The organism is Alicyclobacillus hesperidum subsp. aegles (assembly GCF_027923525.1).
Taxonomy (GTDB): domain Bacteria; phylum Bacillota; class Bacilli; order Alicyclobacillales; family Alicyclobacillaceae; genus Alicyclobacillus; species Alicyclobacillus aegles.
The window spans coordinates 1-57,671 of sequence record NZ_BSBJ01000002.1; the positions used below are offsets into that span (position 1 = coordinate 1).

Consider the following 57,671-nt stretch of genomic DNA (forward strand, 5'->3'; position numbering starts at 1 on the left):
TCTGATGAAGAAGGCGGCTTTATCCGCGTAGGAGGAGCTACCTTGCAAGCACAGAACGCAAAAAAAAAAGACAATTAAACAAAAAAGGGGCTGTACCCTTCCCCCATCTTACAATGGGTTTTGGGACAGCCCCTCTTTCGTCTTGAACTGTCGTTAGGCGTTTTCGCTTTGATTTGATGGCCATTGCGACGATGGATAGCAGCGGGATGGCGATAAACGTGACTGCGAAATAAACGGGAACCGTATATGAGATAAAGTATTGAACATCGCTTGAACTGCTGAACAGAACCGTCGCTCCACACCACACCAACATTCCTCCTGCCAGTGTCGTAACACGGTGCGAGGACAGGCGAAATAAATCTTTCATTCCGATACACCATGCGTAGTGGAAGACAGCGACCTTTACAAATATGGTCGAAATTACGGCAATCACGTACAACGTATCGAGGCGCTCAAGAAACCTCCCGACTCGAATATTACGTACGGCCTCCAATACCGGATAGCTCAAGTAATGAGTCGATGGCCCAACGACGCCAATAGTGAGAACAGTCACGAGCGTTAAGATAACAGTAGCCAATCCACCTGCAACCGCAACATCGCGAGCTGCATACCGCGTATTTCGCAAAAATACAATGAATTGAAGGCCAATGACCAGTTCCAGTGCATAATCAAAGTTCGATACGATGCCACCTCGTAACACTGGCGTCCAGCCATCAGCAAGCACTGGAAGCAATTCATGAACGTCCATATGCTGCATGGATAAAAAGAACAAGATGGGTGCAATAAGCATCGCCAATGGCGTGATGAATTCAGCATCGCGCATTACGACTTCTACACCCATATAAACAGCATAGACAACTGCCAACATGGCGAACGCGCCGACCATATATTCAGGTGTCTTGGGCAGAATGGTGGTACCAACGAAAATCTCCGCTTCTCGAACAACGGTGCAATTTGTAACGTACAAACAGATCAAAAACCAAACTCCAAGAATGCGTCCAACCCATGGACCGCAGGCTCTCACCACAGCGCTGGTGAATGACAGATTTGCAAAAGAACGGGCGAACATCCATGTGACGATTACAACAGCGCACACACCAATCAAGAATAACAAGCTACTGATCCATGCGTCGCGTACGGTAAATTGTGCAACCGCCGCGGGAACGGTGACTATGCCTGTGCCAAGAATGCACCAAATCAAAGCGATAATAAATTGGTCTCGTGAAATTTGAGCCTTAGTCATTGTCCACCGCCCTCAAATGAATTCCTGAATACGTGGGTTGACCTCGTCGCTACGAATTTCTCCTCACCTTGTGCGCGAACACAGCAAGCATGGGCATCAATAAAAGCGTGCATACAGCGTAAGCTGGACCTGTATAAAAAATGAATTGTTGTACGTCATCGGCATCCGCAAACAGCACGTTTGCACCGCCCCATACCAATAAGGCTCCAGGAAACACAGTCACACGATGAGACGACAATCGGAATACATCCTTCATGCCAGTACACCATGCATAGTGGCAGACTGCCATTTTAATGAATATGGTTGTAATCACCGCAATCACATATAGAGTGTCCATTCGTTCAAGAAAACGGCCCACGCGAATGGTGCGGATAGCCTCTAGCACCGGATAACTTAAGTATTGTGTAGAAGAACCCACTACACCTACCGTTAGGATCGTAACCGTCGTTAAGACAACAGTAATCACTATGGTTGCAACGAAGATATCACTTGCCACTGATTGGCTACGATGTACAAATGGACTGAATTGGAGAACTATGATCATTTCCAATGCATAAACAAGGATCGAAACAACGCCCCCGCGCAGAACGGGTGTCCACCCATCGGCTAACACAGGGAGCACCTCGTGAATGTCCATGTGTTGCATGGATAAAACAAAAAGGATGGGTGCTATCAACATGACCAATGGTGTAATGAACTCCGCGTCTCGCATAACCACTTCGATACCCATGTACACTGCATATACAACGGCAACCAAAGCGAAAGCCCCTAATACATACTCCGGCGTTTTTGGTAGAATCGTCGTCCCAACAAACACCTCAGCCTCGCGAACGACGGTGCAATTTGTAATGTATAGCCCTGCCAAGAACCAGATGGCAAACGCACGCCCTACCCACGGACCAAAAGCATCGATTAGAGCGTGTGTCAAGGATCGTTTTGGAAAGAATCTCGTGAAGACGGCCGTGACCAAGGCCACCATGACTCCTCCAACAGAGAAAAGCATGGTACTTATCCAAGCGTCACGAACAGTAAACTGGGCTATGGCTGTTGGAATGGCGACAATCCCTGTACCAACCACGCACCATGTCAGAGCAGTAATCAGTTGTGTTCTTGATATTCGGATATCGGACAACTAACCACCCACCTCCTATAAAATGTGATATAACCACTTCGTTGGTGGACGAAATAATGCATCGATCGGAGCCAGTAAGTGAACTTTTGAGAATAGATTCATCTCATACCCCACCGCCATGCCTAACGATAGACCTATAAGCCCTATATAAAGCGCGACTTCACGTCGTTTCGCCGTTCGTAAAGAAGACCAATCGATCACGACCATCGATAGAGACGCCACAAGCGATAACCAAATCACTGTGCCACCTCCGCCGTTGTTGCTCCACTGCGTGAAACGGTTGACTCTGGAGTGTTCAATGACAAGTTGGCGCGAACAATCTGGACGTTCGCTCTGTACTCCACAGATATTTTCGGAAATGCAGACAGCCACGTGGGGCTCATTTTTCGCCAATAGCCCGGACTTTGTAAGAATATTCGTTTACCAAATTGGCACGCATCTACATCGTCTTGTTGGAGCTTCAGAAGCGCGTTTCGCATGCTGCGCTCAATATCTGACGAAGCCATGATACTGAGTTGTTTTAGCTTTACATCGTCCAGCTTCTCATGTGGACATAACTGCTCAATCTCTGCCCTCGCGTCCACATCCAGATGTACACTTAAATTGTCGTGATCAGGTCGCGCGTAAAAACGGGTCTTTGACCCAAGAATCCGGATGGTTGTGCCAGTCCCATCGCCCGCCCCGGTACAGGGCATCCGCAACGCAATTTGACGCGTTCTCCCGAGCAGCCAACCCAACCCTTGCATTTCGTCAACGGACAGGGTGTCCACCATGTGATCAGCACGGAAGATAGCTACACCTTTAAGGGCTGGATGACCCAGTTGATTCAGTCCTATTAAGGCCATCACAGGCGATTGAGAAGGCGATAGGTATTGTTCCATCACGTGCTGTTGTTCCGATTGCACGAAACGCAACTCTGTAGAGGACTGTTCCACGAGCTCACGTATGCCTAATGCATTTAGTGGCTCAGGATCGACTGAAGCTGAAAGCACGTCGGTAACCGGATCCGGGGTCACGAGAAACAGTTGATTGCGACGAAAGGCTCGATTGCGCTCAAAGTAGTCCAACGCCCGGTCAATGCCGTTTCTCGCATAGGTCTCGCCAAACAAAACCAGCATATTTTGCGCAAGATATACAGAATGGGGAATTTCCCTTTCGAATTTACCTATTGCATCTTCGATGGAAATTCCCGTTTCTTGCCGTACAATCACCGGCTGTCTGCTACCGCTCGAGCTTGATCCCCCATCACTGGACGAAGGTGCACTCGCCGGATTGACGAATTCGGCTGTCACACTGACGTGGTGATCTTTGGTCTCATCAATACCTAACGCAAGTGCTAGGTTCATGTCATCCACTTCACGAATGTCGTAACAACCTGGTAAGAGAAAGGCAGAGAGAACAACCATGACAATTACAACTGCACGCCTCGGTGTCCAGCGCGCTTCACGTATCATGACTCGCTCAAATCCCAACCGGAAGCTTTTTTCTGTTTCGGCACTGGCGTACGGTTACTCACTTGGTTCACGGTCTCTAAGTGTGTAGGACGGCGCTTCATCGCAAACCACGGAGCCCGAATAAACATGTCTTTCATGTCCGACCAGCTGAAAGGTGCGATTGGCGCCATATAAGGCACACCAAACGATCGAAGCGATACTAGATGGGTGACGAGTATAAGTGAAAGGATCAGGATCCCAACCAGACCACATATCCCAGCTGCAACGACAAATGCAAATTGTATTAGCCGACTGGAATTTACGAATCCGTATGCTGGCAAGGCGAATGAGGCTACCCCCGTGCCCGCAATGACGATAACCATTCCAGGTGACACGAGACCCGCACGCACGGCTGAATCTCCGACAATGAGCGTGCCCACAATACTTACAGATTGACCTACGGCTCTGGGTAACCGCGTGCCCGCTTCACGTAAAACCTCAAAAACCATCAACATAAGCAACGCTTCAATAATTGTTGGGAATGGGATACCTCTGTGTTGCGCTGCCACGGTGACAAGCAGTGGCGTGGGAAGCAGGTCTTGATTGTAGGACAAAAGTGCGACATACAACGCTGGCAGCAATAGCGATGTCCAGTAGGCAACGTGTCTGAGCATGCGGATAAAAAGTGTCAATGTGTAGTGAAAGTAATAATCATCGACAGCCACTAGGAAGTGAATGAATTGGGCAGGAACAAGCAAACAATTTGGTGAACCATCGACCATAATTGCAATCCTGCCTTGTAACAGGTTTCCGCATACTCGATCTGGCCGTTCGGTTTCTTCTGTAGTCGGAAATAGTGTAAATGGTGCATCCCCTATCAGTTCACGCAATTTATTGATATCATTAAGGCCATCGACCGAAATGTTGTGAATCCGACGCATGGCTTCTTGCACCAATGTGGGTTTAGCTATTCCCTCGATATACACCACACAGACAGTTGAGTTGGAGTATTCCCCGACTCTTACAGATTCTGCTTTAAGCCGCGGACTTCGTATACGCTTGCGCAACAGCGCAAGATTTTTGTCAAGCTGTTCGATAAATGCCTCTTGAGGACCTTCCAGCGTTGGTTCATTCTCAGCCTTGTTAATCGAACGTCCAGGGGCATCACTCACGTCAAGTACCAGTGCCTGAGATTTCCCCCGCATCCAGAGTACGACCTGACCATCGGCAACAGCCGCATTCAACTGGGATTTCGTCGAAATTTCGCGTATATTCACTGTGTACAGGATGGACACAAGGTCGTTCATTTGGATGCGACGGCGCGACACTTGCGCGAGCGGTTGAAGAATCCCGCTTTCCAAACGCACCAAATCGACCAATCCACGCAACCAGACTAACGTGATGTTTTCCCCGGCCACCTCCAGTTCACGCGTCTGCAAGTCACTACAGTGGCCCCATTCCGCATCAAGCCATGCTCGCATGATATCTGACCGATCCGGTATCTGCACATCGCCGTCTGCAATGGCTTCACTCCACCCCATAGCCGTAATCGTAGGGCTTCTATGTTGAACATCCTTCACTCGGCGAAATCGTGCAAACACCATATCCCCTCCCGACATCTGACTTGCCATAGAATGTGTATATTTGCCATGCAAAATACACAATTGCCAGAGTTTCAATCCTCGCACCCAGTGCCCTCCGCCCGTACCTACAACATCGCCCCAAAACAAACATCAGGCAGCCTGGTTTCGTCCAGGCCGCCTAATGTAATCATCGAGCCCCTACCTATACCCAATTTGTACCCATGGACGCAACGGCCGTTTATGGCAACTGGTTTACCAGCCTATCCAAGATCAAATACAGAGAATGTGCCCAACCAAGCGGTGTATTCTCATTCGGTATCCTCTGAACTGGGAGATACAACTCTGGTATCAAACCTTCTGGTGTCATGACCCTTTGCGTCCACTCCCAATACCGACGGGCCGCATCGCCGTCGCCAAGCGTCGCGTGACACAGCCCCAACCAAGGTAATCCCATGCACCATTCCGCTTCCCGCCCGTTATCGGCGTAATAACGATCACCCGCGTACCGAATGACTCCATACTCGCGGAGCAAGTGGCTTTCCACACGCTGAACGATCGCGCGGGCGATCTCTTTAGGTAGTAAGCGGTACGGATACACGAGACTTAGTTGTGCCAAATCGACGTCATGCGTCGCGCTTTCCTGGGGGAGAAGCCGCCAAAGGGACACCATACCCTCACGAATCGTCGGGAAATCGACATCAAAGAACGGTTTGACGGCAAGTAACCCGGCCACGCATGCGCCTACGCTACTTGCGTGCAATTCGACGGTTTCCTCCCACATCCCGTTGTCCTTGTCGCTCCAGTAGGCAAGCGTTTTCAGGTAGCGGATCAATAGACGAACGAGATTTGCGTCCTCTGTGTCACGCAACATGGATCGATTTCGCTGCAGGCCGGTGCCAATACCGTACAAGAAGAGGCCGATGGCATCATTCTGCGCATTGCCCCATGGTTCATGAATTTCTTCCAAAGTATCTGCCGTATATCTCGGGTGAATATATTGATAGACTGCCTCCGGACGCCGGTCGGCATGAAACGCAATTTTCCAAGCGTATTTTTTCCATATGTCGAATATACTGTGGTATATCTGCTCGTACTCATCGTTGTCTTGATCCAATTTCGATAAGGAAACATAACAGTTATCGCGAATCCAAATGAAGTGATAGGTGTCGGATGGGCTGGCTAGGTAAAGACCGTTCTGTCTACGCAAACTGTCCAGGCCTTGCTGTACACGTTCTCGCATAAAGAACGCCCTCCCTTCCCCATTACACTAAGCACTTGGAAAGGAGGGCGTGCAATATTTGGGCACTTGTTACAGGTCTCGTTGTTATACAACAACACTCTTTAGGCGTTACGCGAGTTCAACAGGCACTTGTACTTCAGCGGGCAAATGGATGCGGACTTTGCCTTGCAGCATGTCGATTTGCGACTGATAGTACTGCTGCAGCGTTCCGACGTCTGACCAGTAACCATCTGCTGCATATCCGTACAGCGGGACACCAGCCTTGAGCAACATGGGAAACAGTTCTTTCCCAAAATCAAATGGGCGATTCTCAGGAACATAATCCAAAACTTCTGGCTCAAGAATGTAAATTCCGGTATTGATCCAATAGTTCTTCCCTTGTATAAACGTTTTGGGCTTCTCTATAAACTGCGTGATGCATCCACTATCGTCCGTCGACACGACGCCGTAGCCAAGCGGACAAGCGACTTGTTTTAAGAGTATGGTCACAGGAACACGCCGCTTGCGGTGGGCGGCGATAGCCTTCGACAAATCAAAGTCAGTGAGTCCGTCTCCACTCATCACGATGAATGTGTCGTCAAGTTTTGGCCGCAATGGCTTAATGCCACCCGCCGTTCCGAGTGGGTGGACCTCCTCATGATAATCGATCCGTACGCCCCATTTTGCTCCATCACCAAAGTGGGAACGAATGTGTGCCGCCAAGTAACACACAGTGATCGTGATGTCTCGGATCTCGTGAGCTGCCAGCAGTTCGACGACATACTCCATCATAGGCCGATCAAGTAGCTGTAACATCGGCTTTGGCAATCGCTTCGTCAAAGGCTGTAATCTCGTCCCCTGGCCGCCTGCCATAATCACTGCGCGCATGGTCATACCCCTTTGCTGTTCAACTCAAAATCTTGTGATGTGGCAATATACACATGCAGAATTCCTGCTATGACTCACGTATCCGGTTGCATTTTTGGACAAACCAAAATTTTTTGTCACTTCGCGCCAATGGCTTGCCTCTCAGGTGCGACTTCTTCATAGATTTCCTGCGTGGCCTTTGCGATGGTTTTCCAGTCAAAACGGGCGAGGTCTGCACTTGCTGTTTCACGCAAACGACGGCGCAAGGCTGGATCGCCAAGCAAACGGCACACCTGTTGCGCGATTGATTGGGCATCGCCCGGATAGACCTTTAACCCGTTCCGATCGTGATCGACAATGTCGGACAGCCCGCCGACGTCGGACGCAACGAGCGGTGCACCGGCAGCCATAGCCTCCAATGCGACGATGCCAAATGGCTCATACAAACTTGGCACGACGACCGCGGAAGCCGTTTGCAGCAAATCATTCCGGTACTCGTCATCCACATACCCAGCAAACTCGACGTACGGATCAATCCCTAGATTGTGGCACTGTTGCTCCAATTCGCTGAGCATCGGGCCTTGCCCGACGATGACAAATCGGGTGTTGGGGAATGCCCGTAAAATGGCTGGCGCAGCGTCGAGTAAATGCTGGACGCCCTTTTCGCGCACAAGGCGCCCCACAAAGACCACCGTGGCACTTGTTCCGTCCTTTTCTTCATGCACACCGGGCATCCAACCCGCTGTAGGCAACGAGACCTGGATCCCGTTTGGCAGAATCCGCACCTTGTCAGATGGGAGCGCAAACAGCCGCTCCACTTCGCTTTGCATATACGAACTGCAGACGATCACGCGCGCTGCCTCATAGGTGAGCACCCATTCGCGATGGTGAATGTAAGCCTGTGTATCCGTATAGATACCGTGGTTGCGGCCGTGCTCGGTGGCGTGAATCGTCGCAATGAGCGGCAGTCGCCAGCGTTGTTTCAATGTCTTCGCCGCATCGGCGACGAGCCAATCGTGCGCGTGAATCACGTCGACGACCAGTCCATTCTCGGCGAGCTCCAACGCACGATCGAGCATCGCAAGATTCATCTGAAACGCAAAATCGATGAACGATCCGCCGTCGGGCTGACGCACGCTGACGCGATGGACGTGCACTCCATCAACCGTTTCCTCCAGTGGACTGTCGCCACCACCAAGCGTGATGACATGGACATCGACTCCCTGTGCTGCCATGGCACGGGCGAGATCGTAAACATGGCGCGACAAGCCCCCAACCGAGATGGGTGGGAACTCCCAGGACAGCATCAATATTGATCTCGTCGGGTCAGCTGGATGATTCTTTTCCATGGCTTGAACTCCGTTATTGCTAGATGATTGATAGAGTCGATAGTCGATATCCGGAAAAAGGTTGTCGATGGACTCCACTTGTTGCAGGAAGTCCATGTCGACATGCTTTGCCTCCACCATTTCCAAAAGAGCCAAGCATCGGTTGATGTGTTGTTTGAAACGAGACACGGCATAATTCACGCTTGTGCGCTGATCCATGATGAACGACCAGTCACTGCTTTGGGCGAGCATTAACTCGCGCGCAGCTTGATTGAGCGCCCTGTGCACCAGAGGCGATGCTTGTTCCGATCGATTGGCACTCCTCGTGAGCCGCCTTTCACACTCATGCAATGCTGGATACATCCAATCGTTGCTCCCATTTAGCCAGACCTCTCCGTATCCGTTGCGCCCCCATGAGGAAAAACCGAGATCGACGCAAGGATAATCCGGGTATAGTGCGAGGTACTCGGAGGGGGTAATCGTTTTGACTTCGCTCTGATCGAAATGAAGTTTGCGTAGTAACACGTCGAGGAAAATAGGTCCCTCGTACCACCAGTGCCCGAACAATTCCGCATCGTAGGGAGCCGTCACGACAGGCAGTCTCCCCATCTGGCCATGCATGTACGCCAACTGCTGTTGCCGATTGAACATGAAATTGCCCGCATGTTCGCACGCCTTTTCGCGGGCACGCGCGAGATCGTACGGCTCTTTGTCGGCGCCTGGACCTGTGATTCGGTAATACTTAAAACCGGTATTGACGCGAATCCCATCAGGATGAATAAATGGCTGGATGTATGCTTCATCTAAATCGAAGCCGATGTCGCGATAATACTCTCGATATTCATAGTCACCTGGGTAGCCATGTTCAGAACTCCAAACCTGACGCGAGCACTCCTCATCGCGGGCAAACGCGGCAATCCCACTGTTGCCAACGAGAACTGGGGAGAACGTACCAAACACAGGACGTGGCTGGGCCGAGGTGAACGCATGGGTGTCGACGAAGAAGTACCGAATGGAGTACTCCTGCAAATACGTGAGAACGCGTGGTGTGTACGCGCACTCGGGCAGCCAGATGCCCGGGGGTCGAAAGCCAAAACAAGATTCAAAGTTCGTGACCGCAGTGGCAATTTGAGCCCGGATGGCCGCTTCAGTCTGGATATAAGGCAGAAACGCGTGCGTGGCAGCGCTTGTGATGAGTTCAATACAACCGGCAGCATGCAGGTCTCTAAATGCGCTCACCAAGTCGCCATGGTAGTCGTCGTAGAATTGTTGAATGCCATGCAATTTCTGTCGATAGGCCTTCGCAAGCGCATGAAACTTCGCGTCCCCCCGCGTCCGCTCTACCTCGAGTTCGGCAAGCGTCAACGATTTATCTAGGTACTCCTTGTAGCGATCTTGCAGGAGCGCATCGCGCAGCATGGACAAAAGAGTCGGCGAGAGCGAGATCGTGACGCGAAAATCGACTTTATCGCGGACCAGTTGTTGAAAGACTTGAAGCAACGGGATGTAACACTCGGTCATCGCTTCAAAAAGCCAACGTTCCTCGAGCCTATCGTCGCGATCGACATGTCGTACAAATGGTAAATGAGCGTGCAAAACCAAGTTGAGATAACCATTTGGCATAGCTTGCTTCGTCCCTTTCTCGATCAGCGCGTCAGATGATAACCGTCAAATTGATCTGCATACCGCAAGCCAGGATGACCACTGATGACAGCCTGATTATTCACGCCATTGAGATCTGTGGCGGTTTCATGGTTCGCAGAAACCGATAAGGGCGCGGCGAATGTCACAGATGGCTGCACTCCGTACTCGGCGCGTGGCGGCAATGAAACCATGTTGGAGCGCAAGAGGCTGAACAGTTCTCCTTGGCTGTCAACAGCGAGATCGACGATATAATGGCGACCGGGGACGAGATTATGGATATACCAATTCGTGGTGGACGTATCGCCAATGTTCTCTTGGCGGATAAGCGGCGCGTTGTGTCCATCGAACCAGACGCCTGTGACGTCGTAAACACAAATGGTAAGAGGCATGTTCGACCAGTCGCATAGCCAGTGCTCCCCACATAGCCGACGCCAGTCATCTGTTATAAACCAATACGCAAACAAACAGGTAGGATTGATGGGAAGGCAAAACATGTGGCTTCGTTGATACGAGACGATCCAATCTTCGTTGTACAGTTGGCGTTCCACGGTGTTCGTAGACTCCACTCCTCCACTGGTGTACTGGTCCTCGCAGACTTTCGCTGTCTCGTCTACAGACCTTCACTCACACCATATGTGCAGGTACGAGAGTTCATGCGATAGATTCAATAGTAAAATGCGAAAATACGACGTGAGACAACCCGGCAGGCACACCTCCAACCGGGCTGTCTATCCCTATTTGTTAATGCTGCAGAACAAATGCTGGCATGGCCACAACCATGCGATTGACCGCACTGAATAACGCCTTGATGGAAGCATTCATAATATCTGTATCGATTCCGCATCCCCAGTGTGTCGTGCCCTCGGGATCCTCAATGCTAATGTAAGCTACAGCCCTGGAGCCTGAGCCGACCTCCAACGCATGCTCCTTATATGTTAGATTGGTGTACTGCAAGCCGAGACTCGCCTGCAAAGCGTTGCTCACAGCATCCAGGCGTCCGTTTCCGGATCCCCTGATGGTACGCGTCCGCCCATTCGTGTGTATGGTCACCGTCGTCGGATGCCCCGGCCCCTCCTCGGCTTTTATATCCGAAAATGCAATAGGCTCCGCCAGGTTGACAAACTGCTCAGTAAAGATATCTGCGATCTCGTCGACAGACAGCTCCTTTTGCAAGCGATCAGATACTCCCTTCACGGTATAACCCAAATCTTCACGCATGCGCGGCGGCAGATCAAAACCGTATTTTTGCTCGAGCAAGTAACCTATGCCGCCTTTGCCGGATTGACTGTTGATCCGAATGATGTCCCCCTCATACTCGCGCCCAATGTCCTTCGGATCGATAGGGAGATATGGCACGGTCCAATATTCACGCTCTTCTTCCTCACGCCACTTCATTCCCTTTGCGATCGCATCCTGATGGGAGCCTGAAAATGCCGTGAAGACAAGCTCTCCCGCGTACGGATGGCGCTTTCCCACCTGCATCTTGGTCAAGCGTTCGACCACCGACTGAATTTCCGGCAAATTCTCAAAATGAAGTCCCGGATCGACACCATGTGAAAACATATTGAGTGCGAGTGTGACGATATCGACATTGCCTGTGCGCTCGCCGTTGCCAAATAAGGTTCCTTCCACGCGATCCGCCCCCGCCAGCATCGCCAGTTCTGCATCGGCCACACCAGTGCCACGATCATTGTGTGGATGCACGGAGACAATGACGTGCTGACGATCGCGAAGGTGGGCGCTCATATACTCAATTTGGCTCGCGTAGACGTGCGGCAAGGAGAGTTGAACCGTCGATGGTAAATTGATGATAACCGGGCGCTCTGCAGTCGGCCTCCAAACGTCCAGGACTGCATTGCAGACGTCCAGTGCAAATTCAACCTCCGTGCCGGTGAAGCTTTCTGGGGAGTATTGAAATAGGAAATGACCCGGTGTCTCGGTCGCCAGCTGTTGACAAAGCTCCGCACCTGAAACAGCAATCTCCATGATTTCAGACTTTGGCTTGCGAAATACCTGTTCGCGCTGCGCAATTGACGTCGAATTATACAGATGGACAATGGCTCGTTTGGCCCCAGTCAGCGCTTCAAAGGTCCGGCGAATAATGTGCTCACGCGACTGTGTGAGCACTTGAATGGTGACGTCATCCGGAATCAAATCGCGTTCAATCAAGGTCCGCAAAAAGACAAATTCGGTATCAGACGCAGCGGGAAAACCAACTTCAATCTCCTTGAACCCGATATCCACGAGTAGCTGAAAATACTCGAGCTTTTCTTCGAGATTCATCGGAACGACAAGCGCCTGATTGCCATCGCGCAGATCCACGCTGCACCAAATAGGTGCCTTATCGATGTACTCCTTCTTGACCCAATTCCAGCTCGATTCCGGTGGCACACTGTACTGCCGGGTATACTTGTTCGCATTTTTCACGATGTTCCACTCCCTTTTCATCTCTTTGTCCCAACAAGTAAATAAAAAACCCCGTCTCCGGTTAGAGACGAGGCATAGTTGGCTCGCGGTACCACTCTAATTGACTTTCCATCGAAGAAAGTCCACTTTGCTTGATGGCAAACACCATCTATCCCTGTAACGTGAGAATCACGGCACACCCTACATGTCGGGCTGCAGTTCATGGGCGAGTTCAAAATGCACCTTCTGCCGATTCGCACCACCCATCGGCTCTCTGTCATCCGGCCACATTTCTACTACTCCCAATCTCCACTTTTCGCACAATTCTGTTGAATCAACTGTAGCGTGATGAAGCTTGGATTGTCAAGGGGCGAATCGCTATCCTTGCATCGAACCGCGTGGTCAAAAAGCAATCCATCGTTGTTGCTCGCTGCTTTCCCAAGCAGCTTCCGTGAGCCGTGCAACCTGATAACCGCTTTCCGCCGTCGCTGCAGGTGAACTGATTCGTCCGAGAACAAGGTCGATGAAATTCTCGTCCAGATTTGTAGTGACTGGCAAATCTTCGACAGCGACCGGATGTAGCTCCGAATGTACACCCTTTGCCACGAGAAGTTCGCCATTGCGATACAATGCGGTTCCCTTAGACCCGTGGATCGCGACGTCTTCCCACCACTGGATAGAGGCACTGCCAACTACGTTCAGAGTACAAATGACGTCATGCTCGAAACGAATGGTTAATGCGGAGTCAATATCAACTTCGGTTCCGCGATTGTCGGTATGTGCAAAAACAGATTTCGGTTGCCTTCCGATGAGCCACAACATGACGTCAACAAGATGCGATCCGGAATCATTCAACTGTCCACCGCAAGAAAGTCCTCGATTCTGCCTCCACGTGCCACGTTGGGATTCCAACCAGGACTGCGCCTGATACGCCGTGGCATAGCGAATCTCGCCGAGCTCTCCACTTTCAATCAATGTCTTAAGATATACGTATGGCCCCTGTAACCGTCGTTGGTAACTCACAGCAAGATGACGTCCCGCCTGTTGAGCCATCTCGATAAGTGCCCTCGCATTGACGGAACCCGCCACAAACGGTTTCTCCATCAAGACATGCAAACCTCGCTGCAGACACATCTGACCTTGCTCAAAATGTTGTGCATGCGGCGTAACAATCACGGCCGCATCCGCCTGAACCGTCTCCAGCGCGGCTTTTAACGAGGAAAATTCAGGGGTTGATTCCATCCCCCCATATAGTTGTTTCGTCGCGGCAATCGCCGCCGACGAGGGATCGACGATTCCCGCGATTTCTACATCGCGTAGAGCGAGCAAGTTGCGCAGATGGGATCTTCCCATCCCACCAGCTCCAACCAATAGTACGCGGACCGCTGCCATGTCCATCTCCCCCCGGTTACGCAAAATACTGAGCAAGATGTCGAAACGCGCATTGAATACCATGTAATTCATCTTCAGCGCTACCCCAAAACCGAATGTCCTCCAGTTCGATACTGACACACGCGCCGTATCCAATCCGGCTCAATTTCGACGCAATCTTCCCCCAATTCACTTCACCTGTTCCCGGGATACAATAGCGCCAAGAGCCTTCCGAAAAGCGCTCTGGAATAGAAAGTCGCGCTGGTAAACCGCCGTACAAATACTGCCCATCCTTAAGAATTTCGGTATCTTTCCCGTGACAGTGAAAAATTCGGTCCTGAAACTCGTCGAGCACCCGTAAGTAATCAATTCCTAAGCGCACAAGGTGCGATGGGTCGTAGCACAAACCAATATATGGTGAACGGACCCTGTGGAACATCTCACGCCATACTTCTGGCGTATAACCGAGCGTCGGGTAATATGGTGCTGGTCCGGGCCAACCTTCAATAGCGATGCGTACCTCATGTCGTTCACAGACCTCAGCAACAACGGGAAATGTTTCTGTGAAGTAATCGAGAGACTCAGAGATTGGTTGGCGATCCGCTTGTGGAACAAGGCATACAAAAGCCGTCTTTGCACCAAACGCCGCCAGTTCTTCGATCTGCCTACAAACGCTTGCCATGGCTTGTTCCCGCTCCTGGGCATGAGGCGACAGAAGTCCGGACACGCCCGCGAGATCAACAGTCCCTAGTTCGAGCCCGGACAAATCTCCATCCTCAGCGGTTTGCACATATTGCAACGAAGGTAGATCGATTGCGGTAAGACCCATTTCTCGAAATTGATCAGCCACGAACTTGATACCTTGCGCCTGTAGTTGAGGTGACAACCTTGCCCCAATCAAATTTCGCATGTCTTTTCTCCTCCTTAGCACAATCGATGATGTTAGGTTCGGCATAACCCGATCACGTGAACTTTGTCACCTCCTTCACATCGTCAGCACGTCATCCTTTGGTTGCTCCGCCGAACTGAAAACCTGTCGACATATAGCGCTGGCCTAGGACATACAAAACGACGGCTGGTATTGTATACAGGATTGAAAATGCAGCCAATTTTCCGTACTCCACGCTGCCGTACTGGCCAAAAAACTGGAAAATGGTCACCGAGGCAGGTAATTTCGATGGCGTTTGGATCAGGATAAACGGTACAAAAAAGTTGCCCCAGCTTCCTGCAAACGTGAAAATACCCACCGTTGATATGCCAGGTAACATCAAGGGCGCGACAATCCTGCGCAGACTAGAAAACGCGGATGCACCGTCTGTCCATGCAGCTTCTTCAAGCTCAATAGGTACGGAGTCCATAAAGTTTTTCATTATCCATATCGCATAAGGCAATCCGGAAGCGGCCAGAAACAACGTGGTCCAAAAGATTGAATCTGTGATGTGAAGAAACACGAACAATTCGTAGACAGGCACCATGACAGCCGTGATAGGAAGGCTGGTGGAAAAAAGGATTGTGTACATAAATGGCCGCTTATACTTTAAGTGATAACGAGACAGGGGATAAGCTGCGAGTCCAGCTACAATGACAACTAGAATGGACTGCCCAAACGATATGATGACACCATTGACAAATGCCCTCTGATTCGCGGGATCGGACAAGATAGCCCAAAAGTTGCCGAGTGTCCAGTGCTGTGGTACCTGCAATGCTAGAGTGGCGTCGCCATCAAACGCGGCGAAAATCATCCACAACAACGGGATCACAAAGGCAATGCCAATAAGCACTAATATCACATGAACGATGACCGCATCTGCCTTGGCACGATTCCACTTCTTCATCCTCTCGCCTCCCTCGTCTAGTCGTATCGGCTGCAATACTTACAATTTCACTTTCAACATGCGCAGGTACACGAAGCTCGCCACAATGCCGATCATGAGTAGGATGAGAGAAATCGCGGTACCATAACCCAATTGATAGTCACTGAACGCCTGCTGATACATGTAGATAGGCAATGTCGTGGTGCGATTGCCCGGACCGCCGCCAGTCAGCGAATAGATGAGCGTGAACACGCCAAGCGTTTGTAGCGTAATCAGCATCATATTGGTCGCGATCGAACCCTTGATCATAGGGAGTGTCACACGAACGAAACGCTGGAATCGACCCGCACCGTCGATGGCTGCGGATTCAAGAATCTCCTTCGGGACGTCGCCCAATGCAGCCTGATAGACCATCATGGAAAAGGCAGTGCCGTGCCATATGTTTGCGATAATCACAGATACCATGGGAAACGCATACAGCCAAGCGATGGGTTGGACATGAAACACAGACAGGAAGGTATCAAGCGTTCCACCATCGCTAAAGAAGGCATAGAAGATGAATGCCACTACAATTTCTGGAGTGACCCACCCGGCAATAACCAAGACACCGATGGCACTGCGAAACAGTCGATGACGTTCATTCATGAGAACGGCGAGCAACAATCCTAGCACCTGTTGACCAATGACCGCAGAAAATAAGAGGAACACAATGGTCTTGATGACGCTAATGCGAAATGTCGGATCCTGAAACATGGAAACGAAATTTTGAAAACCAACAAACTTAGTTGCGAGACTTGAAGTACCTGTCAGTGATAAATTTGTGAAGGCAAAATAGAAGGTGAGCAATATGGGTACGAAGAAAAACACTGCGAGTAAAAGCCAAGATGGAAGTAGGAACATGATAGCTCGCCACCCGGTGTGATGACCCACACCGCCTGGGACTCTATTTCGACGTCCCGTGGACTTGGCGAAGGCGTGCACAGCCATGATGCAACCTCCTATGCGACGCAGTCAGGGCGTGGCTTTTGCCCCGCCCACTGCAGTCGTGACGTCATTTGGACACGGTTTCCGTGTTACTTGCGCCAACAATTCGTTGGACATTGTTCGCGTATTGTTGCATCGCCTGTTCTGGGGTAAGCGCACCAGTCGCAACGGCTTCAACGGCCGCCTGAATTTGTGTAGAAACACTCGGATATTGTGAGTTAGCTGGACGGAAGTGCGTGAATTTCTCAAAACCTGTGGCTACTTTAAAGAACTGGCCAGGTGCATTTTCGTAAGCTGGGTCGTTCGCAATGTCCTTCCTCGGTGCCAGATTGCCCTGATGTACGTCATACCACTCCATGTTCTTCTTATCTGTGGCAATCTTAATAAAGTCCCACGCCAATTGCTTATTTTGTGAAAGATGCGAGATGGAGAGTGCCCATCCCCCCGACATTGAGGTATACCCAGGTGCCTGCCCAAATTCAGTTGGCATCGCCGTCAACTGATATGCCTTTGTCCCGTCCGGCCAAGGCGACGGTCCATTTTTCTGCCAAGATCCTGGTAGCCAATTCCCGTCTAAGGCTATGCCAATCTTTTGTTGTGGCATCAGCTGTTGTGACTCGATATTTCCAGCTTGCGCATTTAAAATTTGCGAGAAACTTGGTCCGAGGCCATCCGCGTAGACAGTTTGAATCCACTTCAATGAATTTAAGAAGCCGGGACTCTGTACAATCCACTTATGCTTGGCAGCGTCGTACAGCGTATCATGCGTCCCGTACAAGAGCATCTCGAACGTCTGCATTGTTGTCGCTTCCCCAGTGGCCTTGCCAACTTGCATCCAAAGAGGTACGACCCCAGGAACTTTCTCTTTAATCTTTTTCGCTGCATTAAGCACGTCATTCCAATTCTTAGGATGCCATGGTACTGGAAGACCCGCCTCCTTAAAAATCTTTACGTCGTAATATAACCCACGAGTGTCAGTACTGTATGGAACTCCATACACCTCTCCACTATTCGATGTCGATCCCGACTTCATCGCCGCACTGAACTCAGACCAATCGGGCCAACTTTTCACTTCGGCATTTAGCGGTTGCAAATATCCCGCGGACCCATCGGCATTAATCAGAAACGTATCTTCCGTCACCACGTCGGGAGCTGTGCTGGCCGATTTCATCATTAAGTCAATCTTTGTATAGAAGTCATTTTCCGAGGCTTCTATCGGCTCCAACTTGACCGTTACACCGTGATACTGCTTCTCAAACTGTTGTGCTGCTTGCTGTAGCCATTCCTGATTAAAATACGGTGGGTTCCCAAACTGTTGGTACGCCACCGTGATCACCCGTGGTTTTGTCGTACTTGCTGCGGCTTGCTGGTGCGATGTCTGTGCGGGCGCAGCATGCGAGCTGTTTGTGGCACACCCAGAAAGGCCGACACAAGCGAGCACTATAGACGAACCGATGCAAACCGTTCGTTTTTTCATCTTCCGTTCCTCCTTTGTGAAATGTGCTGCAAATGTTTACTTTGTTGCTTCTACACACAGATTCCATGTACTCAGGTCAACCGACAGAAACCGTTTACATACCAGTGTCTCTGGGTGCTATCCACTTCTGTGTTACGAATGTATTACGGCGATGCAATGTTCATACCAGGTCTATGATGAACTTTGCACAAATGTGTGCGACGAAAGCGATAAACATAAAAATGTATCTGAACCGCATACAAATGTGACAGCGATTGTCACTTGGGTCCCTGTGCGATCCTTTAGCTATGTGAAAGCAGAATGGTGTTTTTACTCCTGATTACACAAAGTCGCGAGATAAGGTATGTGATGCGAGGATGAACGCAGGTAGCCCACTTCAAGATGAAATTGTGCAATGGTTGCGCGAGCGCATCATAGGTCACGAGTTGACGCCCGGGGATCAACTGCCTACAGAAAAGCAGTTGTCAGAGCAACTTCGTGTTAGCCGGATCACTGTCCACCGGGCGTTGAAGCGTCTGGCAGACGAGGGGTTGATCCATCGTTACCCTGGGAAAGGTACGTTTGTTGCCAGCACACCCCCAGCCGTTAAAGAAGAAATGGAGCGATACGAACACAACAAATCTGCAAATACGAGCTCAATCGCATTTATTCTGCCCGGAATATCTGCCGCTTTCGGTACTCAACTCCTCAAAACGGTTATATCTACGGCCGAAGGGGCGGGGTTCAATGTCGTGATCAGCTTCACGGATAACTCACAGGAGGCGGAACGTGCGGCCATTCAGAGGGTCCTACGAGAGGGGGTAAAGGGGATCCTTGTAACTCCGGTGAATGGAGAGTACTATAACGACCTGATCCTGCGGCTACACCTTGACCACTTTCCAATGGTACTCGTCGATAAACGCCTTGATAAAATCCCTGTTCCCTTTGTCACGACAAACAACCGTGCAGCAGCTTATGAATTAACCCAACACCTGATTTCGCTAGGTCATAAGAAGATTGGCTTCCTGTCTCCCCCCGACGAAGTGACTACGTCGCTACAGGATCGGTTTGCAGGTTATTTGTCGGCATTAGCGACAGAGCACATCACATTTGATCCCGATTTGCGAATATGCAATCTTCCGACCGGAGGCGCGATCGACAAACCAGACGGCAAAATGGTCTACGAAAAAATTGAGCAGTTCATCTTGACACACCAGAGTATGACGGCCCTGATTGCGACGGAACACGTCTTTGCCACGATGCTGGACGACATTTGTGCCAAGCACGCAATTCGCGTGCCAAACGACCTGACGATCGCATGCTTCGATAGCCCTGCGTCATGGATTGAAAAACAAAAATTTACGCACATCGCACAGCAGGAGGAGCGAATCGGCAGAACGTCGGTCGAACTGCTACTACAGCTGATTCAGTGCGGCCCCCGGGACGCCCCTGTCGCCATCGAATTTCCCGGTCAGCTGTCTATCGGTCGCTCGTCGGGTCCACCGCCGCTCGGCTCGGAATCCAATACCTGAACAAAAAACGTGGCCAACCTGCAAAGAGGTGGCCACCGTGCATTGCCTGATGTTCACTTGCCGAGCTTTTGCCTCCGCATGCGCGTGAATGTGTCAAAGGTGACGGCCAACAGCAGAATGGCACCTTCCACGAGGTACTTTGTGCTCGTACCTGCATCAAGTAGGGCCATTCCGTTTTCGATACTCCCGATGACCAAAGCACCAGCCAATGCATTCCAAATACTCCCGCGGCCGCCGAACAAACTGGTACCGCCAATGACCGCCGCAGCGATGGAGTCCATCAGCAAATCACTGCCACCAGCCGCTGTTGACGCCGCCCCCAAACGTGATGCGCCAACGATTCCTCCGACCGCTGCAAGCAATCCGGCTAAAGTGAAGACAGCAATTTTCACGCCTTTCACGTTGATGCCCGCGCGGCGTGCCGCTTCCTCATTGCCACCTAAAGCATAAATGTGCCTACCAAACGTCGTACTTTGCGACATCCAAGCAAATCCAGCAACGAAGACGATCAAGACCAATCCGGCGATGGGCACTCCTTGATACGCGTTGAGCACCACCGTCACCACAATCATGACGATCACGCTCGCCACCACGCGCACCCACATGGCCGATGACGACTTGACGGGCAACCCCATGCTTCGTCTGGCCGCTTTATCTCGCCAAACGCTCCATATGACAAGTGCGATGGAAATCGCAACAAGCAACCAACTCAACCAAGCGGGCAAGTAATTGCCTGCGATGGCATTGATGGTGTTGCTCATGATGGGAACCGTGCCTTCCTGGCCAATCAACACGAACAGTAGTCCCAGATACCCAAGCGATCCGGCCAAGGTCACGATAAATGAAGGCACGCGCAAAATGGTGACCCAAACCCCCTGAAACAGGCCGATGATAGCACCACTTGCGGCGCCAGCAAGAATGGCTACGTACGGGTTGACGTTGTTCGCCGCCAGCTCAGCTAGAATGGCGCCACCGACGGCGCTGACCGCCGCGATCGACAAATCGATCTCGCCAAGTAGCAAAATCAGCGTTTCGCCAATCGCAAGCAGTCCGTATTCTGCCATCTGTAGGACTAGGTTAGAGAGGTTACGACTGGTTATAAACTGGGGATTTAAAATTTCAAAGACAATCCAAATAAGAACGAGCGATAGGAACACGGGTAATTGCTGAAATTCACCGCCGAGCAGGCGGCTCATCAGAGAACGCTCGCGTACAGTCGGTACCTGCGGATTTCCTGCCTGGCCAATATTCGCCGTCATATCAGGAAGTCACCTCCTCTACTGCCGATGCGCCTGTAATGGCGGCAACCACCTGTTCAGGCGTCACGTTTCCGCGTTCAAACGCAGCCACCGTACGCCCCAAGCGCAGTACAACGATCCGATCTGCAATTTTAAATACGTCGTTCATATTGTGAGAGATGACCATCACGGCCTTTCCACTTTGCGCGAGGCGCTGAATTAACTCCAACACTGCGCGCTGCTGAACGACGCCAAGTGCTGCCGTCGGTTCGTCGAGCATGACCAGTTTGGATCCCCACAGTACCGATCTGGCGACAGCGACCGTCTGCCGCTGCCCTCCCGAGAGAGAAGCCACTTGTGTGTCAAGGGGAGGCAGGCGAATCCCTAACTCATTCAAAACCGGCATAGCTCGGCGTTCCATCTCGTTCCGATCCAAAACGCGTACCAACCCTGGAATCAACGTGCGGCGCAGTTCACGCCCAAGAAACAGGTTGGACACAATATCCAAGTTGTCGCAAAGAGCCAAATCCTGATAAACCGTCTGAATGCCCAGTTTCTCCGCAATGGCCGGGCTGTTTAAACGTACAGGCTCGCCCTCAAATAGAATGTCACCTTCGTCAGGCTGCTCGACGCCAGCAATCATCTTGATGGTCGTCGACTTTCCTGCCCCGTTATCCCCGACAAGGGCGACGATTTCGCCAGCCGCGACGGAGAACGTGACGCCGTCCAGTGCTTGCACCGCACCGAATCGCTTGCGCAGTCCCCGAACCTCGAGGACGCAATGGTTTGCATGACCTAGTTCGGTCACAAATATCCCCCACTTCATCTCGCCAAGACGACCGGGGAGCCACCGCTCCCCAAGTCTATACAATTGGCAAACACCAATTATTGTTGTGCTGGATTTTTAATATGAGCCCAAGTGGTATAGCCGTCTTTGATGACCGTACTTGCCACGTTCGCCTTCGTGACCATGATCGGCGTCAACAAAACGGAAGGAATCTTCGCAGCCCCGTTCGCGGTCGAACCATTCACAAGGCCAGTCGCCTTCTTGCCGGTCAGGATGTCGTAAGCGAGATCAGCAGCCGCTTTTGCCTCTTCCTTAATTGGTTTATAAACGGTCATCGACTGCGTACCGTCGTAGTAAATGCGATGCAGTCCAGCGTCCGTCGCATCTTGCCCCGTCACAGGAATCCCTTTGATGTGCTGTTGGGTCAGAGCCTGAATCGCCGCACCCGCGAGGTTGTCGTTGGCCGCCAGAACGCCGTTGACTTTGTTGTTCAGCTTTGTTAAAGCCTGCTCCATCTCGGTCTGTGCGGTTGCCGAATCCCAGTTTTGCGTGTATTGCTCATAGCCCAATTTCAACTTCCCTGATTTAAATAGCGGATCGAGCACTTGGTGAGCTCCCTCTGCAAACTGCTTTGCGTTCGGGTCTGTCGGCGCACCATCGAGCATGACAACCGTGCCGCCTTTTTTCGTGTGCTGGGCAATGTACTCGCCTTGCAACCGGCCGACTTCGACATTGTTGAACGAAACGTAATATTGAACTTTCGCATTCATAATCAGGCGGTCATACGAAATCACTGGAACCTTCGCCCGGCTCGCTTCCGTCACGATGGTCGATGCGGCATAGCCATTCACAGGCGCCACAACAAGCAATTGCGCCCCGTTCGTGAGAGCGCTTTCCACCTGTTGCAACTGTGTAGACTCGGACCCCTGGGCGTTGTTGTATATGATTTGTGCATTCGGGTCTAGCTTTTTCATTTCTGCGATAAAGTCGGGCCTATCATCGTACTCCCAACGCGGTGAACTTGTCGTTTCCGGCATCAGAAATGCAATTTTCACTTTCGGTGCAGCGTTGCTCGCCGCTTGTGCCGAAGTCGACCAAGCGAGCCCGACGCCGCAGCTACTGGCTGCCAGGACAGCGCTCGCGATACTCGCACGAATACCCCACGTTTTTTTCCCCATTCTTGATATCCCCCTCATAAGATTCAAAACTAGTCATAAGCATTCAGGAAAGCGCTTTCCTGAACCTTGCCAAAAATACGCGTCCTCGGTCACAACGCGTTGCCGTACCCAGCTCCCCCCTGTCATCCAGAAAATTCACCATGTTGCCGAATCTATGAGGTCTTGAGATATGCTTACCAAATACCGAATTGTTTGTCAACGAGAAAAACTAAGAGTACTGATTTGATAAGCCATATTTTTTATGCTAAACCGTCTTCTGAATATGCACGCATGAGCAAACGTTCGCTCTCACGCTTGCCACCCCACTTCTATTGACATTCAAAAAGCCCGCTCCAAAGCATCGGACCGGGCTTTTGCATGATTTCACGGAACCGTTGAATCAGCGTTTGACCACCCTGAAGCGGTTGGCCAAAAGCGTGGGGACCTGCGGGAAGTCAGTTGGGTATGACCAGAAACTGATCCCTCTCAAGTTGTATTCACCAACCAAGTCGAGTTTCGCTTGAAAACTGCGTGCGTCCTCAAACCAAACGATGTGCTCTGCTTGGTCCTGCGCTTTGTACATATAATACGGTGCCTGCGCGTTGGCATCATACAGAATCGAAACTTGATGGGCTGCCGCCCGTTCGACCGCTTGCAAAGGCGTCAAGGTCTCCGCACGCGATCCACTGACGTAAGGGAGCTTCCAATCGTACCCGTACACCGAAACGCCCATCAGAATTTTGGCCGGTGGAATCGCCGTGATCGCGTAGTTGAGCACTTGCCGAATTTGATCGATGGGCGAAACCGCCATTGGCGGACCGCCAATCCAGCCCCACTCATACGTCATCAGTACGACAAAGTCACACAGCCGTCCGTGCACAGGGTAATCGTGTGCTTCGTACAAAAGCCCCTGCTGTGTCGCAGATATTTTAGGCGCCAAAGCGCTCGACACAAAAAGCCCCTCGCGATGCAAGCGGTCAACCACCATCTGCAAAAATTGATTGTATAGCGTCCGATCCTGTGGGTACACGTACTCAAAATCGATATTCAGTCCCCGGTATCCCTTCGCTCCCATGGTTTGTAGCACGTTTTCAATCAACGTGTTTTGCAAGACCTCGGAGGTGAGGATGGTATGTGCGACGTCAGAGCTAAACATGTTGCCCTGCCAGTTGGTCAGGACCAGCAATGGCGTTACACCTTGCGATTGCGCTGCTTGCAGCAGGCTGGTGTCGTCCAGTTGCATCGAGATAGAGCCGTCGGGTTGTGCCTGGTAGCTAAAAGGCGACAAGTATGTTAACACAGGTGCCAAGCTTGCGACCTCTTGCGCGGCGGCTGTCCCGGACTGAACAAAATACGCATTCGCTTCCAAACTGCGCCTTATCGCAGGTGTAGCACTTCCCACATTTGTGGGGATGACGAGAGACTGACCGACAACGAGTCCATTCGGATTGGCAATGCCGTTGATAGCGGCAATCGCTTCTGGCGAGACGCCATACATACGCCCCAGCTGCCAGAGGGTATCCCCCCGCTCCACGACGTGAATCAACATCATACAGGCCTCCTGTTCTCATTCCTCGACACCAGCCTATTCCTTGCACATATCGTTGGGCTGGGCGCGCGCCCACGTCTTTTGGCATCGCGACGCTTCCCATGTATGATGGAATCTGTTGTGCATGTGGAGATTTACGAGTGAGAGAGGAGTCACATATGCAACTGGAGCAAGCAGTCGAGCAGAGCAAACCCGTTTTGTCAAAGCGCTTAATCCTCGTCATGGCGATTGCCGCTGGCCTTGCCGTCGCAAATTTATATTACGGCCAGCCTCTCCTCAATGACATGCGCGTGTCGTTTCATACCACATCGTGGCAGGTGGGGATAGCTGCCACTTTGACACAGGTGGGCTACGCGTGCGGTTTGTTCTTCTTTGTCCCACTGGGCGACAGCCACGAGCGGCGGCGGCTCATTGTTCGTATGTCGATCGCGGCAGCTATTGCACTCGTGTTTCTAGCAGTAGCACAGGATCTATGGTGGCTATACGCAGCCAGTCTTGCTGTAGGTATCACGACCGTAGTGCCCCAGATGATTGTACCGTTCGCAGCCCACTTAGCAGCGCCAGCAGAACGCGGCAAAGTGGTCGGTACCGTCATGAGCGGTCTGCTCATTGGCATCTTGCTGGCACGGACACTATCAGGATTTATCGGATCGCAACTCGGCTGGCGGGCGATGTATTTGATCGCCGCCGTCATCATGGCACTTCTCACGGTCATCCTGCGCTGGCTGCTACCTGCCCTCCCGGCGGAGACGCAAACGCCTTACGGTACACTCCTGAAATCGCTGTTCACGTTGATCAAGGAACTGCCTGATTTACGCGACGCGTCGCTCCTTGGCGCAATGTCATTCGGCGCGTTCAGCGTGTTCTGGACCGTGCTGTCACTCTATTTGGCAGGCCCGCCGTTTCACCTCGGGGCTGATGTAGCCGGCTTGTTTGGCCTCGCGGGAGCAGCAGGAGCGTTCATCGCCCCTGCCGCCGGATCGATCACGGCGCGCATGCCTGCGAAGTACACGGCGCGCTTGGCTACTTGTGTCACACTGCTGTCGTTCCTGATTCTCTGGCTGTTTCGCCAACATCTCATCGGCTTAATTGTCGGTGTGATCATCATGGATCTCGGTGTTCAAGCGACACAGGTTTCAAATCAAGCGCGCATCTATAGCCTCTCAGATGCGGCACGCAACCGCCTCAACACGGTGTACATGGTCACATACTTTCTGGGTGGTGCGCTCGGATCGTTCATCGGATCGTTCGTCTTTGACAATTGGCACTGGGGCGGTGTCTGCGCAGCCAGTAGCATCTTGCTTATCCTTGGCATCCTGGGTTTTCTCGCCGTCGCACCGAAGGCCCTCATGCCATCGCACGATCCTCGCGATCTGATCAATTGACATACCGCCAGGTGTGACCACCATCGGTGGTCGCAAGCAGTCCGTTTGCTGTCAGCAAGTACCCGTCCGCAGAGTTAACGAATGACAAGTCATAGACGGCTCCGGACGGGTACAGGTTGAGCGGTTGCGGAACCGATTCATCCTCGCTCCGCGTTTGCCAATGGCTCCACGTATGCCCGCCGTCGTGCGTGACAAACAACGCCATCCCTTGATTCACCTCAAATGGCGATCTCGCCGCCAACACCCAACCGCTCTCCCCGGACCAGTCCATGCCAAGGGCGGCATACCCCTTTGGCAGTGAAACATGCCGTTCGACGTGCGATCCGGACGTCCATGTAAGCGTCGTCTGATACACCCCGGGCTGTGATTTCGTGGGGCGCTGTAGCTGTTCAACCGAGGAACTCCACAACGACCCAGGGTTTTCATATGCCGCCGTGGCAATCCCTAACGGACTACTCTCTGTAGCGATTTGCGTCCAATCGATGCCGTTGGTCGATTGCAACGTCACAGACGGATATGCAGTCACAAGCGTCAATGCGAAGTGATCGCCAGACACCGCGAGAGCAGTTTGTACGTTCGCGACAGAAAGTTGTTTCGACGCGCTCGCTGGCAATTGCGAAGCCCCTAAATCCGTCCACGTCGTACCGCCATCATGGCTCACCAAAAGGTGTAGCTGTCCTTGGCCGTTATTCGCTTGTTCTACCGCAGCCACGTAGACCGTACTGGCATTTGCGTACGCAATTGCGGTCGGGAACATGCCATTCATGATGCGAACGGTACGCCAAGAATGGCCGCCATCGTCTGTCGTATAGATATAGCCAGCGAGATCGTCTGAGCCGATACCTATGCCCTTCTTAGGTGTGACAAACTGCATCGCGACGTTCGGCTCACCGGCTGGATACACAACGTTCCACGTTTTCCCGCCATCGCTACTGCGGTACAAATCCATGCCACCGTTCGTCAGCGACACGGCTGCAAACATGGAACCCTTGGGTCCGCTCGTCAACGTCGCCTCACGCCAGTCAGGGAGCTGTGCCACCTGTGAAATCACACCTGAGTGCATATTGAATGCTGTCAAACCACCTGGAAACGGCGCCGCCCCCGGATCGAGGGCCACGAAAGCGAGTTCGCCAGCAGACTTTGTAAACGTTGGTTCATATTGCAAAATGCGTCCCATATACGCATTGGGCTGTGCATGTTTCCACGCCTTACCGCCATTGAGGGTCCAGTACGCGGTGGTCGTCCACGAATCAAGATCTTTGACGAGAAATAAGCCGTAGTTTTCCGCGTTCGGGTCAAATTGCACGGCCGCTTCCCACGCGCGCATGGGTGCCGTCCGCACGGCCACACTCCAATGCGCACCGCCATCCGTCGAGTGCAACAGTTCGATCACGCCCTTGTTGACTTCGCCGTCCGCCGTTACCGGTGCCGTCGTGATGGACAACCACAACTGACTGGCGTTCGGTGCGCTGAAGGCGATGGGTTGGCCAGGCGTCTCCATCTGCCTCCACGTCGCACCTCCGTCAGTTGTGCGTAAAAAGTATCCGTCAACCAACGCGTAACCGCTTTGCGCAAAGAGTTTGACTTGCCAGTCCTGCGCAAGCATGGACTCTCCCATCACTTGTGTCGCCGTCCATGTGCGCGTCCAATGCCGCCCGCCATCAGTGGTTCGATAGATGGCATCTGTCACGCGCTGGCGTCCGTCAACCGCCGGCGCGACGGGCTGAGCAGTCCGGGTCAGCGCAACGCCGTCGCTCGCATTTGTGAATGCCAAGGACTGCACTTGCCCATCGATAGTCCCAGCCTTTGCCCAAGTCGATCCGCCGTTTCGCGTGACGACGATTTGCCCGTTGACCGCCGCATATCCGACGCCGGCCCCTGTAAATACGGGAACAGCAATGCTCGTTGCCGACGTACTCGTGATGCCGGGCTTGCCGACAAAAGTCAGTGGACGGTCGTTTATGACTGAAACCGCTTCCTGTTTCGTAGTCTGCGCGGTATGCTTGAAAGGAGTGACGCTCGCCATGGCCGTGGCATTGCCGTTAACACGAGTATCACACCCAACCAAGGCAAATGCGGTCGTCACTGCGGCAGCCCACATCCATGTCCGTCTGGTCATTGGTCATTCTCCTCACTCTACCATGTTGTCATCTCAGTTGACGAAGCGAGTGGCGACCATGTGACATGGAGTGCTAACAAGGAAACATTTGCAGAGTTGTGGATGTCGACTATCCGTAAAGGGGAAATGGCATATGGACAACAGCCGTACACGCCAACAAACACCGGCCCGTGTTGGCCACTTGACGATCACGTTTGACGACGGGCCAGACGCCGAATATACGCCGCAAATTCTCGAAACCCTTCGACATTATGGCGTGCCCGCCGTCTTTTTTTGTATCGGTGAACAAGTGGCGCGCTACCCCGACGTGCTGCGCGCCATTGACGCTGCCGGGCATGCCGTTGGCAACCACACGATGACACATCCGCATCTAACCGAGTTGCCTGATGACGAAATTCGTAAACAACTGACTGACGCAGCCAATCAAATTGAAGCCACAATTGGCAAGCGACCGCACTTGTTCCGTCCGCCATACGGCGATATGGACGATCGCGTCGAGCGGATCGCGCGCGAGCTCGGTTATCAACCCGTCCTGTGGGACGTCGATTCCGTCGACTGGTCGGGTATTCCTGGACCGACGGTCGCGGCCAATGTGCTTCCGCACCTAAAGCCGGGTGCTATTGTGCTCCAACATGCGGGTGGCCACGCCCAAGGCACCCCTGCGGCGTTGCCATATATCATCGAAGTGGCTGTCGCGATGGGTTACGACTGGGTCCCTTTTACGTCGAAATCGTGAGTAACCGCTTAAGAAGAGGAGGGAAACTGTGAAACACAAAGACCTGATTGCCCGCATGACGCTTGAAGAAAAGGCCTCGTTGTTGTCGGGCAAAGACTTCTGGCACATGCAGAATATCGCAAAGCACGACATACCTTCGCTAACCCTAACAGACGGTCCACACGGCGTAAGGATGCAAGAAGAGGGAGAAACGCAGTTTAAGGGCAAACCGGCAACTTGCTTTCCAACTGCATCCGCATTGGCAAGTTCATGGGATGCCCAACTGCTCGAGCAAGTCGGTCAAGCGCTGGGGCAAGAGTGCCGCAGCCTCGGCGTCCATGTATTACTCGGGCCAGGTGCTAACTTGAAACGTTCGCCCCTTTGCGGCCGCAACTTCGAGTATTTTTCTGAGGATCCCGTCCTCTCAGGCGAACTCGCCGCAGCACATATTCGCGGCGTGCAAAGGCAAGGCGTCGGGGCATCGCTTAAACATTTTGCCGCGAACAACCAGGAGCACCGACGAATGACTGTGAGCGCCGAGGTAGACGAGCGGACGCTACGCGAAATGTATCTCGCGAGTTTTGAGCGTGCCGTCAAACAGGGACAGCCATGGACCGTCATGTGTGCCTACAACCGCATCAACGGTACGTACTGTTCTGAGCACAAATGGCTTTTGACCGATGTTCTGCGCACGGAATGGGGATTTGACGGGATCGTCGTGTCAGACTGGGGCGCGGTGAACGATCGCGTTTCTGGAGTGGAGGCTGGCCTTGACCTCGAAATGCCAGGTGGACCAGGCACGCAGGACGACGAGATCGTACGAGCTGTTCGCGAAGGTCGCCTCGACGAAACATTGCTCGACAAGGCGGTTGACCGGCTACTCACCCTGGTCGAGCGGGCGTATCAGGCTGAGCCTGCAGTGCCGTTTGATACAGAGGCCCACCACGCACTCGCCCGCAAGGTCGCCAGCGAGTGCATGGTGCTTCTCAAGAACGAGGGCAACATACTGCCGATTCAAGAGGGTGCACAGGTTGCCATCATTGGGGCCTTCGCGAAAGAACCGCGTTATCAAGGCGGCGGCAGTTCACATGTCACACCTACACGCTTGGATGTGCCGTACGACGAATGCGCCAAACACCTCGGCAACCATGTGTGCTACGCCGACGGATATCGATTGGATACGGACGAAGCCGACGACAAACTGATCGCAGACGCTGTCCAGCTCGCCAAGACGGCGGACGTCGCCGTCGTGTTTGCTGGGCTACCGGAGCGCTATGAATCGGAAGGATATGATCGGCAGCATCTGTCCCTTCCACCTGCGCACAATCGACTGATTGCCGCCATTGCCGCGGCGCAACCCAAGACGGTTGTCGTGCTCACAAACGGTGCACCAGTTGAGATGCCATGGGTCAACCAAGTGCCGGCTATCATTGAGGCTTATCTCGCAGGGCAGGCGTTTGGCGGCGCGATCGCCGACGTACTCACTGGCCGCGTAAACCCATCAGGCAAGTTGGCGGAGACTTTCCCCGTGAAACTGGAACACACGCCAGCACACCCGTTTTTCCCAGGTGAAGGTGACATTTCCGAGTATCGCGAAGGCATCTTCGTGGGCTATCGATACTACGACGCCAAGGCCATTGAACCTCTCTTCCCATTTGGTCACGGACTGAGCTATACGTCGTTTGCGTATACAGACGTCGACGTTTCAGGTGAACGAATTCGCGATGACGAACCGCTAGAAGTGCGTATCCGAGTAACAAATACGGGCCCTCGCCCAGGCAAGGAAGTCGTACAGCTGTATGTCGGCGATGATGTGGCGAGCGTCATTCGACCGCGCAAAGAACTCAAGGCGTTCGCAAAAGTGGAACTCCAACCAGGTGAAGAAAAGACGGTCACACTCGTGCTCGACAAGCGCGCGTTCGCCTTTTGGGATCTCCAATGCAGCCAATGGCGGGTAGAGAGCGGTACCTTTACTTTGTCCATCGGGTCGTCGTCACGAGACATTCGATTGACCAAGCAAGTGCAAGTTGAATCGACCTCGCCGCGTCCCCCCGTACATGTACATGCAAACGCCACAATCGGAGACTTGCTGACGGATCCACAAACCGGTCCGGTACTGCGAGGGATTTTGCAAGAGGCTATGCAATCGTCGCCGCTTGGCGGCATGGCAGAACACGATCCCGAACTCTTCGAAGCCTTTATTCGATATACACCCCTGTCGCGCACGGCGACGTTGGGCGGTATACCACGCCAGTCGATCCAACAAGTGATTGAGCGTCTGCGACAAGCGCAGGAAGGGTAATTCGCGGGCAAGCCGCCTGTATGGCTGCGAAAGGAGATTTCTCCGATGAACGTTAACTTGAACCGCGTGGCTGACGCACCCGTCGTCTCGACACGCTATGGAAAAATTCAAGGTATATGGCAGGACGGCGGTTCTGCCGCGTACCTTGGCATTCCTTACGCGGCTCCGCCCGTTGGTAAGCTACGTTTTTTGCCACCGCATCCCCCCGAGCCATGGGAGGGCATCCGAACAGCCGCCGAATATGGGCCGACACCTCAGCGGCGGCCATTTGGCGATGTGACGACGATCCCCGAGCCGTCCATACCCGGAGATGACATCTTGAATCTGAATGTGTTCACACCTGCCCCGCGCGATCGTCTCGCAAAACTCCCTGTCTTGGTGTGGATTCACGGCGGCGGCTACTTCGCTGGATCACCCGCTTCGCCATGGTATAACGGCCGCTCTTTTAATCATCATGGGGTCGTTTTTGTCACGCTGTCGTACCGCCTCGGCTTTGACGGATTCGGCTGGATGGAAGGCGCACCATTGAACCGCGGGTTGTTGGATCAAATCGCCGCACTCCGTTGGGTCAAAGACAACATTCGCGAATTCGGGGGCGATCCTGATCGCGTCACGATTGCTGGCCAATCGGCTGGGGGAGGTTCCGTGTTGTCACTTCTCGCCTCACCGAAGGCGGACGGACTGTTCCAGTCGGCGATAGCCGTTTCTAGTGCATTTGGCTGGCCAACGGCCAACGACGTGGCCGAAGTCGGACGAGGCATGGCGGAACACTTTGGCATCGAACCGACCATTGACGCGTGGCGCACCATTCCTCACGAGCGTATCCTGGATGTCGAACGAGCATGGAATCACCTGCCGGGCAGTCCTTCATCGGCTTCTGTCGATGAACTCTTGACAGCCATGCGGACGGAATTAGATCGAGCGACAGGCCTAGCGTTCCGCCCTGTGCTGGACGGAGACGTACTGGTGCATTCTCTCGATCATCCAACAACTCAACAGCGGATCGCTCACATTCCTATCATCATCGGCAGTACACGCAATGAGTTTTCATTCCCGTCGCCGGCGGATGCTCCCGGCCTTGATGAAATTTGCGAGATGCTCGCTCGCCACGGTGTGGCCGATGCTGCCATCGAACGGTTTGCCCACGATACATGGCGGATTGGCGAGGAACGTGCATTAGGACAGTTCATGACGAGTTTCATGTTCCGCAATGGGATTGCCCGCTTTGCAGAATTGCGCAATCGGGCAGGAGCAGGAACGCGGACTTGGCTGTACGATTTCGCCGAGCTTGCCGCGAATGCCCAGGGATCGTTCCACTGTCTCGACCTGCCCTATTTCTTTAACCAGCTCGACGCACCAAACGTAGACAAAGTACTGGGTCCCAATCCCTCACAACCACTCGCGGATGCTATGCACGGAACATGGGTCGAGTTTCTCAAACATGGAAGGCTGCCGTACCCCTCCACCGAGGACAACCCGTGTGGTGCAATTCACTTTCAGGGCGGGGCCGAATTCCGACCGGATGCTTATGTCTTCGAACGAGAACTGCTCGCTGCCGTCGGCCAGTGGCCGGGCCTGCGGGACTGAACATACCTTCCTATGATCAGACACGCCATGCTAAAAGCCCCGGGAGAATCCTCTAATCCCGGGGCAATTTCTCTAACGGCGGTTCACTTGTTCTGCATCATCACTGATTTTATGATCATCACCACAATCGGTCGGCTGCCGATATCTTAGTCGTCTTCAACCTCGGTAAATTCCTTTACAATATGAGTATAATCATACCCGTGTTCGCAGTGCGTGCAATGAACGCGAACCACATGTTCACCTTCTGGCACTTGAACAACATTGACCTTTTCACAGCGTGGGCAAATCGACTCCACTTCCCAATGTTTATGCAAACTCATGAACTCGCCTCCCTGCTTGATTTTGATACGATACTATGCAGATTAACTCAAAATCAGCTTGAAGCGATAGCACTCACCCGTTTAAGCCATGAACAAAGTAATACGCGTCAATGGATCCCCAGCCTGTTGGATGATCATATCCTACTCCAGCCGCATATGCGCCATTGTTGCCGGACGTAACGTCGTGGAAAGCAAAGTTCCTATACGATGCATTGCGCGCCATGGCATAGATACCTATATCCGCGAGACCAACAGGCGGTTTGCCTTTCAGCGCACGGGATTGGTCAATAAGCGCAAACGTCGCAGCCATTTCGGGAGCGACAAAACTGGTGCCGCCTGCGATTTCCCAAGTGCCTTCATAATAAAAATCGTAACCTGTCGCGGGATTCGCGTTGAGTGCGATATCGGCAGTCTGCCGCGCCCCTGTTTCGGGAACGCCCGGACCATACTGCCACGACGGTTGGCCAAAGATGGCGCTTTGTCCACCGCCACCATCCGTCCACGCGCTCTCACTCAATCGTTCACCATCGCTTGCGATATCCAGTGTCGTCCCGCCGCACGCCGTCACGTAGGGGTCAGACGATGGATAATCGACATGGTTACCCGCAAGGCCGTCACTGCTACCGCTGTCGCCCGCCGCTGCAAACACACTTTGTCCTTGTGCGGCCATCTCTTCAAATATACTGTGCTCCGCGTCGATGGTGGAACTCGGCGTCTGCGACTCAGGTGCCCCCCAACTCGTCGTCACAACATGGGCTCCATCGTCGCTTGCTACCTGATTAAACGCATCAATGAATGCTGCCGCATCGGGCGTCGCGGCTTCGTAAACCGCGAGCGAAGCCGTGGGTGCGATGGCATGCGACCACTCGCAGTCAAGCGTCGTCTCGTCACCTGGCGCCGTGCTTGTCCCGTCGATCACGCGCTGGCGAATAAGCGGATTGGGCAACCCAAAGGCGCTGTCAAACGCGTCCACATCCGACACATTGACAGACCCAGAGGTCACGATGGCGATGGTTTGTCCTCTTCCAGCCCACGACGAATAGAGTCGCTTGTAATCGTAAGCTGTTTGAATCTGTGCCGGCGTGTACCCACCTGTTGCCGACGCCGACCGCTTCGTCACGGTCAGATGCCCGGTCATAGGCTCCTCGCCCAGCCCAACAACGCCAGATACATATTCTGCAATCGAAGCTGGGAGCGTCCCCATCTGCGAAGGTGCATAAAAGTCGAAGCTTCCTTCTTGGTACTGATGCTCGTGAATCGAAAAGGCGTGTTCCATCTGCGTAGCCGTTCCTTTAACGTCGAGCACCAAGTTATTGTGGGAGTCAGACTGCACCTTAAGCCCGTACTGGCGCAAGTAGGTACTGACAGCTTCCACTTCGCTTGCGGAAGGCGCAAATTCCTGCCGAAATTGTTGCGGCGTCAAATAATGGCCGTACTGCTTGGATGATGGATTGTAAAGTTCGCCAATCAACTGTTGCAAAGCCGCTTGATTTCGCAACTTCAGGCCAATCGCCACATGCATGGGCGCATTTCCTGCGAGTTCCCCGACGATCCTGGCACCGTGCTTCGCCTGTGGCTCCACACTTGCCACGACAACGCGCTTCGCCATCGGCGCTGTCGCCGCCATGGCGACAAGCGGAACCCCACCGGTCAGCAAGCATGCTGTTGTCGCTGCCAGTATCCGAACAGAAATTTGCATACTGCCCCCGCCCCCAATCTTATGTCAACTTCTATACAACGAAGTATAGGAGGGGGTTGCACAGTTAGATAGGAACAATATGCGGATGTAAAAGCCGACACTGGTGTTAGCGGTTGCCCATGGCGACGTAGGGTAGACCTTCCGCCCCAGCCATGGAAGGGCGTACCAGATGTTGTCAACCCTTGTCTAGCCTCAACTCTTCTATCCCACTTATTCAACCAAACTCGCGAACTAGTCGTTTGGAGACATCTTGAAAATAGGCAAATGCGAAGACACGGAATCGCTCAGCTGCTGTCGAGAAGTAGCGTCGCTCCGACCAAGCAATACCCAACTGCCGCTGGCAAGTAGGTTCTTCGATGCGCAACCGGTGCGAGGCGCGTTGCGGCCACTCTAGCCAAGTGAGCGCCGGAACGAATGCGACGCCAAGACCTTGCTGCACGAGTCCTGCAATCACGTCCGGTTCGTCACCAGCAAAGTGAATATGCGGGACAAATCCAGCCTCGCGACACAGCCGATCCGTCAATTCGCGAAATTCATAGCCTGCATTCATGCTGATGAAAGGTTCATCCTTGACCTCCGCAAGACGAATGGATTCACGTACCGCCATCGGGTGATTGGGAGGAACGATAAGGAATATCTCCTCCGTTAGTAATGGTTGCCACTTGATATCGATGCCCTCAATGGGTGCGGAAGATATACAAAAGTCGACTTCTCCATTTTCAATCTGGCGCTTCATCTCGGGTGCCGATTCAAAAAACTGGCGAAAACGGACGTCTGGATGGCTAGCCAGAAACGCACCAAGCAACCCTGGCAGGATTCGTGGCGTCGAGACGGCAAGTGTGACAATGTCTTCGTTGAGCCGAGCGAGATCGCGAATTTCGCGCTTGCCTTCATTCAGTTCCACAAACGCGCGTTGAACGCGCGCCAAAAAGGCTTCGCCATATGCATTCAAGCGGATCTGACGGCCGGTGCGGTCAAACAGCGGAACCCCCAAATCTTCCTCGAGCCGGGATATCGTCTTGCTCAGTGATGGTTGTGCGATTTGAAGCTCCTCGGCGGCCTTGGTCATGTGCTGTAAACGAGCAACCGTTTGGAAATACTCTAATTGCAAAAGTTCCACCCAAATCCCTCTGTTCTCCAATCATTTATCCAAATCTATAATTAAATAGTCTACCATATATTTTACACTATATAAACAAAAAGATACAATAAACCCTGCGCTTGATGCCTCATGGGTACTACTCGATTTCCCAAATTTTTCAAAGCCAACAATTTGATTGTATCGAGAGGAGGTTTGGTATGAACCAATCCCCAGCAACGGGTTCCGGCGGAATTCATGGTTGGCGGCTTGTGGCGATTTGTTTACTGACGATGTTCGCCTTTGGCCCACAGTACGTATTAAACGTGTCGTTTATCTTAAACCAGGGTCTTATCCAAAATACGTTTGCCTCTGGCGCAAATGCGCTGACCGTGCCGTCGACCTTGTCCAATTTGGCGTTTGCTGCATGCGTTCCGGTGGGTCCCGTGTTGACCAGGAGGTTCGGTCTACGGCACACGTATATATCCCTGGTGCTCATGTTCTTGCTTGGTAGCATCATTGCCGCCATTTCACCCACGATGTGGGCGCTGGTCATCGGCCGTCTGTTACAGGGTTTGAGCGCCGGAGCCTTATTCTTAACCATTCTGCCAGTAAGCCTTATGTCGTTCCCGAATGCCATTCGCAATTGGTTCCTATTGCTCGCTATAGGCGGCCTTTTCGGGGCTTCTGCATTCGGTACGCTCTTTGGCGCGTTGACCATCAGCACGGACGCATGGCGCTGGCTTTTCGTGCTATGTGGCATCGCACCGATTTTCTGCTTGATCGTTGGGCTCATCGCTCTGCCTCGTGAACACGTGCATGAACATCATCAGCCATTCGATATCTGGGGTGCCGTCGTCCTTGCGGCAACCGTCACGGTGACCCTGTTCCCGCTGATTCATCTCAAAAACATGGGCATCGGATCGCTGTGGGTATGGCCATTCTTTGTTTTGGCAGCGGCGCTGTTTGCAACTTTCGTTTTCATCGAGTTGCACTCGAAGGCGCCACTCGTCCACTACCGGTCGGTGCGCATGCCCAAACAGATTTTTGGCTTCCTGATGGCGGTCATTAGTCACGTCGGCCTAATCCTTGCCCTCATCGGTGGCATCGAGTTTTTGCGCGCCATCAAAGGAGCTTCCTTTACAGACATCGTTCATTTTGCCGTCTGGTTTGTATGCGGAGTCGTGATCGTCGCCCTCATCTCGGTGTTTCTGTACGATCTCGTCGGCGCAGGCGCACTCGGTATCGCTGGCTCGTTCGTCGTCATGTTGGTGGCCTGGAAGTGGCACAACGCATCGGGTCACGTGTCGTATCCCATGCTTGCTTTTGAGTTTGCTGCTGCAGCGACCTGTATCGGCCTCGTTCTCATCGCAGGGGCACTCGGTACAGCACTCGCAGGCGATATTCACGAAGCGCGTTGGCGTTCCGGGTTTCTGCACTTTCACCGCAATCTGCTTGGCGCGCTCATCGCCCCGTTCAGTGCATGGTTCCTGACCAAAGACAGCGCGATTCAATACGAGCAACTGCGTTCTCACATCAGTCTGGCCGATCCGCTGGTCAGCGCACAGTTGGCCTCCATCACGCAGCGTCTCATGGCCAACGGCACACCACAGGCGCAGGCACAGCAACTTGCAGTTACCACAGTGTTAACCAATGCGCAGCAAGCGTCGCTACTCAGTGCACTGCACGGCTTATTTACCATCATGTTCATCGTCGGCTGTATGATGCTGGTCTCTTCCATCGGGATGGCCGCAACGGGCAAAGGCCGCGCCCTTGTACAACGCCAGAAACCGCTCACCGCACCGCAACATATCGGCGAATCCTTGCCGGCACCGACGCGTCACCACGCCGCAATTTCCAATGAAGGGAGTACACACGCATGAACATGCGACGGATGGTCGCTTTGCAAGTTGTTATCCTACTTGTTCTTGTAATCGCAGGTTTTGTCGGATATTACTTCTATAATCAATCCTCGACCTATATTAAAACGGACGATGCCCAAGTGAGTGGACAACAAATCGTGATTGCCGCACCGGCGGCGGGACAGCTGACGGCGTGGAATGGCAGTGTCGGCTCCACGTTCAGCAGCGGATCGACCGTTGGCACGCTGGCCGTCTCCACAGGTAAAGGCGAGGTTAACATGAATATTCCAGATCCGAGTTCGTCGACGATTGTCGACAATTTGGCGGTAAAAAACGAATACGTCTCGGCTGGTGAACCTCTTGCGTACGCCTATAACCTGAACGATTTGTATGTGATCGCCAATATTAAAGAGACAGACATCCGGCATGTCGAAGTCGGCCAAAATGTCGATGTCTATGTCGACGCCTATCCGGGGACGACTTACAACGGCGTCGTCAAACAAATTGACTACACCACTGCAGCCACCTTGTCGCCACTGCCATCCTCGAACACGAATGCAGACTATACCAAGGTGACACAGGTAATTCCGGTGGAAATTCAGCTGCAGTCGGGCACAGAAGGCCTGGCACCAGGCATGGACGTACGTGTGCGCATCCACCGCTGATCAAACCAAGACCGTTCGGGATCAGGGCTGCACGGGCCGCTTGCACAAACGGCTCGTCGGCCCTTTTTATATTGGATTGTGTTACGATGCTCATAGCGGAGCGCCTTACGGCGAATGCTCCCGATTACGGCCGGACGAGCCAGGTCGAGTTAGAGGATGATGAGTGTGCAAGAGACGAATCTACAAGGGCGTGTACGCCCACCTTTCCGTGCCGATCAAGTCGGCAGCCTGCTGCGCCCAGAGCGCGTGAAAGAAGCACGACAAAAGCGCTTGCAGGGCGAGATTGACGAAGTGGCATTGCATGCAATTGAGGACGAAGAAATCACGCGCCTCGTAGCCAAGCAAAAAGAAATTGGCCTAATTGCCGTGACCGATGGCGAACTACGCCGCTCCTGGTGGCACTTCGACTTTTTGGAGCACCTCGATGGCGTGCAAGGATATGAGCCGCAGGTGGGCGGCATTCAGTTTCACACAGTCACCACCCGCCCGCGTGCAATCCGCGTCGTCGGCAAGCTCGGCTTTAGCCAACATCCTATGCTGGATCACTTCCGATTTTTGCAGTCGGTCGCTGGCGGCCATCCCGCCAAAATGACGATTCCGAGCCCGAGCATGCTTCACTTTCGGGGCGAGATCGATCCGCAGGCATATCCGGATGAAGACCAATTTTTTGCCGATCTCGGCCTAGCGTACAAACAAGCGATTCAGGCATTTTACGACGCCGGTTGCCGTTACCTGCAACTCGACGACACCGCATGGGCATACCTGTGTTCCGACGAGCAACGCGCGCAAATCGTCGCCAAAGGGTGGGACCCGCAACGTTTGGAGGACAAGTACGCACAGACCATCAACGCCGCAGTACAAGGTCGGCCATCCGACTTGGCGATCACGATGCATATTTGCCGTGGTAACTTTCGTTCCACCTGGATTTCCTCCGGCGGTTATGAACCGGTGGCTGAGACGCTTTTCCAACGTCTCGACATCGACGGCTTTTTCCTTGAGTACGACAGCGATCGCGCCGGCGGCTTTGAACCGCTCCGCTTTGTCGAGCGCAAGTCTTTGCAAATCGTATTAGGTCTGATCACGAGTAAAACTGGGCAATTGGAAAGCAAAGACGAGGTCAAACGGCGCATTGAAGAAGCGAGCAAATTTGTCCCTCTTGAACAATTGTGTTTAAGTCCGCAGTGCGGCTTCGCTTCCACAGAAGAAGGCAATTTGCTTACCGAAGATGAACAGTGGGCAAAGCTGGCACACGTGGTCGAGATTTCGCGGGAAGTCTGGGGGTAACACAAGCAAGGCTCAGATCACGGCAGCAAAGTGTCAACGATGTGCGCAACCGTTCAACCTGGCGGTTGCGCACCATGTATATTTTTCCAAGTTGTGCACACTCTAGTTACATGCATGTACACGATCTCGGGCGCAGACGTATCGCTTTTCTTGGTGCATTACATCTTAATCTCATTCACCGGACTCGGCCTTGGGTGGCCATCGCCTGGTCCTGGTTCATGCCGGGGTTTGGCCATTTGTTACTCGGCCAATACTTACTGGGTTGGATCTTGTTTGCGTGGGAAGTGGCCGTCAATGTCGAAACGCACTTCAACATCGCCATTCTCGACACATTCACGGGACACTTTGCCGCAGCCAAACAGGTGTTAACCCACGAACAAATCGGCTTTTTGCTATTTACATATGGACCTATTTTCGCATTTGCTATGCACCACAGCTATCTGATTGCCAAAGATGCCAATCTCCTGACTGATATCGGACAAGGTGCCGCCCCTCCACTCGCCATGTCGATCCGCCAAATTGAGTGGAACTACTTATCCAAGAAAAACCCCGTTGTCGGCTGGCTGTGGTCGCTTTTGGCCCCCGGTGTGGGAGCCATTTACACACATCGCGTCTTGACTGCATTTTTTGAAATCGCTTGGTGGACGACCATTATCGTCAAGTCGAATATTCTCACCAGCATTGCGTATCTGACAACAGGGCAACAACAGATGGCCGTTCGGGTTCTCGATCCGGAGTGGACGCTTTTTATACCCTCGATGTTCAGTTTCGCGGCGTACTATGCGTACGTCATTACAGTCGAGCGCAACAAACTGTTTGACCGCGAGCAAGCCGTGTTTCTCACTTCACATTACCAAAAGAATTGGGCGTTTCCACTTCACAACAAAGGTGATGCGAAGCCTATGCGATTCGTCGCTTCGTTTGATCATTCCCTGCAACTTGAAGTAGCCCTATCCAAGCTGCAGCAGCTCCACCTGGGTCCAGAATCCGTATTGGCTGTGCCACTTGTCCGCCGTTCCGACGGGCCGCGTGCCGACACGGCAAATCACGCAGACCAGCGGGCATATTTTGACTTGGCGTCGCTCGCCGCCGCCTCCGGGTGCTTTCTTGGTACTGTCTACGGTTTTGTCTTGCCCCTCGGGCCGGTCGTATGGGGGCTCGGCGGGTTCGCCATCGGCTTCGCGATTGGCCTTTTCGTCAAGTGGATATGTAATCGCCGAAAGCGCCGCACGCCTTCGCTACCAACGGAAATCGTGGTTGTTATCGAGTGTGAGGAGGATGCGGCCCGACAGGTTGAACAAATACTTTGGTCACACGGTGCCTTTGCTCTGGCCCGGGTAGGACTGCATGAAACGCCAGGGCAGGATGCTTTGTGAACGTTTACCTTCACAAACCGACATGCCGACGCCGTGCGATCCATATATACTGTACACAGACAGACCGCGAAGGTCGCGGATGATAGGGGTCAGAGTCTGTGCACAAACTGCGTGTTTTTCGCCGCTACGTACGGCGTTACTGCAAATTTCTGCTGGTCGGCTTGATGAACGCGGCTGTCGATCTCGGCGCGTTGAACGTCTTGTTGATCTTTTTCCCGACGCGATCGTCATGGTGGCTCACCGTGTATAATACCGTTGGCGTTGTCGCGGCCATCGTCAACAGTTACATCTGGAACCGCTTTTGGACGTTTGCGGACGTCGCGAAGGGGAACTTTCGGGAAAAGTTGAAGTTTATCTTACAGTCCATACTGAATATCGGCATGAACGATGGCATTTTGGTATTCGCCAACGACTACTTGGTGACGCACCGCAACCTTCCGTATATAGTGAGCAGCAACATGGCTAAAGGAGGTGCGATGTTTATTTCATCGTCTCTTTCCTATTTCCTTATGCACATGTTTGTCTTCCGTCGCCACCGTCCGCTGCCTGTCAAACCCACAAGGAATGATTGAGCCCTTGGCGCATAAGCTAGTACTACAATTTGTTGGTGATGGAGCTCACCAGAACCGTCCACCTGACGTGGACTGATAGCCCCTACCCCGTGTTTCGGCATGCGGGTAGGGGCTTCTTGCTCATCAACCGATTGGGACGGGAGAGACATTATGGCGCCTTTCTTTAAGATTTTGCTGGTGGTCATTATCACGGCTGTCGACAATGCCTTACTCGCAGGGATCCTCATGCCATCGTCCCTGGATCGCGCAAGAAAGCGAGTGATTGGTGCCGTCGGTTGTCTCCTCGCGATCGCGCAAATCCTAGCCGCCGCCAGTGTCGATAGATTGATGCATCATATCGAGTTCCAAGTTCTATCGTCGCTACTTCTCGCCTGGATGGCGGTGCGACTCCTCACGACGGCTCCAAATAGCGGTACCGGGCGCTCACCCCATCTCCTCATCTGGCCCATCTGTCGGTTGTTCAGTTTAACTTTTATTGGCAATTTGGACAACATCATCTGGTTGGGATCAACGTTGCAAGGCAATCGCCTGTGGCTCATCGCCTGGTCCTTCGCAAGCATTCCGGTGTTCGTAGCCGTCTCGCTCTTCCTGGCCAAACAAATGGAGCGCCAGACTTGGATCCTGCCCCTGGGGGCCGCGATGATGGCGTGGGCGGCTGCCTCGCTCATCGTCGAACTGCCGGTCGTGAAAAGCGCGATCGAAAGCCTGGAAGACATACCGGCGACGACGCTACAATGTATCGTCACGCTCGTCATTTTGGGAATGGGGTTGTTGCTGCGAGCGATTGCGGGAAAGGGGAAGTCGCGGGCGCAATAACGTGCATATCCCAGCAAGTGCGGCGACAATGGCCGCCACGCCGATAGGAAGATGGCTCAATCCGGCCCCAAGACCCATGCAAAGGCTGGCTAGACACTGCGCGAGCCAAGCAGCCATGCGGCCTGCAAATGCAGTGTTCGCTACGGCTCGCATGTCTGTTGCCGAAACCACGAGGCGGTGCCCAAACAACCAACCACCTACGACACTGAGTGTGCATATTCCGATGGCGTGCGCGAGAGCGGAGGGCAAGGACAACCCGGCGTGCAACGCACTGATGCCGCCAAGCCAGAGACAGCCCGCGGAACTCACGGCAAACACCATGTCCACCCAACTGCGCCGTGGCCACCCGAATGCCGTCTCTGCATTGGATCCGGCTCCAATCAACGCACTTGCGAGCCACATGCCCCATTGCATCGCTGCCCCTCCGTTCCTCACATGGTTACATTACGGCAGGAACCATGTGATGGCGAGGGACAGGCGCCCCGCCAGGCTACAGCCAAAGTTGCACGAGCCAGGCAACGACGAGGCCCAGCCCAAGTGAACTCACGAGGTAGACGAGGGAAAGCATGCGATTTGTGCGAAACAATGTGATGGTGTCCACTGAGAGTGCGGAAAACGTTGTGAACCCTCCACAGAAGCCCGCGCCAAGCACGATAAACAAGGAAGGTGCAGTCACCGCAAACAGACCTGCGAAGATGCCAAGCAGTGCAGTTCCCAACATATTGATCAGCCAAGTCCCCCACGGGAAGGCGGATCGAGCGTAACCCCCAACCAGTCTACCCACTTCATATCGTGCAAGAGCACCGAATGCCGACCCGCAGGTGGTCAACCAGAGCGTCGTACCAATCACGCGGATACCTCCTCGGTCGGCTGTTTCGTCGCTTGCGTCAGAGTAGCCATCAGCCACTGTCCACCAAAGGCCGCAGCCGGGCCGCAAAGCCCACTTGCCAGTATATAGGTGAACGCAAGGACGGGTGCTTGACTGAACAAATGTAAACTGCCTTCAGCAAAGGTGGAAAATGTGGTGAATCCGCCCATGACGCCTGTACCAAGTCCCACGACCAGCCAATCAGGCCTTATGCGTCTGAACGCTGTGTGCTGAATGACGCCTAACAAAAACGAGCCGGTGATGTTAATGAGCAAAACATCAATAGGGAACTTCCCCCAGCCCCCCATACCTTCACTGATCAGCGCTCGTAGTAGACCCCCGATGGCACCGCCCAGAAAGACCGCGGCAATCCGCTTCCATTCCTGCATGCGAATCTCCCCCCAAAGTTCTTCCGCACACGAAAAAGGCCCCTGCAAACCACCGATTGCAGTGCAATCGGTATGTTGCAGGAGCCATCAGCCCTCGCGGGCGGTTTTGGTGAGCCCCATCACCACTTGATTAGGCTCATTATACTGGGGAACTGTCTTGTCTGCCAAGATGATTATCATGGCGCATTATGCTGCGCCATGTTCGACATGCAGAGGCCATTTCGCTTACGCGGTATTGATACATCGTATGCGGCTGGACGCATTTTGCGAAGCCCTATTGTGCCTCTTGACGCGTGATGGCCACGTGTCAAACAACGCCCGGGGGCCAATGGACGAGGCGACCAACAACCGCATTACGAAAACGGATGACTGTCCGGATTCAAATCGTCTTCTGTTAATATGCGCGTGGCATAGCCCAGACGATAGGATAGCTCAAACAGCCTTGACAACCCTCGTACTCGTTGCAGACCATATCCCCATGTGATCGGCGTCATGCCCGGAATCAGAACCTTGACCGCAGAGAGTCCGACGTATGATAATTCCGCGCTCGTTTGTTGAAATACGACAACGTCGAACCCCCGGTGATGTAAATCGCGAACAACGGCGTCGAGGATAAGCCGAATGTCTCTGGAAGCCAGTTGATACCGATTAGCTGCAGTCATATACGTTTCCTCGACGGATTGCACAGGCCTTTGCCTAGTACACTCCAACAGAAACGCCCAACGCGGGTACGCCTCAGGCAACGCTGCCACGGCATTGTGGTCGAGAATGTCCCTGATAGTGCGCGGATCCTTGAACATCGCCCGGGCTTGATTGCGCCTTGCCTCTGATGAACGGCGCAGATTGAACACTTGTACTGTCAGTTCGCGCAGTGCACCATGAACGGCTTGATAAGGGTTTGCGTGGCACGCCGACCCGCTGACCACTTTCGGGTATTGGTGCAAGCGATGGATACCCACGGCACACACGACTGGTATATCGAGATCGGGTGATAATTGAAACAGGCGTACTTCGTAGCCCATGTCATCCAATATGTGGAGCATATGTGCCGTTTGCGCGGGACAATGAGCGCCTATGGTCAATTCGGGAACTGGCTGTTTTGCGTACCACATGTTCAAGAATCCATCCCGCTCAAGGACTTCGAAAATTCCGTGGAGTACGGCCTCTTCTACACTTCCTCCGATTGCGCATCCATTCGACGACTCGGTGACAAACCGCCTTTCATCGGCGGTTGGCCCATAATAGGCCATTTGCTCAGGGATGAGGACTGGTATGTTCTGTCTCGTCGAATAGGCCCAGACCCACGAATACTTCTTTTCTTCATCAAAGGGCTCTAAAAATGAATACGTAGATGGTAGCAACTCGTAGCAATGTAAACCGAAACGCGACGGATGTATGGCATTTTCCGCGAGCTCCGCATACCTGCCAAAGACGATAGGCTTTCGATTTACCGCCTGAAATCCGCAACTGCGTTCCAGCACTTCCAGCATGGCAGATTGCCTTGCGGCGGTGGGTGTCGGACCAGAACCATAGCCGGCAATCTCCGCACCGCCAGGCGCATATATGAACGCCGCGGCCTGAGCGAACGCTGTATCGTCGCTGTGCTCATGAATAACGGAGATGTAGCCCACCTCGGAGTGAAAGAACATGCGCTTCAGCTGTTCGTAATCAATGTTCTTCACCCGTAACGCCTCTTCGTCGTCGAGCGGACATGACGCAAACTGAAGTTGTGCAAGCGCGGGATAATCATCCGGTATGAGCCCGCAACGCGGGCAATCGTGATTCGGAAGGACGGGAACCCACTCGGCATTTTCGTCGCTATATACACAAACGTGTCCCCGTGAATGAGGCATTCCCTCAGGTTGCAGAATAGACTGTATTTCTTGCACAACCAAATTGAACAGCCTTTCCATTGCCATTGCCGACATCTCGAAAGGCTCTGCCAATTCCTCTATCAGCGTGCCACTTTGTTGGCCAAAGAAATGTTGTAGAACACTACGCTCAAAGCTGTTTTCCCACCGCAACTGTAAACACGTCGCACAGCCTGGGACGCCCGGTGTTTCGAGTGGACCCAAGAAAGCAGTCGTTCCTCGCCCAAGCACAGGCAGGACGGGAATCTGCAACGACCTGCACTTGTCCAGCACCGACCGTTCAAATTCCGAGAGCATATCGGACGCCAGGATCACGAGTTGTACGTCAACCTGTTCCAATTCGTCGAGTGAGCAGTCATTCAGAATGCCAGTCCCACTCGATTGATGGGCTAGCTGCTGCCAGGTCGCAAGCAACTGCGGACCTAATATAGGGCCGTTATGAAATAGCACAATACACATCATATCTCCCTCATCCGAACCCATCATCGGCAACAATGTTTCTCTGAAAAAACCGATTGATGTTCGAGTCAGGATGCACTCTATGCCATTACCCAGTAGAAGGTGTCAATGCTGCGCGTATCTTTTTGCGCGTGGAAATGTGCTCCTTACCCCCTCCATCCGCCCTGCTCTGTCATTTGTTTCATGACATAACCTGCACCATGTCGGGTTCAAGGGAGGGATTGCGATGTACGGAACCTTTGGCGGATACACACGGTGGGCTGTTGTATTTCTGATTATCTTCGTGCTGTTCTTCCTGCTCGTACCGGGCTATGTTGGCGGCGGCTCCTGCGCTGGCGGTGCAGTCGGCTATTGATGAAAAGGGGGAAATCTGCGTGTACGATGGAGGCGCCTTTGGGGGATATACCCGCTGGGCTGTTGTGTTCCTGATCATCTTTGTCCTGTTCATTCTGCTGGTTCCCTATTGGGGCGGCGGCGGTTCCTGCGCTGGCGGAGCAGTAGCATATTAAGATGGATGGTTGCAAAGGCGGCGGGATGGTTCTCCGTCGCCTTTTTGTATTCGACGAAAACCACATGGTATCGAAGATCCAAGTCGGCATCTATATACACTCACCCTGAACGTTTACCATTTCACTTGGACCGATAAATGCCATTTGGCTTCCTGTGCGGCCAGCGCTATCATAGATGGGTATGTCACGCGGGAGGAGTGGTAACCCATGCGAACCCATGGCGCTCGCACAGCATGGATGGTCGCGTTTCTTGTGACCGCTTGGGGCTTTAATTGGCCGTTATCGAAAATGGCCCTGGCGTTCACGCCACCCATTTTGTTCTCGGGCATGCGTACGCTTGCCGGAGGCATCATCCTGCTTATCGTGGCCAGGATCACCCGCCCTGGGCAGTTAAACCTTCGGAAAAACTGGTATATCTATCTCATTTCCAGCTTGTTTAATATCATCCTGTATTACGCACTTCAGACGATTGGGTTAGCTTATCTGCCATCAGGCCTTTTTTCCGCCATCGTCTTCTTACAACCCATGCTCGTTGGCATCCTGTCCTGGTTATGGCTTGGCGACCCGATGCACGCATGGAAAGTAGCCGGCCTCGTGCTCGGTTTCGTAGGTGTCGGCGTCATCAGCCTCGGTAGTCTTAGCGGCGTGCACAGTTCCAGCATCGGCATCATCTTGGCCGTGGCGACTTCCGTCTCCTGGGCGATTGGCACAGTCTACGTCAAAAAGACGTCCGGCCTGGTCGATCCGGTATGGCTCGTCGCCATCCAACTGGTTATCGGCGGCATGCTGATGAGCGGCATAGGCAGCGCCATCGAACCACTGCAGTCCATTCGCTGGACCGGTGAATTCATCGCGCTGTTCGCCATCATTTCCGTGATCGTCATCGCTCTCGGCTGGCTTGTTTATTTTACGCTTATTGGCTCCGGCGAAGCCACGAAGGTTGCCTCTTACACGTTTCTTATTCCACTCATCTCTGCCTTTGCAAGTGCGTTGCTGATGCGCGAGCCGCTCACACTATCGCTCGTCGTAGGCCTCGTTCTCGTGCTCGTGAGCATCTACTTCGTGAACCGCCCCGCACCAGCAGTGAAAGAAAAAGCATCGACGCAATGAACAAAGGGGCAGGCATGTCGCCAGCCCCAATCACAATTTGGTTGCCTCGACGAAACGGTCGCCGCCGACAATGCGCTCTGTCGGGTAGACACGACGCACGCGTTGCACGATGATGGCACCTATTACGGCCTTCACAAAGTCCCCCGGCAAAAAGGGCCACATACCGCCTGCGAGCGCAGACCCCCATGGCTTAAGCGACGGCACCGCATGTCGCAGCCAAAGGACACCCGGAATATAACAGATGCAGTCGCCTAGAAAGAATAACACGAGGACAAGTTTCCACCACTCTCCGCGCGATCCCGCTGGCATCCGCTGCACCACGAAGCCCGCGAAAAACGCGCAAAACGGCCATCCCCATATGTAACCGGCTGTTGGTCCGAGCAACAGGCTTGGCCCGGCGTGGCCACCGATCAACGGAAGCCCTGCGAGATCGAGCACAATCAACAAAACAAACGTGAGTCCACCATACCACGGGCCAAGTAAGGCACCACACACCATGATCACAAGTGTCTCCAAGGTGATAGGAACAGAACCAATCGGCAACTGAACTAGACTTAGAACGGCAAACAATGCGACAAACAGGGCACAGAAAATCAATCCACGAAACTTCATGCATCGCTCCCCTTTGCAAAAATCTAATTGTTAACCTAGTATATATCACAGGTTAACAATTGGCGCTAGATCCAATATTCCTGCTGACGAGGAACATGAGCGATGAAATCTGTAGCAATGTCTGTCGAATGGGAACGCGTCGTTGTCAGACGCGTCGGCGCAACGCGCGACGTCCTTTGTGACGTCTCGTTTGCGATTAAGGCCGGCCAAGTGGTCGCCGTCGTCGGTCACAACGGCGCCGGCAAGACGACATTGGCACGCGTAATGACAGGCCTCATCCCGATTGCAGCCGGGGCTGTGAAGGTCTTCGGACAACCTCTCGCGACACAGCGCAGGCACGTGCAAATGGGATTTCAGCCACCTGGTACCCAGCTCCTCGGTGCCACGATTGCAGAGGAACTGGCCATTGCCCTGGCAGCACGTCCTTCTGAAAGAGGGGAAGTGGAAAGCGACGTTCGACACATGCAAGCGGAGATGCACGCACTATGCCGACGCTTCGGCCTCGACTTGCCACTGACCACCCCAGTCCATCACTTGTCCGGCGGCCAAGTGGCTCGGCTTTGCATCGCCAGTGCCATAGCGTCAGGGGCTGACATTCTCGTGATGGACGAAACACAAGCCGAGCTCGATCCCGCTGCTCGACAAGCGATGCGTCAGCTCTTTCGCGATCTCGCTGAACAAGGCAGGACGATCCTGCTCATAACCCACGACATGGAAGACGTGTTAGCCGCCGACCGGGTGCTCGTACTGGAGGCTGGGAGATTGGTTGACGACTTGCCCGTGAGATCGTTTTTCTATTCGGAGCGAGGCGCCGCGACGCCTTGTCAACAGCATGGCTTTGAGCCGCCATTTCTCGTGCGCGCCGCGCGATCGACGAATCAACGTCTAGGCTTGCGTCTCGCACCGGTTACCGAGATGGAATGGACGGAGGAACTGCAACATGTACTTGCATGCCGCTAAGATTGGCGTCGATCGCGAAGGCAAGCAGGTACTTCGCGACATCTCGTTGGCGGTTGGACCTGGAGAATGGATCGTGCTCGCAGGTGCCAACGGTGCGGGTAAATCGACCCTGCTCGACGTGCTGGCTGGGATGATGGAGCCAACCAGCGGACAAGTGATCTATGGCGAAATGCCGCAATCAGGCGGTACAATTCGTGCAAGCTATCTTTATCAGTCGCCGGAGACAGGGCTCTTCGCCGCAACGGCAGTGGAGGAGTTTGCGTTTAGCTTACAGCGGCGGCGAAGCGAAGTCGAACAATTGTGGGCCGATATCCGCAATGACCATCTTAAACCGCTCGGACTCGGGCACGTTCAGCCGGTGGATGTGCCTTTGCGCTGGAGCACAGGCATGCAACGCAAGTTTGCGTATGCCCTGGCTAAGGCCAGCCAGCCGCCGCTTTTGTTGCTCGATGAGCCGACGGCCGGCCTTGACGCAGACGCGCGGCGTGCATTGCTCGACGCACTGGCGCACCACGTCGAAGCCGGCGGGTCTGTCATTGCGGCGACACACGATCTCGACGAGATGCTTACCTTTGCAACGCGCGTGATCGTGCTCGCCAGTGGAAGTATCCAGTTTGATGGACTGGGGCGCGATCTGGCTCGCCACCCGGAGCTGCTGCTGGAAGCTGGTATTGGTCTGCCCCCGATGCTGCGCGTGGCGGCCCACCTACACGCGGCAGGCCTTATCGCGGACATGGGGCTGTACGATGCCGACGAGATGGCAACAGCCGTGTGCCAAGCTGGCAAAAATGCCGAAGCTGCATGCTCAAGTATAAGTGCACGCGGGTTGGAGGCTTCGGGCATAGGATCTGAACGGCAAGAACCTGTTTGCCTGCCTGCGAATGTTACAACGGAAAAAAGTGATCTCGGGCATCCGATGAGTCGATGGCTGGCGTTAACTGCGATGACAGTGACCATCGCACTTGTTCATACGCGTCTCGGGGACGCCGTAGCGGTTGTAGCTACAGCTATCATGCTGGTTATGCTCCGGGCATCTTGGCGCATGACGCTGCGGCTGAGTAGAGTTTGGGTAACCTTTGCGCTCCTCGCAAGTGCCATCGCCGGGATTGAACTTGGGCCGCCATTTCATGTGCAATGGGCGTTTCACTTCGTTGCATTTTTGCGCACACTGCGTTACGTCGTACCCTATTGGTGCTTTCTTCAACTCGGACAATTGTTCGTCAGCGACTTCACGCCTTTGGCGTTTGGCGCAGCCATTCACGATATCCCAAGGCGCCTTGGTTTACCTGTTCATTGGTGCCGCGTGTGCGGCTGGACAGCAACCTTAGTCTGTCGCTTCATTCCAGCCATCGATCAGATGTACCGCTTGCAACTCCGAGCCTATCAGGCTCGCACGCTCACTTGGGACAAACGGAATATTCATCGTCTGCCGTTCGCCGCACTGCAAATTGCCAATGTGCTCTCACCGTTTTTGATTCGTTTATTACGCGTTGGCGAAACAACCGCAGACGCGATGGCGGCGCGAAGCGTATTTCATATCGGGTTCCCTGCCGACAGTTACCGGCCTTCACGCATGGATAGACGAGATGCTTTGACGCTGTTTACAGGGCTTGCCTTGGCGAGCGCAATTGTTCTTGGCCGATAGGGGGTATCGAGTAACTGGTATGAAGACAAAGAGGGTTGGACGGCTGCCTTGAATAATGGCGCAGCTGCGATATTAAAAGGCTGGGCGAGGCCCAGCCTTTTAATATCGTTTTTTCGGAAATCACGCCCAGATTTGCACTTTTTTCAACACGTCTTCCTGACTGTCGAGCTCCAAGACCTCAGCGGCCAACGTCTGCGCCTCATCCATACGTAAGCCCCGGATCCGTTCACGGACTTTAAGAATGGAACCGGCGCTCATGCTGAACTCATCGAGGCCAAGGCCCAAAAGTACGGGTACGGCGCTCAATTCTCCGGCCAGTTCGCCGCACATGCCAACCCACTTGCCATGCCGATGTGCCCCGTCGATGACCATCTTGATCAGCCGCAAAACGCTTGGATGCAGAGGCTGATACAGATGAGAAATACGTTCGTTCATGCGATCGCAAGCCATCGTATACTGAACGAGATCGTTCGTGCCAATCGAGAAAAAGTCGACTTCTTTGGCGAGCAAGTCCGCCGCGACAGCCGCCGCAGGAATCTCAATCATGATCCCAATCTCGATATTCTCGTCAAAAGGTGTGCCCGCCGCTCGCAACTCGGCTTTCACCGCTTCAACGCGCGCCTTTGCCTGCCGAATCTCTGTAACGGTCGAGATCATCGGGAACATGATGCGCAACTTGCCATAATGCGAAGCCCGCAAGATGGCCCGCAATTGCGTGTCAAACAACTCTGTGCGGTCCAAGCACACGCGGATTGCGCGGTAGCCAAGGAATGGATTTGCCTCCTTTGGCAGGTCGAGGTACGGTATCTCTTTGTCCCCGCCGACATCGAGCGTGCGTACAATGACAGGTTTGCCTCCCATCCGTTCGGCAACTTCGCGATACGCCGCAAATTGCTCTTCCTCAGAAGGCGCGTCCTGGCGATTCATATACAGGAATTCGGAGCGGAACAAGCCAACGCCCTCGCCCCCATTGTCAAGCACTGCCGCAACGTCCGCCGGGGTACCGATGTTACCAGCCAACTCGACGCGGCGGCCATCAAGAGTCTGCGACGGCTCGTCCTTCAGTGCCAACAGACGAGCTTTCGCCTCCGCTTCCCCCGCCGCGCGGCTGCTGAACGAAGCCTGCTCTTCCGGATCTGGTTCGACAACGACGAGCCCGGCCGCACCATCGACGGCAATGAGCTGTCCCGCCTGCACATTGGCTGTGATCTCGCCCAAACCCACTACAGCGGGGATGCCGAGCGATCTCGCCATAATCGCGGAATGCGATGTCCGCCCGCCAATGTCCGTTACAAATGCGCGCACCAGCGATGCATCAAGCTGAATCGTGTCCGATGGCGCCAAATCGTTGGCAACCAGCACAACCGGCTCTTGAATATCGGCCAACGAACTTTGCGAACTGCCTTGTAACTTCGTCAGTAAGCGCTGGCTGACGTCCTTGATGTCTGCCGCGCGCTGGCGCATATACTCGTTGTCCATTTGCTCAAACAGCGCAATCAACTGCTTCGCAACCTGATCAAGCGCAAATTCGGCGTTAACCTGCTCCCCTTCGATCACGCCGCGGATGGCGCCGGCAAATTCAGGATCCTCCAGGATCTGAATGTGCGCCGTAAAAATCTGCGCATGCTCGGCGCCGAGTTTCGCGTCGGCCGTTTCCCGCAGCGACTCAAGTTCACCTTTGGCAGCCCGCAAGGCGACTTCCAAGCGTTCAATCTCTGGGCCGATAGGGACGCCCCGCCGCTCCTCGACTGCCTGTACCGAAGTCGAGAGGACAAAGGCAGGCGCAATGGCGACGCCGTCCGACGCGGCAATACCGGTAAAACGCGTTCCCACGTCTGACACCCGCCTTATTCGCCAAAGCCGCTGGCAACCAAGTTGACCAGCGCTTCGACAGCCTGTTCGGCGTCGGACCCTTCAGCGATGATTTTGATGGTCGTCCCCTGGCTGATGGCGAGCGTGAGCAACCCTAAAATGCTCTTTGCATTGACGCGCTTGCCCTTCGCTTCGACGAAGATCTCCGATGCAAACTTGTTCGCTTCCGCGACAAACAACGACGCGGGCCGTGCGTGCAGCCCTGACGGATTTTTCAGTTCAACTTGCCGTTCCATCCCAGATGCCTCCTTGAATTCGTTCATATTCCCTAACTATTGAGGCTACCACAGTTTCATCGGTGCAGCCAGCAATTTGCGCGATGGCCCGGCTGACCCCATGCTCCTGAATCATTTGCTGAACCTTCTGCGCCGATTCATCTTGCTCGTTGTCGTAGCTGAGCGCAAATGCGATCGCGCTCGTGAGCGCTGGCGCCTTCCGCCCTGCCGCCATCGTCAATCGCAGTGGCCCAAATAACCGGTCCGAAGCCGCAAGTTTACGCAACGGATCGCGCCCGACGCGATCGACGTGATCGACCACATGTGGATTCAGAAAACGCGTGCGCACGGTATTGGCATACTGACGCAAGCCTGTAAGCGTCAAATCGGGGTAGGCGCTCGTCAGTCCCTGTGCCGCCTCCTCCTGAACGTCGGCAACCAGTTGCGCAATTGCGGGATCTTGCATCGCCTCTCGCACGGTCTGATGTCCACGGCGATAGCCTGCATAGGCCGCCGCGGCGTGAGCACCGTTGACCAAATACAACTTGCGCTCTAAGTATGGTCCCAAATCGCGAACAAACGTTGCCCCTGACAATGCCAACTCGCCGCGCACCGCTGGCTGCTCGATGTCCCACTCGAAATAGCGCTCGACGACAGCATCGAGTGGCTCGACTGCATAACCATCGCGATTGGGCGCGATGCGGTCAACCGCCGCATCAGGGAAGCCGACGTGTCCGTCCAACCACGTCCGGACTTCGTCGTCGACGCGCTCGTAGACGAGATCGCGCAACGTCGATGTCGCTCGAATTGCGTTTTCACAAGCGATCACGTTGAGCATCGGCTCAGGATTGCGCTGCATCCGACGCTGTAAGCCGTCGGCGAGCACGTCAGCTACATGCACCAAGTTGCCCAGGCCGACCGCGGTGGTGACCAGATCAGCGTCCACCAGTTCTTCTCGGCACGCTTCCGAGCCAAGCAAAACGGCACGTACACCCGCAACTTCCTTTGTTTCAATCTCTGTATCTAATGTGATCACGCGATACGATCCCGCAGCCGCCAACTGTTCGACCAGCGACGGCACGACGTCCGCGAAGACCACGTGGTATCCATTGTCACACAACACCATGCCGATGAATCCTCGGCCAATATTGCCTGCACCAAAATGCAATGCCTTTTTCATAACGTACCACCAAGCACGGCCATCACTTCTTCGACTGTCTGCGCCCGTACCAACTTTTCGACGTTTTCCTCTTCCATACAAACAGTCGCAATTTGCGACAACACTTCCATATGTTCTTCGCCGCGGCCAGCAATACCGATGACCAGCTTGGCAACATTCCCGCCGCCAAAATCGACTCCATCGGGATATTGGGCTACGACAATACCAGACTGTTGAATATACTGAACGTATTCAGGCATGCTGTGCGGAATCGCCACCTGGTTGCCAATGTACGTCGTCATCGACTGCTCGCGCAGAAGCATGCCTTCCACATATGGCGCTGCAACATAACCGTTCTCCACCAACTTGTTGCCAACCCGCGCGATGGCGTCCTCTTTACTTTCAGACGGAACATTGAGCAATACATTCGAAACTTGAAGGACTTGCATGTGTCTGTTCACTCCTCATGGTTGTACATCGACGTCAACATTTCTCTTTGCAAGCCGTCGATGTCGAAAGTTCGCAGCGCGTCGACGAGGTCGTCATCCGTAACCAATGCTGCGCTCAGTCTCCCCAGCAGTTCTATCACTTCTAACTCTTCGTCTATCTTTGCCAACAGGACAAGCACAGTATCAACCTGCTCTTTCTGCACACCCACCCCCTTGACGGCAATCGCCTGCTTCAACCGATACACAGCAATATGACAATCTGTCAGTGCGTTTGAGCGAGCGTGCAAGACGGCGAGTTTCTTTCCGGGCAAGACAATGCTTCCCAAGCGCTCGCGTTGCAAAATCGCCTGTTTGACGCCAGCGGCATCGACTGCATGGCCGACTTGCACGGCATCCTGGGCTGCTCGTTCAATGACGTCCGCAAGTCTTGCACCTGTTATCTCGCGCAAGAGGATTTGACTGCAAATTCGCTCGGCCACGGAAAGCGCACGATGCAAATGCCGTGCGTCCAACTCACTCGCCTCGGTCCGGCGCGGACCGTCCGTCTCGCGTTCAAGACGTGAAATCAATTGCTCGATTTGCTTGACATCGGTTGGGGGCAGAAACGGAGAGACGACCACGACAGGCAAATCCATGCCCTCGATGGCTGTCGTCGCAACGACGAAGTCACAGCCCGTCTCCTGCAGTGAATGTAGCGATTCGATACCGACAACCAGGACATTCGGGAACTCCTTTTTCAAACGACTGGCAAGCAACTGCGCCGAACTGATGCCATTGGGACAGACAATGCGCACGTGCCACACGCGCTCGGCCAATTGACGTTCGTACGCCGCAGCCAAATGCATGGTCAGATAACCAATTTCTTCATCCGGCGCAACGATGCCATAGCGTCCAAGCACCGCCCCACAGGCTCCCCTTACTGCCTCGAAAAACCCAGGGTATTGGCGCTTGACCTCGGACAACAGTGGATTGCGAATACCAAGTCCCGACGTCATGCGCTGAATGGCAGGTTCGAGATGTTGCGCAACACCGGCGAGAAGTTCGCGATCTCCGCTCAGTGAAATCTGCAATTTCGCCTCCAATTCACGCGTCAACTGATACGCCAGATCCATAGCCGTCAGGTTCATCGGCAGAAGCCGCACATCTTCAGCGATCCGCACCTTGGCGCCACGTAAATGCTTCGCCAAGTAGTGTACCTCGGCTGGTTCCGGTGGCAGTTGCGGCAATACGCGGCGCAAAATGGCTCGACAGACGACCTCGTCTTGCGATTCATCTACGTTCTCGCCAAGCTGATCCGACAAAGCGCCTCCTTGCTCGATGCGTGCGCATGCAAGCAACACGTGCAACAAGAAACTGTAAAACGCCGCTTCATCGAGCGGCGGCGAAACAACTCGTAGTTCTTCCTGCAGCACCGACTCCACATCGGCCAGGCGTTGCGGTGCAAACCAACGTTCAAGCCAAGGATAAAACGGATGTCGCATGCGTTTTGACGCATCCGCGTGCATGAGCTTCATCAAATCAATGGGTGAGATTTGTGCGTGCACGAGTTCGGCGAGTGCTTCCCGACGGCGCTCTTCGTCCCCTGTCACCTCAACTCCATAGCCTTGGCGGCGGATCATGTGCAGTCCGCGATCGCGCAACCATGCCGCAACATCGTTTAGCTGATGACTCAGGCTTGCTGGCGTTACCCGCAGTTGCTTGCCCAAATAAGCGAGCTTCATCGGCCCTTCTTCCATGAGTAAATCGAGGGCGACAAAGACTTCGCGGCTTTTGGGCGTGATCGCAAGCGCAGTCGGTAGTTCCCCAACCGCCGCACGCATGCGCTCCATTCCCGCAACTGCTCCGGTCAATGCAATTTTGCCGTCCGCAGTTTCGAGGTGCAGCCCAAACGTGTCAACCCAACTTTGGATGGCTTGGAGGTCGCGATGCACGGTGCGCCGACTCACGTCGAGTCGGCGCGCCAATCCATCTACATCCATGCCTTGTTCGCTGTCAAGGATCAGATAGAGTATGTGCTTTTGTCGGTCGGTCAGTGTGCTGGCCATTCGCACCTCGCATCACTTCTTGAGTTGGTCAAGTTCGGTTACAAACGCATCGTACGTATTCTTGTCTAAGAAGTTGTTCACGATGTAGATCTTCGCGTTCGGCGCCACTTGGCTGGCCCGCGTCGCGAGACTGCTTTGTGTAAAGACCACCTTCGCGTCGACGGGAAGCTGATTGACTGGCACGTGATCGACCGGAATGTCGTAACCGGCTTCCTTTAGTCGCTTCTTGAGGATCGAAGCACCCATCGCACTCGAACCCATACCTGCTTCGCAGGCAAAAATAACCCGACTCGGAATACCTGTGAGCGTTGTTGCCGCGCCAACTGGTGCTGCGGTTGCAACCGTCTGGGTCGCAGTTGCGGCCTGTGCTTTGCTTTGCGACTTCATGTCGCGAACGATGTCTTGGGCCATCGCCAAAGCGTCATCGCTGAACTCGTCCTTGGAGCGGCTGAGGAAAAACGACGCGACAATAAGCGAAATGGCGGCACCGACGAAAATGCCTGCAAGCACTGGGAAATAGCCGCCTTTTGGCGTCATTGCAATTTCGGCCAAAATGCTGCCTGGCGATGGGGTTGCAACCAGACCAGCGTGCAACAACATGAATGTCGCATCTGCACCCATCCCACCGAGAATGACCGCCAGAACGAGTACCGGCTTCATCAGGATGTACGGGAAGTACACTTCGTGAATGCCGCCAAAGAACTGAATCAAAATGGCGCCAGGTGCGGATTGCTTAATGGTGCCTTTGCCGAAAATCCAGTATGCAAGCAGAACGCCAAGTCCCGGGCCTGGATCCGTTTCGAGCAGGAAGAAGATAGACTTCCCTGTTTCTTTCGCCTGCTGCACACCAATCGGCTCAAGAATGCCGTGATTGATGGCGTTGTTCAGAAAGAGAACCTTGCCGGGCTCAATAAAGAGAGCAATCAACGGCAACAGGTGAATATGCGTAATCCAAAGTGCGGCAGCCCCCAACGCGGTCGAGACA

At 53.6% G+C, this 57,671-nt stretch carries 49 protein-coding genes, 2 riboswitches and 1 other annotated feature (1 of these 52 running past the window's edge); of the genes, 16 read left to right on the plus strand and 33 right to left on the minus strand.

What is annotated here, in order from left to right; translation table 11 throughout:
* Positions 1–37: 37 nt before the first annotated feature.
* The 14 genes from QMF38_RS00890 to QMF38_RS00955 all read right to left on the minus strand — a co-directional run bounded on the left by QMF38_RS00890 (position 38) and on the right by QMF38_RS00955 (position 18,501).
* Positions 38–1,243: a GerAB/ArcD/ProY family transporter gene (locus tag QMF38_RS00890; protein ID WP_281758306.1), complete on the minus strand. Its 1,206-nt coding sequence runs from the start codon at positions 1,241–1,243 to the stop codon at positions 38–40.
* 49 nt (positions 1,244–1,292) lie between these two features.
* The gene (locus tag QMF38_RS00895; RefSeq protein ID WP_083496183.1) at positions 1,293–2,375 is read right to left on the minus strand and encodes a GerAB/ArcD/ProY family transporter; all 1,083 of its coding nucleotides are present in this window, start codon (positions 2,373–2,375) and stop codon (positions 1,293–1,295) included.
* A 236-nt stretch (positions 2,376–2,611) separates the two neighbouring features.
* On the minus strand, positions 2,612–3,829 hold the full coding sequence (locus QMF38_RS00900) for a Ger(x)C family spore germination protein (RefSeq protein ID WP_058095229.1): 1,218 nt from the start codon (positions 3,827–3,829) through the stop codon (positions 2,612–2,614).
* Positions 3,826–5,412, minus strand: coding sequence for a spore germination protein (locus QMF38_RS00905; protein ID WP_232302332.1), 1,587 nt, complete (start codon positions 5,410–5,412; stop codon positions 3,826–3,828). Before QMF38_RS00905 ends, QMF38_RS00900 begins: the two co-directional genes overlap by 4 nt.
* Before the next feature lie 217 nt (positions 5,413–5,629).
* The gene (locus tag QMF38_RS00910) at positions 5,630–6,631 is read right to left on the minus strand and encodes a glycoside hydrolase family 15 protein (RefSeq protein ID WP_281758312.1); all 1,002 of its coding nucleotides are present in this window, start codon (positions 6,629–6,631) and stop codon (positions 5,630–5,632) included.
* A gap of 108 nt (positions 6,632–6,739) precedes the next feature.
* Positions 6,740–7,498, minus strand: a complete 759-nt coding sequence (locus tag QMF38_RS00915) for a nucleotidyltransferase family protein (RefSeq protein WP_281758313.1) — start codon at positions 7,496–7,498, stop codon at positions 6,740–6,742.
* 116 nt (positions 7,499–7,614) lie between these two features.
* Entirely contained in the window at positions 7,615–10,428 is a 2,814-nt protein-coding gene (locus tag QMF38_RS00920) for a 1,4-alpha-glucan branching protein domain-containing protein (RefSeq protein ID WP_058095226.1), read from the minus strand.
* Between the two features lie 23 nt (positions 10,429–10,451).
* Entirely contained in the window at positions 10,452–11,015 is a 564-nt protein-coding gene (locus tag QMF38_RS00925) for a DUF4912 domain-containing protein (RefSeq protein ID WP_157057261.1), read from the minus strand.
* A gap of 175 nt (positions 11,016–11,190) precedes the next feature.
* Entirely contained in the window at positions 11,191–12,876 is a 1,686-nt protein-coding gene (locus QMF38_RS00930) for a 2-isopropylmalate synthase (RefSeq protein ID WP_281758315.1), read from the minus strand.
* Positions 12,877–12,936: 60 nt separating this feature from the next.
* Positions 12,937–13,174, minus strand: a binding site (T-box leader).
* An 83-nt stretch (positions 13,175–13,257) separates the two neighbouring features.
* Positions 13,258–14,247 carry a Gfo/Idh/MocA family protein gene (locus QMF38_RS00935; protein WP_232302331.1) on the minus strand — a complete coding sequence of 330 codons (990 nt, stop codon included), beginning with the start codon at positions 14,245–14,247 and terminating at the stop codon, positions 13,258–13,260.
* Between the two features lie 16 nt (positions 14,248–14,263).
* Complete coding sequence (locus QMF38_RS00940; protein ID WP_058095222.1) at positions 14,264–15,136, minus strand: sugar phosphate isomerase/epimerase family protein; 873 nt, start codon at positions 15,134–15,136, stop codon at positions 14,264–14,266.
* 91 nt (positions 15,137–15,227) lie between these two features.
* Entirely contained in the window at positions 15,228–16,061 is an 834-nt protein-coding gene (locus tag QMF38_RS00945) for a carbohydrate ABC transporter permease (protein ID WP_058095221.1), read from the minus strand.
* Between the two features lie 39 nt (positions 16,062–16,100).
* On the minus strand, positions 16,101–16,940 hold the full coding sequence (locus tag QMF38_RS00950; protein WP_052012397.1) for a carbohydrate ABC transporter permease: 840 nt from the start codon (positions 16,938–16,940) through the stop codon (positions 16,101–16,103).
* 151 nt (positions 16,941–17,091) lie between these two features.
* The gene (locus tag QMF38_RS00955; RefSeq protein ID WP_232302330.1) at positions 17,092–18,501 is read right to left on the minus strand and encodes an extracellular solute-binding protein; all 1,410 of its coding nucleotides are present in this window, start codon (positions 18,499–18,501) and stop codon (positions 17,092–17,094) included.
* Positions 18,502–18,857: 356 nt separating this feature from the next.
* Here QMF38_RS00955 and QMF38_RS00960 point away from each other — a divergent pair, with 356 nt between their 5' ends.
* Positions 18,858–20,012 (plus strand): LacI family DNA-binding transcriptional regulator, encoded by a 1,155-nt coding sequence (locus QMF38_RS00960; RefSeq protein WP_281758320.1) that lies wholly within the window; start codon positions 18,858–18,860, stop codon positions 20,010–20,012.
* Positions 20,013–20,065: 53 nt separating this feature from the next.
* Here QMF38_RS00960 and QMF38_RS00965 read toward each other — a convergent pair whose 3' ends face one another.
* The 4 genes from QMF38_RS00965 to QMF38_RS00980 all read right to left on the minus strand — a co-directional run bounded on the left by QMF38_RS00965 (position 20,066) and on the right by QMF38_RS00980 (position 24,743).
* Positions 20,066–21,271 carry a sugar ABC transporter permease gene (locus QMF38_RS00965; protein ID WP_281758323.1) on the minus strand — a complete coding sequence of 402 codons (1,206 nt, stop codon included), beginning with the start codon at positions 21,269–21,271 and terminating at the stop codon, positions 20,066–20,068.
* 1 nt (position 21,272) lies between these two features.
* Positions 21,273–22,058: an ATP-binding cassette domain-containing protein gene (locus QMF38_RS00970; protein ID WP_040290519.1), complete on the minus strand. Its 786-nt coding sequence runs from the start codon at positions 22,056–22,058 to the stop codon at positions 21,273–21,275.
* Between the two features lie 77 nt (positions 22,059–22,135).
* Entirely contained in the window at positions 22,136–23,215 is a 1,080-nt protein-coding gene (locus tag QMF38_RS00975; protein WP_058095218.1) for a sugar ABC transporter substrate-binding protein, read from the minus strand.
* A gap of 379 nt (positions 23,216–23,594) precedes the next feature.
* Positions 23,595–24,743: a glycosyl hydrolase family 18 protein gene (locus tag QMF38_RS00980; RefSeq protein ID WP_058095217.1), complete on the minus strand. Its 1,149-nt coding sequence runs from the start codon at positions 24,741–24,743 to the stop codon at positions 23,595–23,597.
* 158 nt (positions 24,744–24,901) lie between these two features.
* On the opposite strand from QMF38_RS00980, the gene QMF38_RS00985 reads away from it, so the two are divergent.
* A complete protein-coding gene (locus QMF38_RS00985) occupies positions 24,902–26,128 on the plus strand; it encodes an MFS transporter (protein WP_058095216.1) in 1,227 nt (408 codons plus the stop codon).
* Here QMF38_RS00985 and QMF38_RS00990 read toward each other — a convergent pair.
* Positions 26,121–28,247 (minus strand): beta propeller repeat protein, encoded by a 2,127-nt coding sequence (locus QMF38_RS00990; RefSeq protein WP_281758328.1) that lies wholly within the window; start codon positions 28,245–28,247, stop codon positions 26,121–26,123. The two genes, QMF38_RS00985 and QMF38_RS00990, sit on opposite strands and share 8 nt — an antisense overlap.
* Before the next feature lie 133 nt (positions 28,248–28,380).
* On the opposite strand from QMF38_RS00990, the gene QMF38_RS00995 reads away from it, so the two are divergent.
* The 3 genes from QMF38_RS00995 to QMF38_RS01005 are packed head-to-tail and all read left to right on the plus strand — an operon-like array spanning position 28,381 to position 32,851.
* Positions 28,381–28,983: a polysaccharide deacetylase family protein gene (locus tag QMF38_RS00995; RefSeq protein WP_281758330.1), complete on the plus strand. Its 603-nt coding sequence runs from the start codon at positions 28,381–28,383 to the stop codon at positions 28,981–28,983.
* Positions 28,984–29,011: 28 nt separating this feature from the next.
* A complete protein-coding gene (locus tag QMF38_RS01000) occupies positions 29,012–31,264 on the plus strand; it encodes a glycoside hydrolase family 3 C-terminal domain-containing protein (RefSeq protein ID WP_006447913.1) in 2,253 nt (750 codons plus the stop codon).
* A 45-nt stretch (positions 31,265–31,309) separates the two neighbouring features.
* Positions 31,310–32,851, plus strand: coding sequence for a carboxylesterase/lipase family protein (locus tag QMF38_RS01005; protein ID WP_006447914.1), 1,542 nt, complete (start codon positions 31,310–31,312; stop codon positions 32,849–32,851).
* 146 nt (positions 32,852–32,997) lie between these two features.
* Here QMF38_RS01005 and QMF38_RS01010 read toward each other — a convergent pair whose 3' ends face one another.
* The 3 genes from QMF38_RS01010 to QMF38_RS01020 all read right to left on the minus strand — a co-directional run bounded on the left by QMF38_RS01010 (position 32,998) and on the right by QMF38_RS01020 (position 35,990).
* A complete protein-coding gene (locus QMF38_RS01010; protein ID WP_176780883.1) occupies positions 32,998–33,171 on the minus strand; it encodes a hypothetical protein in 174 nt (57 codons plus the stop codon).
* A gap of 73 nt (positions 33,172–33,244) precedes the next feature.
* Positions 33,245–34,870, minus strand: coding sequence for a S53 family peptidase (locus QMF38_RS01015; RefSeq protein WP_237716501.1), 1,626 nt, complete (start codon positions 34,868–34,870; stop codon positions 33,245–33,247).
* A 214-nt stretch (positions 34,871–35,084) separates the two neighbouring features.
* Positions 35,085–35,990 (minus strand): LysR family transcriptional regulator, encoded by a 906-nt coding sequence (locus QMF38_RS01020; protein ID WP_040289087.1) that lies wholly within the window; start codon positions 35,988–35,990, stop codon positions 35,085–35,087.
* A gap of 179 nt (positions 35,991–36,169) precedes the next feature.
* Between QMF38_RS01020 and QMF38_RS01025 the strand changes: the two genes are divergently transcribed.
* The 6 genes from QMF38_RS01025 (at position 36,170) to QMF38_RS01050 (ending at position 42,523) form a co-directional block, all read left to right on the plus strand.
* Positions 36,170–37,831, plus strand: a complete 1,662-nt coding sequence (locus QMF38_RS01025) for an MFS transporter (RefSeq protein WP_052012249.1) — start codon at positions 36,170–36,172, stop codon at positions 37,829–37,831.
* The gene (locus QMF38_RS01030; RefSeq protein WP_006446458.1) at positions 37,828–38,475 is read left to right on the plus strand and encodes an HlyD family secretion protein; all 648 of its coding nucleotides are present in this window, start codon (positions 37,828–37,830) and stop codon (positions 38,473–38,475) included. Before QMF38_RS01025 ends, QMF38_RS01030 begins: the two co-directional genes overlap by 4 nt.
* Positions 38,476–38,631: 156 nt before the next feature.
* Positions 38,632–39,759 (plus strand): 5-methyltetrahydropteroyltriglutamate--homocysteine S-methyltransferase, encoded by a 1,128-nt coding sequence (locus tag QMF38_RS01035; protein WP_006446457.1) that lies wholly within the window; start codon positions 38,632–38,634, stop codon positions 39,757–39,759.
* Positions 39,760–39,833: 74 nt separating this feature from the next.
* A complete protein-coding gene (locus tag QMF38_RS01040) occupies positions 39,834–41,135 on the plus strand; it encodes a hypothetical protein (protein ID WP_281758341.1) in 1,302 nt (433 codons plus the stop codon).
* Between the two features lie 98 nt (positions 41,136–41,233).
* Positions 41,234–41,707, plus strand: coding sequence for a GtrA family protein (locus QMF38_RS01045; RefSeq protein WP_040289085.1), 474 nt, complete (start codon positions 41,234–41,236; stop codon positions 41,705–41,707).
* Between the two features lie 25 nt (positions 41,708–41,732).
* Positions 41,733–41,799: riboswitch (Fluoride riboswitch) on the plus strand.
* A 58-nt stretch (positions 41,800–41,857) separates the two neighbouring features.
* On the plus strand, positions 41,858–42,523 hold the full coding sequence (locus tag QMF38_RS01050) for a TerC family protein (protein WP_281758342.1): 666 nt from the start codon (positions 41,858–41,860) through the stop codon (positions 42,521–42,523).
* Here the strand turns inward: QMF38_RS01050 and QMF38_RS01055 are convergent.
* The 4 genes from QMF38_RS01055 to QMF38_RS01070 all read right to left on the minus strand — a co-directional run bounded on the left by QMF38_RS01055 (position 42,437) and on the right by QMF38_RS01070 (position 46,110).
* A complete protein-coding gene (locus QMF38_RS01055; RefSeq protein ID WP_281758343.1) occupies positions 42,437–42,937 on the minus strand; it encodes a hypothetical protein in 501 nt (166 codons plus the stop codon). The two genes, QMF38_RS01050 and QMF38_RS01055, sit on opposite strands and share 87 nt — an antisense overlap.
* Positions 42,938–43,013: 76 nt before the next feature.
* On the minus strand, positions 43,014–43,373 hold the full coding sequence (locus QMF38_RS01060; protein WP_281758344.1) for a fluoride efflux transporter FluC: 360 nt from the start codon (positions 43,371–43,373) through the stop codon (positions 43,014–43,016).
* On the minus strand, positions 43,370–43,780 hold the full coding sequence (locus QMF38_RS01065; protein WP_281758346.1) for a fluoride efflux transporter FluC: 411 nt from the start codon (positions 43,778–43,780) through the stop codon (positions 43,370–43,372). Before QMF38_RS01065 ends, QMF38_RS01060 begins: the two co-directional genes overlap by 4 nt.
* A gap of 71 nt (positions 43,781–43,851) precedes the next feature.
* Positions 43,852–43,913, minus strand: a riboswitch (Fluoride riboswitch).
* A 220-nt stretch (positions 43,914–44,133) separates the two neighbouring features.
* Positions 44,134–46,110: a TOMM precursor leader peptide-binding protein gene (locus tag QMF38_RS01070; protein ID WP_281758347.1), complete on the minus strand. Its 1,977-nt coding sequence runs from the start codon at positions 46,108–46,110 to the stop codon at positions 44,134–44,136.
* 226 nt (positions 46,111–46,336) lie between these two features.
* Between QMF38_RS01070 and QMF38_RS01075 the strand changes: the two genes are divergently transcribed.
* From QMF38_RS01075 to QMF38_RS01085, 3 genes are all read left to right on the plus strand, one after another.
* On the plus strand, positions 46,337–46,465 hold the full coding sequence (locus QMF38_RS01075) for a hypothetical protein (protein ID WP_269744870.1): 129 nt from the start codon (positions 46,337–46,339) through the stop codon (positions 46,463–46,465).
* A 19-nt stretch (positions 46,466–46,484) separates the two neighbouring features.
* Positions 46,485–46,619 (plus strand): hypothetical protein, encoded by a 135-nt coding sequence (locus tag QMF38_RS01080; RefSeq protein WP_272942621.1) that lies wholly within the window; start codon positions 46,485–46,487, stop codon positions 46,617–46,619.
* 207 nt (positions 46,620–46,826) lie between these two features.
* Positions 46,827–47,729 (plus strand): DMT family transporter, encoded by a 903-nt coding sequence (locus QMF38_RS01085; protein ID WP_281758351.1) that lies wholly within the window; start codon positions 46,827–46,829, stop codon positions 47,727–47,729.
* 30 nt (positions 47,730–47,759) lie between these two features.
* On the opposite strand, the gene QMF38_RS01090 is transcribed toward QMF38_RS01085, so the two are convergent.
* Positions 47,760–48,341: a biotin transporter BioY gene (locus tag QMF38_RS01090; protein ID WP_281758353.1), complete on the minus strand. Its 582-nt coding sequence runs from the start codon at positions 48,339–48,341 to the stop codon at positions 47,760–47,762.
* Between the two features lie 102 nt (positions 48,342–48,443).
* Here QMF38_RS01090 and QMF38_RS01095 point away from each other — a divergent pair, with 102 nt between their 5' ends.
* Positions 48,444–49,301: an energy-coupling factor ABC transporter ATP-binding protein gene (locus QMF38_RS01095; protein ID WP_281758355.1), complete on the plus strand. Its 858-nt coding sequence runs from the start codon at positions 48,444–48,446 to the stop codon at positions 49,299–49,301.
* On the plus strand, positions 49,282–50,946 hold the full coding sequence (locus tag QMF38_RS01100) for an ATP-binding cassette domain-containing protein (RefSeq protein ID WP_281758357.1): 1,665 nt from the start codon (positions 49,282–49,284) through the stop codon (positions 50,944–50,946). Before QMF38_RS01095 ends, QMF38_RS01100 begins: the two co-directional genes overlap by 20 nt.
* A 120-nt stretch (positions 50,947–51,066) precedes the next feature.
* Here the strand turns inward: QMF38_RS01100 and ptsP are convergent, their stop codons facing one another.
* The 6 genes in view from ptsP to QMF38_RS01130 are tightly spaced (at most 14 nt apart) and all read right to left on the minus strand, a layout consistent with a single transcriptional unit that may run on beyond the window.
* On the minus strand, positions 51,067–52,779 hold the full coding sequence (gene ptsP / locus QMF38_RS01105) for a phosphoenolpyruvate--protein phosphotransferase (RefSeq protein WP_281758358.1): 1,713 nt from the start codon (positions 52,777–52,779) through the stop codon (positions 51,067–51,069).
* Positions 52,780–52,793: 14 nt separating this feature from the next.
* Positions 52,794–53,054, minus strand: a complete 261-nt coding sequence (locus QMF38_RS01110) for an HPr family phosphocarrier protein (RefSeq protein ID WP_006446445.1) — start codon at positions 53,052–53,054, stop codon at positions 52,794–52,796.
* Positions 53,038–54,213 carry a mannitol-1-phosphate 5-dehydrogenase gene (locus QMF38_RS01115; protein ID WP_281758360.1) on the minus strand — a complete coding sequence of 392 codons (1,176 nt, stop codon included), beginning with the start codon at positions 54,211–54,213 and terminating at the stop codon, positions 53,038–53,040. The genes QMF38_RS01110 and QMF38_RS01115 overlap by 17 nt, the downstream gene beginning before the upstream one ends.
* Positions 54,210–54,641, minus strand: coding sequence for a PTS sugar transporter subunit IIA (locus QMF38_RS01120; RefSeq protein WP_281758362.1), 432 nt, complete (start codon positions 54,639–54,641; stop codon positions 54,210–54,212). The genes QMF38_RS01115 and QMF38_RS01120 overlap by 4 nt, the downstream gene beginning before the upstream one ends.
* A gap of 8 nt (positions 54,642–54,649) precedes the next feature.
* Positions 54,650–56,686, minus strand: a complete 2,037-nt coding sequence (locus QMF38_RS01125; protein WP_281758385.1) for a BglG family transcription antiterminator — start codon at positions 56,684–56,686, stop codon at positions 54,650–54,652.
* Positions 56,687–56,698: 12 nt separating this feature from the next.
* Positions 56,699–57,671, minus strand: the 3' portion of a protein-coding gene (locus tag QMF38_RS01130) for a PTS mannitol transporter subunit IICB (RefSeq protein ID WP_281758363.1). The gene runs 500 nt beyond the window's last position; only the last 973 of its 1,473 coding nucleotides appear in the window; its start codon lies beyond the right edge, outside the window — the gene reads right to left on this strand; the stop codon is at positions 56,699–56,701.

Excerpts from the sequence above, each read along its gene's own strand:
- QMF38_RS00890 (WP_281758306.1), bottom strand. The coding sequence starts at position 1,243 with ATGACTAAGGCTCAAATTTCACGAGACCAATTTATTATCGCTTTGATT.
- QMF38_RS00900 (WP_058095229.1), bottom strand. The coding sequence starts at position 3,829 with ATGATACGTGAAGCGCGCTGGACACCGAGGCGTGCAGTTGTAATTGTC.
- QMF38_RS00905 (WP_232302332.1), bottom strand. The coding sequence starts at position 5,412 with ATGGTGTTTGCACGATTTCGCCGAGTGAAGGATGTTCAACATAGAAGC.
- QMF38_RS00910 (WP_281758312.1), bottom strand. The coding sequence starts at position 6,631 with ATGCGAGAACGTGTACAGCAAGGCCTGGACAGTTTGCGTAGACAGAAC.
- QMF38_RS00915 (WP_281758313.1), bottom strand. The coding sequence starts at position 7,498 with ATGCGCGCAGTGATTATGGCAGGCGGCCAGGGGACGAGATTACAGCCT.
- QMF38_RS00920 (WP_058095226.1), bottom strand. The coding sequence starts at position 10,428 with ATGCCAAATGGTTATCTCAACTTGGTTTTGCACGCTCATTTACCATTT.
- QMF38_RS00935 (WP_232302331.1), bottom strand. The coding sequence starts at position 14,247 with ATGGCAGCGGTCCGCGTACTATTGGTTGGAGCTGGTGGGATGGGAAGA.
- QMF38_RS00940 (WP_058095222.1), bottom strand. The coding sequence starts at position 15,136 with ATGCGAAATTTGATTGGGGCAAGGTTGTCACCTCAACTACAGGCGCAA.
- QMF38_RS00945 (WP_058095221.1), bottom strand. The coding sequence starts at position 16,061 with ATGAAGAAGTGGAATCGTGCCAAGGCAGATGCGGTCATCGTTCATGTG.
- QMF38_RS00950 (WP_052012397.1), bottom strand. The coding sequence starts at position 16,940 with ATGTTCCTACTTCCATCTTGGCTTTTACTCGCAGTGTTTTTCTTCGTA.
- QMF38_RS00955 (WP_232302330.1), bottom strand. The coding sequence starts at position 18,501 with ATGAAAAAACGAACGGTTTGCATCGGTTCGTCTATAGTGCTCGCTTGT.
- QMF38_RS00960 (WP_281758320.1), top strand. The coding sequence starts at position 18,858 with ATGAACGCAGGTAGCCCACTTCAAGATGAAATTGTGCAATGGTTGCGC.
- QMF38_RS00965 (WP_281758323.1), bottom strand. The coding sequence starts at position 21,271 with ATGACGGCGAATATTGGCCAGGCAGGAAATCCGCAGGTACCGACTGTA.
- QMF38_RS00975 (WP_058095218.1), bottom strand. The coding sequence starts at position 23,215 with ATGGGGAAAAAAACGTGGGGTATTCGTGCGAGTATCGCGAGCGCTGTC.
- QMF38_RS00980 (WP_058095217.1), bottom strand. The coding sequence starts at position 24,743 with ATGTTGATTCACGTCGTGGAGCGGGGGGATACCCTCTGGCAGCTGGGG.
- QMF38_RS00985 (WP_058095216.1), top strand. The coding sequence starts at position 24,902 with ATGCAACTGGAGCAAGCAGTCGAGCAGAGCAAACCCGTTTTGTCAAAG.
- QMF38_RS00990 (WP_281758328.1), bottom strand. The coding sequence starts at position 28,247 with ATGACCAGACGGACATGGATGTGGGCTGCCGCAGTGACGACCGCATTT.
- QMF38_RS00995 (WP_281758330.1), top strand. The coding sequence starts at position 28,381 with ATGGACAACAGCCGTACACGCCAACAAACACCGGCCCGTGTTGGCCAC.
- QMF38_RS01005 (WP_006447914.1), top strand. The coding sequence starts at position 31,310 with ATGAACGTTAACTTGAACCGCGTGGCTGACGCACCCGTCGTCTCGACA.
- QMF38_RS01010 (WP_176780883.1), bottom strand. The coding sequence starts at position 33,171 with ATGAGTTTGCATAAACATTGGGAAGTGGAGTCGATTTGCCCACGCTGT.
- QMF38_RS01015 (WP_237716501.1), bottom strand. The coding sequence starts at position 34,870 with ATGCAAATTTCTGTTCGGATACTGGCAGCGACAACAGCATGCTTGCTG.
- QMF38_RS01025 (WP_052012249.1), top strand. The coding sequence starts at position 36,170 with ATGAACCAATCCCCAGCAACGGGTTCCGGCGGAATTCATGGTTGGCGG.
- QMF38_RS01030 (WP_006446458.1), top strand. The coding sequence starts at position 37,828 with ATGAACATGCGACGGATGGTCGCTTTGCAAGTTGTTATCCTACTTGTT.
- QMF38_RS01035 (WP_006446457.1), top strand. The coding sequence starts at position 38,632 with ATGATGAGTGTGCAAGAGACGAATCTACAAGGGCGTGTACGCCCACCT.
- QMF38_RS01040 (WP_281758341.1), top strand. The coding sequence starts at position 39,834 with ATGTATATTTTTCCAAGTTGTGCACACTCTAGTTACATGCATGTACAC.
- QMF38_RS01050 (WP_281758342.1), top strand. The coding sequence starts at position 41,858 with ATGGCGCCTTTCTTTAAGATTTTGCTGGTGGTCATTATCACGGCTGTC.
- QMF38_RS01055 (WP_281758343.1), bottom strand. The coding sequence starts at position 42,937 with ATGCAATGGGGCATGTGGCTCGCAAGTGCGTTGATTGGAGCCGGATCC.
- QMF38_RS01065 (WP_281758346.1), bottom strand. The coding sequence starts at position 43,780 with ATGCAGGAATGGAAGCGGATTGCCGCGGTCTTTCTGGGCGGTGCCATC.
- QMF38_RS01070 (WP_281758347.1), bottom strand. The coding sequence starts at position 46,110 with ATGTGTATTGTGCTATTTCATAACGGCCCTATATTAGGTCCGCAGTTG.
- QMF38_RS01075 (WP_269744870.1), top strand. The coding sequence starts at position 46,337 with ATGTACGGAACCTTTGGCGGATACACACGGTGGGCTGTTGTATTTCTG.
- QMF38_RS01085 (WP_281758351.1), top strand. The coding sequence starts at position 46,827 with ATGCGAACCCATGGCGCTCGCACAGCATGGATGGTCGCGTTTCTTGTG.
- QMF38_RS01090 (WP_281758353.1), bottom strand. The coding sequence starts at position 48,341 with ATGAAGTTTCGTGGATTGATTTTCTGTGCCCTGTTTGTCGCATTGTTT.
- QMF38_RS01095 (WP_281758355.1), top strand. The coding sequence starts at position 48,444 with ATGAAATCTGTAGCAATGTCTGTCGAATGGGAACGCGTCGTTGTCAGA.
- QMF38_RS01100 (WP_281758357.1), top strand. The coding sequence starts at position 49,282 with ATGTACTTGCATGCCGCTAAGATTGGCGTCGATCGCGAAGGCAAGCAG.
- QMF38_RS01110 (WP_006446445.1), bottom strand. The coding sequence starts at position 53,054 with ATGGAACGGCAAGTTGAACTGAAAAATCCGTCAGGGCTGCACGCACGG.
- QMF38_RS01115 (WP_281758360.1), bottom strand. The coding sequence starts at position 54,213 with ATGAAAAAGGCATTGCATTTTGGTGCAGGCAATATTGGCCGAGGATTC.
- QMF38_RS01120 (WP_281758362.1), bottom strand. The coding sequence starts at position 54,641 with ATGCAAGTCCTTCAAGTTTCGAATGTATTGCTCAATGTTCCGTCTGAA.
- QMF38_RS01125 (WP_281758385.1), bottom strand. The coding sequence starts at position 56,686 with ATGGCCAGCACACTGACCGACCGACAAAAGCACATACTCTATCTGATC.